This window comes from Cohaesibacter marisflavi (assembly GCF_900115225.1).
Taxonomy (GTDB): Bacteria; Pseudomonadota; Alphaproteobacteria; order Rhizobiales; family Cohaesibacteraceae; genus Cohaesibacter; species Cohaesibacter marisflavi.
Genome location: NZ_FOVR01000012.1, coordinates 57672 through 115342, shown reverse-complemented (window position 1 = coordinate 115342; position 57671 = coordinate 57672). Strand labels below are relative to the sequence as shown.

General features: G+C 52.4%; 42 protein-coding genes, 1 tRNA gene and 1 pseudogene (2 of these 44 cut by a window edge). 8 read left to right on the top strand and 36 right to left on the bottom strand.

What is annotated here, in order from left to right:
* The 19 genes from BM258_RS18805 to BM258_RS18715 form a co-directional block, all read right to left on the bottom strand.
* Window positions 1-754: the 5' portion of an L-iditol 2-dehydrogenase gene (locus BM258_RS18805; protein WP_090074862.1), read on the bottom strand. It extends 20 nt beyond the left edge of the window; the window shows 754 of its 774 coding nt (coding positions 1-754); its start codon is at window positions 752-754; its stop codon lies beyond the left edge, outside the window.
* A complete protein-coding gene (locus BM258_RS18800) occupies window positions 751-1761 on the bottom strand; it encodes an ABC transporter ATP-binding protein (RefSeq protein ID WP_090074775.1) in 1011 nt (336 codons plus the stop codon). The genes BM258_RS18805 and BM258_RS18800 overlap by 4 nt, the downstream gene beginning before the upstream one ends.
* Window positions 1762-1770: 9 nt before the next feature.
* Window positions 1771-2607: a carbohydrate ABC transporter permease gene (locus BM258_RS18795; protein WP_090074774.1), complete on the bottom strand. Its 837-nt coding sequence runs from the start codon at window positions 2605-2607 to the stop codon at window positions 1771-1773.
* 11 nt (window positions 2608-2618) lie between these two features.
* Window positions 2619-3557: a carbohydrate ABC transporter permease gene (locus BM258_RS18790; protein WP_090074773.1), complete on the bottom strand. Its 939-nt coding sequence runs from the start codon at window positions 3555-3557 to the stop codon at window positions 2619-2621.
* Between the two features lie 164 nt (window positions 3558-3721).
* Window positions 3722-5017, bottom strand: a complete 1296-nt coding sequence (locus BM258_RS18785; RefSeq protein WP_175528157.1) for an ABC transporter substrate-binding protein — start codon at window positions 5015-5017, stop codon at window positions 3722-3724.
* Window positions 5018-5113: 96 nt separating this feature from the next.
* Window positions 5114-6148: a LacI family DNA-binding transcriptional regulator gene (locus tag BM258_RS18780; protein WP_090074771.1), complete on the bottom strand. Its 1035-nt coding sequence runs from the start codon at window positions 6146-6148 to the stop codon at window positions 5114-5116.
* 247 nt (window positions 6149-6395) lie between these two features.
* Window positions 6396-7418 (bottom strand): TRAP transporter substrate-binding protein, encoded by a 1023-nt coding sequence (locus BM258_RS18775; protein ID WP_210186814.1) that lies wholly within the window; start codon window positions 7416-7418, stop codon window positions 6396-6398.
* 383 nt (window positions 7419-7801) lie between these two features.
* Window positions 7802-9742, bottom strand: coding sequence for an FAD-dependent monooxygenase (locus BM258_RS18770; protein WP_090074770.1), 1941 nt, complete (start codon window positions 9740-9742; stop codon window positions 7802-7804).
* Window positions 9743-9877: 135 nt separating this feature from the next.
* Window positions 9878-10732 carry a 3,4-dihydroxyphenylacetate 2,3-dioxygenase gene (hpaD, locus tag BM258_RS18765; RefSeq protein WP_090074769.1) on the bottom strand — a complete coding sequence of 285 codons (855 nt, stop codon included), beginning with the start codon at window positions 10730-10732 and terminating at the stop codon, window positions 9878-9880.
* Between the two features lie 62 nt (window positions 10733-10794).
* Window positions 10795-12108, bottom strand: coding sequence for a TRAP transporter large permease (locus tag BM258_RS18760; protein ID WP_090074768.1), 1314 nt, complete (start codon window positions 12106-12108; stop codon window positions 10795-10797).
* 1 nt (window position 12109) lies between these two features.
* Window positions 12110-12610 carry a TRAP transporter small permease gene (locus tag BM258_RS18755; protein WP_090074767.1) on the bottom strand — a complete coding sequence of 167 codons (501 nt, stop codon included), beginning with the start codon at window positions 12608-12610 and terminating at the stop codon, window positions 12110-12112.
* On the bottom strand, window positions 12607-13632 hold the full coding sequence (locus tag BM258_RS18750) for a TRAP transporter substrate-binding protein (RefSeq protein WP_090074766.1): 1026 nt from the start codon (window positions 13630-13632) through the stop codon (window positions 12607-12609). Before BM258_RS18750 ends, BM258_RS18755 begins: the two co-directional genes overlap by 4 nt.
* A 152-nt stretch (window positions 13633-13784) precedes the next feature.
* Window positions 13785-14546, bottom strand: a complete 762-nt coding sequence (locus BM258_RS18745; RefSeq protein ID WP_090074765.1) for an aldolase/citrate lyase family protein — start codon at window positions 14544-14546, stop codon at window positions 13785-13787.
* Window positions 14547-14557: 11 nt separating this feature from the next.
* Entirely contained in the window at window positions 14558-15358 is an 801-nt protein-coding gene (gene hpaH / locus BM258_RS18740) for a 2-oxo-hept-4-ene-1,7-dioate hydratase (protein ID WP_090074764.1), read from the bottom strand.
* A complete protein-coding gene (locus BM258_RS18735) occupies window positions 15352-16230 on the bottom strand; it encodes a fumarylacetoacetate hydrolase family protein (RefSeq protein WP_090074763.1) in 879 nt (292 codons plus the stop codon). The genes hpaH and BM258_RS18735 overlap by 7 nt, the downstream gene beginning before the upstream one ends.
* A gap of 11 nt (window positions 16231-16241) precedes the next feature.
* Window positions 16242-17693: an NAD-dependent succinate-semialdehyde dehydrogenase gene (locus BM258_RS18730; protein WP_090074762.1), complete on the bottom strand. Its 1452-nt coding sequence runs from the start codon at window positions 17691-17693 to the stop codon at window positions 16242-16244.
* 59 nt (window positions 17694-17752) lie between these two features.
* Window positions 17753-18733 (bottom strand): 3,4-dihydroxyphenylacetate 2,3-dioxygenase, encoded by a 981-nt coding sequence (gene hpaD, locus BM258_RS18725; RefSeq protein WP_090074761.1) that lies wholly within the window; start codon window positions 18731-18733, stop codon window positions 17753-17755.
* Between the two features lie 125 nt (window positions 18734-18858).
* Window positions 18859-20367, bottom strand: a complete 1509-nt coding sequence (hpaE, locus tag BM258_RS18720) for a 5-carboxymethyl-2-hydroxymuconate semialdehyde dehydrogenase (RefSeq protein ID WP_090074760.1) — start codon at window positions 20365-20367, stop codon at window positions 18859-18861.
* Between the two features lie 10 nt (window positions 20368-20377).
* Window positions 20378-20767, bottom strand: a complete 390-nt coding sequence (locus BM258_RS18715) for a 5-carboxymethyl-2-hydroxymuconate Delta-isomerase (protein WP_090074759.1) — start codon at window positions 20765-20767, stop codon at window positions 20378-20380.
* A gap of 167 nt (window positions 20768-20934) precedes the next feature.
* Here BM258_RS18715 and hpaR point away from each other — a divergent pair, with 167 nt between their 5' ends.
* Entirely contained in the window at window positions 20935-21399 is a 465-nt protein-coding gene (hpaR, locus tag BM258_RS18710) for a homoprotocatechuate degradation operon regulator HpaR (RefSeq protein WP_090074758.1), read from the top strand.
* A gap of 497 nt (window positions 21400-21896) precedes the next feature.
* Here the strand turns inward: hpaR and BM258_RS18700 are convergent, their stop codons facing one another.
* Window positions 21897-22865: a quinone oxidoreductase family protein gene (locus BM258_RS18700; RefSeq protein ID WP_090074756.1), complete on the bottom strand. Its 969-nt coding sequence runs from the start codon at window positions 22863-22865 to the stop codon at window positions 21897-21899.
* Window positions 22866-22947: 82 nt separating this feature from the next.
* On the opposite strand from BM258_RS18700, the gene BM258_RS18695 reads away from it, so the two are divergent.
* Complete coding sequence (locus BM258_RS18695; protein WP_210186813.1) at window positions 22948-23823, top strand: LysR family transcriptional regulator; 876 nt, start codon at window positions 22948-22950, stop codon at window positions 23821-23823.
* Between the two features lie 650 nt (window positions 23824-24473).
* Here BM258_RS18695 and BM258_RS18680 read toward each other — a convergent pair.
* The 6 genes and pseudogenes from BM258_RS18680 to BM258_RS18655 form a co-directional block, all read right to left on the bottom strand.
* The gene (locus tag BM258_RS18680; RefSeq protein ID WP_210186812.1) at window positions 24474-25277 is read right to left on the bottom strand and encodes an amidohydrolase family protein; all 804 of its coding nucleotides are present in this window, start codon (window positions 25275-25277) and stop codon (window positions 24474-24476) included.
* On the bottom strand, window positions 25270-26757 hold the full coding sequence (locus BM258_RS18675) for a tripartite tricarboxylate transporter permease (RefSeq protein ID WP_090074753.1): 1488 nt from the start codon (window positions 26755-26757) through the stop codon (window positions 25270-25272). The genes BM258_RS18680 and BM258_RS18675 overlap by 8 nt, the downstream gene beginning before the upstream one ends.
* 35 nt (window positions 26758-26792) lie before the next feature.
* Window positions 26793-27251, bottom strand: a complete 459-nt coding sequence (locus tag BM258_RS18670) for a tripartite tricarboxylate transporter TctB family protein (protein ID WP_210186811.1) — start codon at window positions 27249-27251, stop codon at window positions 26793-26795.
* A gap of 10 nt (window positions 27252-27261) precedes the next feature.
* A complete protein-coding gene (locus BM258_RS18665) occupies window positions 27262-28215 on the bottom strand; it encodes a Bug family tripartite tricarboxylate transporter substrate binding protein (RefSeq protein ID WP_090074751.1) in 954 nt (317 codons plus the stop codon).
* Window positions 28216-28730: 515 nt separating this feature from the next.
* Window positions 28731-28892: pseudogene (locus BM258_RS24305) on the bottom strand (transposase); the annotation flags it as partial.
* Between the two features lie 605 nt (window positions 28893-29497).
* Window positions 29498-29572: transfer RNA gene (locus tag BM258_RS18655), tRNA-Glu, on the bottom strand.
* 196 nt (window positions 29573-29768) lie between these two features.
* Here BM258_RS18655 and BM258_RS18650 point away from each other — a divergent pair.
* Complete coding sequence (locus tag BM258_RS18650; protein WP_090074749.1) at window positions 29769-30713, top strand: bifunctional helix-turn-helix transcriptional regulator/GNAT family N-acetyltransferase; 945 nt, start codon at window positions 29769-29771, stop codon at window positions 30711-30713.
* Window positions 30714-30734: 21 nt separating this feature from the next.
* Here the strand turns inward: BM258_RS18650 and recJ are convergent, their stop codons facing one another.
* The 5 genes from recJ to BM258_RS18625 form a co-directional block, all read right to left on the bottom strand.
* The gene (gene recJ, locus BM258_RS18645) at window positions 30735-32549 is read right to left on the bottom strand and encodes a single-stranded-DNA-specific exonuclease RecJ (RefSeq protein ID WP_090074748.1); all 1815 of its coding nucleotides are present in this window, start codon (window positions 32547-32549) and stop codon (window positions 30735-30737) included.
* Between the two features lie 128 nt (window positions 32550-32677).
* On the bottom strand, window positions 32678-33667 hold the full coding sequence (gene glpX, locus BM258_RS18640) for a class II fructose-bisphosphatase (RefSeq protein ID WP_090074747.1): 990 nt from the start codon (window positions 33665-33667) through the stop codon (window positions 32678-32680).
* 86 nt (window positions 33668-33753) lie between these two features.
* Window positions 33754-35082 carry a homoserine dehydrogenase gene (locus BM258_RS18635; protein WP_090074746.1) on the bottom strand — a complete coding sequence of 443 codons (1329 nt, stop codon included), beginning with the start codon at window positions 35080-35082 and terminating at the stop codon, window positions 33754-33756.
* Window positions 35083-35305: 223 nt separating this feature from the next.
* Window positions 35306-36481 carry an LL-diaminopimelate aminotransferase gene (locus BM258_RS18630; RefSeq protein WP_090074745.1) on the bottom strand — a complete coding sequence of 392 codons (1176 nt, stop codon included), beginning with the start codon at window positions 36479-36481 and terminating at the stop codon, window positions 35306-35308.
* Window positions 36482-36712: 231 nt separating this feature from the next.
* The gene (locus BM258_RS18625) at window positions 36713-37084 is read right to left on the bottom strand and encodes a hypothetical protein (protein ID WP_090074744.1); all 372 of its coding nucleotides are present in this window, start codon (window positions 37082-37084) and stop codon (window positions 36713-36715) included.
* Between the two features lie 407 nt (window positions 37085-37491).
* On the opposite strand from BM258_RS18625, the gene phaC reads away from it, so the two are divergent.
* The 5 genes from phaC (at window position 37492) to BM258_RS18600 (ending at window position 49209) form a co-directional block, all read left to right on the top strand.
* On the top strand, window positions 37492-39375 hold the full coding sequence (gene phaC / locus BM258_RS18620; RefSeq protein ID WP_090074743.1) for a class I poly(R)-hydroxyalkanoic acid synthase: 1884 nt from the start codon (window positions 37492-37494) through the stop codon (window positions 39373-39375).
* A 326-nt stretch (window positions 39376-39701) separates the two neighbouring features.
* Window positions 39702-40760, top strand: coding sequence for an ABC transporter ATP-binding protein (locus BM258_RS18615; RefSeq protein WP_090074742.1), 1059 nt, complete (start codon window positions 39702-39704; stop codon window positions 40758-40760).
* Between the two features lie 657 nt (window positions 40761-41417).
* Window positions 41418-46898: a glutamate synthase-related protein gene (locus tag BM258_RS18610; protein WP_090074741.1), complete on the top strand. Its 5481-nt coding sequence runs from the start codon at window positions 41418-41420 to the stop codon at window positions 46896-46898.
* A gap of 58 nt (window positions 46899-46956) precedes the next feature.
* Window positions 46957-48711 (top strand): diflavin oxidoreductase, encoded by a 1755-nt coding sequence (locus BM258_RS18605; protein ID WP_090074740.1) that lies wholly within the window; start codon window positions 46957-46959, stop codon window positions 48709-48711.
* Window positions 48712-48900: 189 nt separating this feature from the next.
* Window positions 48901-49209 carry a YARHG domain-containing protein gene (locus tag BM258_RS18600; RefSeq protein ID WP_090074739.1) on the top strand — a complete coding sequence of 103 codons (309 nt, stop codon included), beginning with the start codon at window positions 48901-48903 and terminating at the stop codon, window positions 49207-49209.
* 95 nt (window positions 49210-49304) lie between these two features.
* Here the strand turns inward: BM258_RS18600 and malQ are convergent, their stop codons facing one another.
* The 5 genes in view from malQ to glgB are tightly spaced (at most 46 nt apart) and all read right to left on the bottom strand, a layout consistent with a single transcriptional unit that may run on beyond the window.
* Window positions 49305-51371, bottom strand: a complete 2067-nt coding sequence (malQ, locus tag BM258_RS18595; protein WP_090074738.1) for a 4-alpha-glucanotransferase — start codon at window positions 51369-51371, stop codon at window positions 49305-49307.
* Window positions 51368-53467: a glycogen debranching protein GlgX gene (gene glgX / locus BM258_RS18590; protein WP_090074737.1), complete on the bottom strand. Its 2100-nt coding sequence runs from the start codon at window positions 53465-53467 to the stop codon at window positions 51368-51370. Before glgX ends, malQ begins: the two co-directional genes overlap by 4 nt.
* Window positions 53468-53496: 29 nt before the next feature.
* A complete protein-coding gene (glgA, locus tag BM258_RS18585) occupies window positions 53497-54930 on the bottom strand; it encodes a glycogen synthase GlgA (RefSeq protein ID WP_090074736.1) in 1434 nt (477 codons plus the stop codon).
* Complete coding sequence (gene glgC, locus BM258_RS18580) at window positions 54931-56196, bottom strand: glucose-1-phosphate adenylyltransferase (protein ID WP_090074735.1); 1266 nt, start codon at window positions 56194-56196, stop codon at window positions 54931-54933.
* Between the two features lie 46 nt (window positions 56197-56242).
* Window positions 56243-57671: the 3' portion of a 1,4-alpha-glucan branching protein GlgB gene (glgB, locus tag BM258_RS18575; RefSeq protein ID WP_090074734.1), read on the bottom strand. It continues 776 nt past the right edge of the window; only the last 1429 of its 2205 coding nucleotides appear in the window; the start codon falls outside the window, past its right edge; its stop codon occupies window positions 56243-56245.

Sequence of the window (57671 nt, the reverse complement as noted above, 5' to 3'; positions counted from 1 at the left end):
CATCCACATTATAGGTTTGTCCGAGAATGTAATTTGCTTCATCACTCGCGAGAAAAATGGCCATACCGACCAGATCGTCTGCACGCCCCATGCGCCCATAGGGAACCGCCGCATCGACCTCCTTTTTCTTCTGGCCGGGTGCCTTCTGCTCGAGATCGGCAAAGAAACTATCGACACCATCCCAGTGTTCGCCGTCGACCACACCGGGTGAAATCGCATTCACATTGATGCCGTGTTGGATGAGATTGAGCCCGGCAGACTGGGTGAGCGAGATCACCGCTGCCTTCGATGCGCAGTAGACGGACACAAGAGGCTCGCCTCTTCGGCCTGCCTGACTGGCCATATTGATGATTTTGCCCTTGATGCCCTGCGCGACCATGTGGCGAGCAACGGCCTGCATCGTAAAAAGCGTGCCAGCGACATTGATATCAAAGACCCTTTGAAAATCCTCGCGCCGGATCTCGGTGACAGGTGCGGCGGTAAAGAGGGCTGCATTGTTGATTAGAATATCGACCTGCCCCAACGTCTTGACTGCGGTGTCTACTGCAGTCTCAATGCTTTGCTGGTCTGCCACGTCCATTTCAACTGCGTGCGCCTTGCTACCTATGGCATGCGCACTGCTTCTAGCGCGTGCGCTATCAATATCGGCAATGACCACCTCTGCGCCTTCACTTGCATAAGCTCTAGCAAAGGCGAGCCCTATTCCGCGCGCAGCACCGGTAATCAGCGCCTTTTTCCCTTCAAGACGGTTCATGAGACCCGATGCCCCTCGCTATCGAATTTATGGATCTGGTCCATTTGGGCGGAGAGATAGACGGTGTCCCCATGGTTGATTTTTACTTCTCCACCAGCCCGAACGGTCATCGGGTCGCATCCGTCAATGCCATGCACGTGGATGAAAGTGTCTGAGCCAAGATGCTCGGCGACGCCGACCTTGCCTTGCCAGACATCGCCCTCACCTTTCGGGCAAATCTGAACATGCTCGGGACGAACTCCGATTGTATGAGCGCCCAAGGTTCCGGCTTTTTCTCCATCGATGAAATTCATCTTGGGAGAGCCGATGAAACCGGCCACAAACGCGTTGCGGGGTTCTCTATAAAGATCGAGCGGAGAGCCGACCTGCTCAACCCTGCCCGATTGCAACACAACGATCTTGTCCGCCATCGTCATGGCTTCAACTTGATCGTGGGTGACGTAAATCATGGTCGTTTTGAGCTTCTTGTGCATTTCGCTGATTTCAAGGCGCATCCCCACACGCAAGGCTGCATCAAGGTTCGACAAGGGCTCATCAAACAGAAACGCCGTAGGGTCCCGCACAATGGCCCGCCCGATCGCCACGCGCTGGCGCTGGCCGCCCGAAAGCTGCCCCGGTTTACGATCGAGATAGTCGGTGAGGTTGAGAGCCGTCGCTGCCGCTTCAATGCGCGTATTTTGCTCGGCTTCGTTCATTCCGGCCATGCGCAATGGAAAAGCGATATTCTTGCGCACAGACATATGCGGATAAAGGGCATATGTCTGGAAGACCATGGCCAGCCCGCGCTTGGAAGGGGGAATATTGGTAACATCCTCCCCATCGATCAGAATACGGCCCGACGTTACCTCCTCCAGACCTGCAATCAAGCGCAGGAGGGTTGATTTCCCGCAGCCCGATGGCCCGACAAAAACCACGAATTCACCATCCTCGATGGTCAGGTTCAAGGGCGGGATGACTTCCAGATCACCAAATTTTTTGGTGACATTTTCCAAGACTATACGTCCCATCATTTCCTCCTACTTCACGGCACCAAAGGTCAGACCTTGGACCAACTGTTTTTGACAGAACCATCCCAGCACGATGATCGGCCCGACAGCCGCAGCCGACACCGCAGACAAACGTCCAAAGAAAAGCCCTTCGGGCGCACGATTGCCCTCGATCAGTTTGGAAAGGGTTGCAGCTTCCGTGGTGGTTAGACGGACGGTCCAGTAGGCTTCATTCCAACAGAAAATGAAGCAGAGCAGCGCGGTAGAGGCGATGCCACCCCATGCCAGCGGAATGAGGATCTCCCTCACCTCCCCCCATGTGCTCACGCCATCCATCTTGCCTGCTTCGATAATCTCTCGCGGGATTTCCTTGAAGTAGGTGAACAGCATCCACACCACGATCGGCAGGTTGATGAGACTGAGCACCAGGATCAGCAGGAAGTGCGTATCGAAGATGCCGAGGAAGTTCTTGGTAAGAAAGGTCATCGGATAGAGCACTGCGGCCGCAGGCAACATCTTGGTAGACAGCATCCACATCAGCACGTCCTTGGTGCGTCGGCTTGGGTTGAAAGCCATTGCATAGGCAGACGGAATTCCAACAACCAATGTGAAAATTGTTGCAAAAACCGATGTGATGACCGAATTGGCCGCAAAGCGCCAATAGTCGTAGTTTTCCGTCATGTTGATGTAGTTATCAAGCGTTGGCGTAAAGGAGAATAGAAACTCCGGCTTGACCGCAACAGCATCCGTCTTGAAGCTTGTCAGGATCATCCAGAAGATGGGAAAGAAAAATAGCAGGCCGACCAACCAGGCAAGAACGGTACGACTTGTCTTTGAAAATCTGTTTGTTTCAGCAACGATAGCCATGGTTCAGCTCCTTAATCCATCAATGTCTTGCCAATCATGCGCAGCAGAAAAATCGCCACGATATTGGCCAAAATGACGGCAAAAATCCCTGTTGCGCTGGCTGCACCAATGTTGTTATTGGCGAACTCGCCGATCAGATAGGGAAGATTCTTGTTTCCGTTTCCGCGACTAACGATCTCGATTTCCGCATAGAGCGAGAGATGAAAGATCGCCTGTATCATCACGACAATCGCGATAGGTCGCCCAAGATGCGGCAGGGTGAGAAAACGGAACTGCGACCATGCCCCCGCGCCGTCCAATACGGCGGCCTCTTTTTGCTGTTGATCCTCAGACTGCAAAGATGTCATGAAAATCAAAACCGCAAAGGGTGTCCATTGCCATGTGACCATGATGATTACGGCGTAGGCTGAGGTCTGCGTAGCCCTAAAGGAAATCGGCTCCAATGTTGGCCACAGCGAGAAGAACCAGCCAACGAGCGGCGCGTCCTTGAGCAAGGTGATCAGGTCGTTGATCCCTCCGATGGCAATACCCTGTAGCCCCAGCACCGGGTCCAGGATCATGTTGATCCAGAGAACCGCGTTGACGGCTGGCATCACGAAGAAGGGAGAAATCAACAAAACCCTTACAATGCCCCGCCCCGGAAAGGCCCGATTGATCAAAATGGCAATCAGAACCCCTAGTGTAACGGTCAGGAACAGAATGCTGCCAACAATGAACAGACTATTTTGAACCGCAAACCAGAAGTCCTTTGCATCGAGAACAAACTCATAATTGCCGAACCCGCGCCAGTTGCTCAGCGCAGGAGTTGTCCATTCAGGCCGACGCAAATTATTGAGAACGTATCGAATGAACGAGAAATAAAGCGTCATGCTCAAAGGCACCAGCATCCAAACCAGCAGCAGCAAAACCGCTGGGGTCTGAAGAAGCCGCGCAAGCTTTCTTTTGGACATATCTCACCCGTCCCTGCGAATGACCCCATTCGCATCCCATAGTGCGGGCATGTTGGGCTCGGGCCGATACCGCAACGCACTGCGATCGCCGGAGCCTTTTCAACCCATAATTTTGTAAATGTGAAGGTCGATCATGGCCGACCTTCACTGATGTGAGGAGATGGTTATTCGAAGTATCCGGCTTCTTTCATGATGGATTCGGCCGCATCTTGAGAGGCTTCCAAAGCCTCATCGACGGTTTTCGCACCAGAGAGAGCGGCAGCCATGTCTTGAGCGACAGCAGAACCGACCTCGGGAAACTCCGGAATGGCAGCAAACTGCACCCCGACATATGGCTTCAGATCCGTTGCTTCAGGCGCGGCGGATTCAATCGCAGCAAGTTCTGCCGAAGCGAAGTTTGCTGCGGCCTGAAATTCGGGATTTGCGTAAGTTGATTTGCGCGTACCGGTTGGTACAGCCCCCCAGCCAAAGTCCGGATGGTTGGCAACGGCCTGAATATAGTCCTTGGATGTTGCCCACTCGATAAATGCCTTGGCTTCTTCTGCCTTGTCTGTCCCGGTAGGAACAGCCATTGCCCATGCCCAGAGCCAGTTGGCTCCAACAGGGTTGCCAGCATTTGGAGACTGCGCATAGGCAACCCCGTCAACTTCAAGGAATGAGGCCGCAATGGTTGCATCGATCCACATGCCACACTTGCCTTCATTATAAAGCGCAAGAATTTCATTGAAGGAGTTGCCTTCCGAACCCGGAGGGCCGTAGGTGCCAAGGAGATTGACATAGAAGTTAATCGCTTTGTGCCACGCTTCAGTGTCAATCGTAGGCTTGAAGTCTTTGTCGAACCACGCGCCGCCGAACGAGTTCACCATGGCCGTGATGAAAGCCATGTTGTCGCCCCACCCCGGTTTGCCGCGCAGGCAGACGCCATACACGCCTGCATCTGGGTCATGGATTGCCTTGGCCGCAGCCAGAATATTGTCCCAGCTGTCATTGTCGGCAATTGTTACGCCCGCAGCATCCGTCAGGTCCTTGCGATACATGACCATTGAGGACTCGCCGTAGAATGGTGCTGCATATAGCTGACCATCGTAAGACAGGCCGTTGCGAATGGCCGGAAGCATGTCATCGATATCGTAATCGTCACCGAAATTCAGCGGCTCGATCCAACCGGCTTCCCCCCAGATTGGCGCTTCCTGCATACCGATATTGATAACATCATACTGGCCTCCTCCGGTCGCCGTGTCCGAGGTTACCTGCTCACGCAGAACCCCTTCTTCGAGCGAGACCCAGTTGAGCGCCACACCGGTTTTCTCGGTGTAGGCCTCGGCCACTTTCTGCATATTGATCATGTGACCGTTATTCACGATCGCGATTGTCAAGGATTTGTCCCCATCCGCAGCAAAGGCTCCGGTTGCGATAAGAGTCATGGCCGTCGATAGGCCCAATAGTGTTTTGCTAAACATCCAATCTTCCTCCCTAGATTGTGGTGAATAGGGAGGAAATAGAACATGACGATATCGCGCGGTCAACTAATTATTTACGCGCGTAAACATTTAGGATTAGGCTGACTTGCGCATAATCAATTTTCCTTCGAAGAAAGTATCGGGCCTGACCTCCGTGGTCGTTTCACTTTTGACAGATTCCAGAAGGACTTCGACAGAACGACTAGAAATTGCATCATAGTCTTGGGCTATTGTCGTGAGTTGTGGATAAGTAAAACGGGAAAACGGGTGATCGTCCTGCCCAGCGACACGGATATCCGCATCAGGAGCCAAACCGACCTTCAGACCCTTTTCATGACAGGCCGCAAGAAACCCGATTGCCAGACGATCATTGCTGCATAATACCGTACGGGATTTGAAAGCCCCAGAGGCAAGTGCGCGCAGCCCACCCTCATATCCGATATCCTCAAGCGCCCATCCCTCACCATCAATCTGAACAATCTCCGGCTCTAGCCCATGATCTTTCATGGAATTGATATAGCCTTGCCGTCGTTTGCGCGAGTTGGGATTGGGTGGCGTTTTCATTTCAAGAAGCGCAGGAGGTTCACCACTCCGGTAGAGATATTCAACCATCAAAGTCGTAAACTGGGCATTGTCCGATCCAACGAACGCCATCCCTACATCTTTGATATTGCTATCGAACAAAACGGTTGGCACATCCTGACAAAAGGCGGCAACAGCGTCTTGGTTCGACAGGCGGCCAAGTGGTGCCAACAAGACCCCGGAAGGTTTCATTGATCGAAGAGCATCAAATATCTTGCCCTCATGCTCAGCAGAGCCATTCGAGCTGAAAAGCGATGGAGAGTAGCCAGCAGCAACACATTTCTGCTCAAGATTGCGCACCATCTCCCCGAAAAAGGGATCCGACAGATAGGGAACAACAATGCCAATCGTTTTCGTTAATCGCCGGTTCTGGTTGATGGCGTAGATATTGGGGCGATAGTCAAACCGTTCCAGCGCCTCCTCGATCTTTTTGCGTGTCGAGGGCCTGACGCTATTCGGGTCATTGAAGAATTTGGAAACGGTCGGACGCGACAAGCCGCTCGCCTCTGCGAACTGTTCCATATTGCGGATTTTGGGTGTGCGGGCCATTTGTCTGCATCTCATTCTTGTCCTGACAAGGGAAGCACAAAAATTTTACGCGCGCAATTTTAATATTTCCTCCAATAGAACTTCGTCATCAAACCATTGCACAAAACAAAAAACTTCGCGCTCTGAATGAACCAGCATTGCTGTTGCTCAGGACACTAAAAACCCGCCAGAGATTGTCTCTCTGGCGGGTTGAAACCAAAGCAAAGCGCCTTGTGACTAACCCTATAAGGTTGAAGAGGCGGACGCGTTAGTTAGACGGCCTTGCAGTCTGCATCTTGGCCAGAGCTTCTTTAGCATCGAACCCTTGTGCTGTGACGGCTTCTACCCACGCTTTCTCAAGCGGAGTGGCAACGGACAGAAGGTGATCAAGTACTGCGCCATCCGCCGAATAGACATTGATTCCGGCATCGCTGGTCGCTTCGAAGCCCTCCGCATCTTTCTCGTCCCATGCCTTGCCGGCCAGCTCAGAGAAGGCCAGACCGGAAACAGACATGATTGCCTCCTGATCTTCCGGGGAAATGCCTTCCCATTTGGCCTGGTTCATCACAAGGAACCATGAGGTGTTATAAAGCCCGCCACTAACGGTCATCACGTCGGTGAGATGCTTTTCCAGTTTGAAAGCCAGAAGCGAGTCCAACGGCATGCAAACACCGTCAATCACGCCGCGCGTCAGCTTTTCATAGACCTCGCCTGACGACATGAACAGCGTTGTGGCGCCCATACCTTTTAGCAGATCTGCAGGATAGCCCCCCGGAGTACGCACCTTAAAGCCGGCAAAATCGCTCGCCGCCTCGAAATGCCTGTCTTTGGACAGAAGCGCGCCCGGACCGTGGGTGAAAAGACCAAGGACATGCGTCCCTTCATGTTCAGCGGCAGCGTCGAGATCTTCGGTGTATACGGTCCAAAAATTCTTCGAAACGCTCACGGCATCATTGCCAAGAAAAGAGAACTGACCGACGCGAGACCTAAGGAACCGGCCATCGTTGATAAAGCTGTGTAGACCATAGGTTATGTCAGCCACGCCATCACGTGCCATGTCGTAATGGGCGGGTGGTGCGCCTAGCGGCTTGGCCAACACACGGATTTTCACACGACCTTCGGTGACCTCTTCGACCTGCTTTGCCCACGGCTTGATCGCCCCCACGACCAACTGATGGCGCGGCGGTAGCCAGCTTGAAAGAACAAGCTCTGTTGCCGCAAAAGCAGGCATGGCTGTCAGTGTGGTGACGAGGGCTACCCCGCCAAGAATAGTGCGTTTGATGATGTTCAACTGTGATCCTCCCAGATTGTCAATTGGGAAGCCGCGTGTTTACGAGGTTCCTCTCCTCGCTCACACCACAACAGGCTCCCTCCGGATTAATACTTAACATGTTAATTTTAAATTAGACAAGTTCAACCTTCGCGGTAGCTCTTTAGCATTGGCGACGACCGGATAAGGTCACAAGAGCACCAACAACCGGCGGGAGAAGCGCGCGCCCACCTTTAAGCTGATTGAAAAGTACAGGCTATACGGATGATTGGGAGTGTGGACCCCAGACGCCATCTGACGCGGACTTGCCCTGATCGCACAGGAGGCCGAGGCCGTATTATGCAGATCCCTTCTATTCTGAAGGGATCTGCTTGTCCGACAAACGAATGTTTAGAGTAATGGTCTTACTGCCCGCGCTGATCCAGCATGAATACATCAAAAAACTCAGTGAGTTGATCATGCGCATCGAGAGGCAAGATAGTCGCAATATGCTGGTCTGGTCTGACCACGACCACACAGCCCTTGGATCGATCAATGCCGCGCATTTCATAGACGTCCTTGCCCAGGTCGGTTTGAAACACTTTCTCGTAATCCCGCAACCCGTATTTACCTTTTGCTGGCCACAGATAGTCCTGTAGGTCGTGCATGGATAAGTCCTGCTGCTGGAAGACGGAGTACGTGTCGATGACCGCATCTATATCCGCCCCTTTCGGAGTGTATTTCTTCACCGGCGACTTTTCATTGTTGGCAAGAAAATCAACCAGCCGGGCAGAGGCCGAAGTCGGCTCTATTGGCGATTGCGTGTCACCAAACACAAACAGGCGCCAACGACCATCCGCCTTCACCAGATGCCCCAGATGTTGGCTCCGGCCGTCTGCCACGCGCGTAGCTTCAGCAGAGTGGAACCGCTGTCCTATATGAAAGCCCGTTGCCAATTCCTGATTTTCCTGCCCGGTGCAAATGTATGACGGGTAGTATTCGATTGACGTCCCAGCCACAAAGCCGCTCTGACGCTTCATGAACGCTTCAATCTTGGTGGTATCAATCTTGGCCTGCTCGGAAGCGTCCCCTGCAACGGGGCGCGTGGCAACCAATTTTGATAGCTCACGATCAGCGTCAATCAGTTGTTGCGCAACCTTGCGACGCTCCGTGCCATAGGTGCTCAAAAGCTTTGGATCGCTGCGACCTTGCAGAACAGCGGCCAATTTCCATCCAAGATTGAAGGTGTCTGGCAGCGAGGTGTTTAGCCCCCACCCACCTTTCGGGCTATGAGTGTGGCAGGCATCACCAGCCACAAAGGCACGAGGAATAATGTCATCTGAGCAGCCAATCGGTCGATTATCAAAGCGGTCTGCAATGCGCTGGCCTACCTCATAGATGGACCACCAGGCGACCTCTTTCACATCCAGCTTATATGGATGGAACACCTTCTGCGCCTTCGCGATCAGATCCTGCTCGGTCAGTTTGACATCTGCCACGCGTTTATCTTTGCCCAGCAGATCCAGCTCCACATAAAACCTGCAAAGATATCCACCTTCCCGCGGAATCGTCATGACGGCCCCGTGGTCATGAGATTGGAGGAAACTCTTCACACGGATATAGGGAAAATCCGTCTTGAGAAGAATATCCATGACGCCCCACGCCTTGTTGGCAGATTCCCCCTGAAGCCGAATATCCAAGGCTTTGCGCACACTGCTTCGCGCCCCATCGCTCCCGACAATATAACGGGCCTTGATGACCTCTTCTGCTTGCTTGCCTTCTTTATCGGTGCGCTTGAATGTGGCCGTGATCGGATATGCGTCCAAGTCCTGTGTCAGGCTGTCATCAATCTCCAAGGAGACCAGTTCGCGGCTGTAGTGCGGGCGCAAAGCGGTGATGGAGTTTTTCATACCATCCAGCAAGAGCTCATGAAGGCGTGCCTGATTGACGATCCCATGAGTAAACTCGGAAAGTCCGGCTCTCGCGTCAGGAATTTTATGAGTCAGTTTGATATTCTGCGGATTTTCCGGATCCGGTTCCCAAAATGTATTTTGTTTCAGCTGATAGGTTTCTTTCACGACCATTTCGCTGCTGTTAAACGCTTCCATAATTTCCATAGTGCGAGAAGAAATGCCATCAGCACGTCCGAACAGAAGCGGACCGGGCTCTTTGTCGACAATGCAAGTGGTTATGTCTGCAAACTCGCTCATCTGACGCGCCATGGTCAGACCTGCGGGACCAGTCCCCACAATCAGCACGTCAACTTGAGCCGGCAGATCTTCAATCGGTGGGTTCGGATATGGTTTTCTAGCAGCATCGGGAATCTGATAATTCCCCGGTTTGAAGCCATTTAAATGAAATTGCATGAGGTTTCCTCCCAAATCAATGCAGCTCACTTGTGCTTTAAAATACTGATCTGGCCCGGTGAAGGGCCAAACCGAGACTGCGCGTGATGACCCGGGTCCCCATGTCCCGGGCATCTGTTTTCCTTAGGCAGCCAATCAGTCGAGAGAAAAGACGACATTGGTTTGACCAGTGCCTGAAGACGGGAAGTATTCGGTGATCACTTCTCCTCTGCCCTTATAGTCTTTCCAACCAAGGGCGCCAAAAAGCATGATGGTGTCATGCATATCGCCCTCGCCGTCACAATATTTTGCATAGTCGGGCAGCATATCGAGAAAGAGCTCATTCTCGCCATTTTGCCACATCTCAAGCACTCGACGGTCCACGACCTCATTGAATTTGGAAGAGATGGTGAAGGTGCCGTTATTCTCGGCATAGATATCATTGGGCCAGATCTGATGGCTGAGTGAGCCGGAGGCGATTAGCGCAACCTTTGAATCGGACTTCTCGATTGCCTTGCGGATCGCCAATCCCAGCCTGCGCGAGCTTTCAAGGCTGTGCACGGTACACATGGCTGCAACGGAAACTACTTTCAAAGCAGCGTCTGCGTTCATGTAGCGCATCGGAACCAACGTGCCATATTCAAGGTCAAGGCTATCGACCTGATGGCTCAGCGTATAGACATCATCCTCTCGCGCAGTCTCCGCGATCAAGTCGCCGAGCGCCGCGTTTCCTTCATATTCGTAAGGCAGATCCTTGATGAACTGGGGAAATTCATGCGAAGTGAACATCCCTTTGAAGCGGTGATTGGCGTTGACATGATAGGCCGCGTTAACAAGCCAATGGGTATCGAGCACCACAAAGGTATCCGCTCCGGCTTCGCGTGCCCGGCGGCCGATCTCGGCATGCCCATCAATGGCGGCCTGTCTGCAGCCTTTCAATTTTGTATCCCGTTCGGACATGACCATGGTTGGTACATGTGTGACCTTGGCGGCCAATACGATTTCACCCATAGCTTTTCCTCCCTCTACGGTGAATGGTGTGCACCCGCTCCCTCACTTCCTGCGGCCCCGGCCTAACCGGCGACCAATAACAGCGAAAGAACGGGAAAGAAAATCAGCAGCAGAAGCCGCAGAATATCGGCGATCCAGAACGGCAGAATGCCCTTGAAGATGGTCTTGAGCGAAACATCGGGCAAGGTCGCCTTGAGAACGAAAACATTCATGCCAATGGGGGGCGTGATCAGCGAGATCTCGGTGACAACAACTACAATGATGCCAAACCAGATCAAGGCGAATTCCGTGTCAGACAGCAGATCCATGCCGAAGTCCAACTGATACATCAGCGGATAGAAGATCGGAACGGTCAACAGGATCATGGAAAGGCTTTCCAGCACAGTGCCAAGAAGCAGATAGATGATGATGATCATCGCCATGATGATCCAGGCATTGACCTCAAGAGAATCAATGAAATATGCCAACTCATCGGGTAGTCCGGCAAGGTTGATATAGTTGGAGAAAACCTCCGCGCCAATGATGACAAGAAAGATCATGGCTGTGCTTTCCGCCGTATCCATCAATGCGCGCCAGACTTCCTTTACCTTCGCATGACCGGTTGCAACGACCATAAGGAGCGCCATACCAGAGCCCATGCCTGCAGCTTCAATCGGAGTAAAGAATCCGCCATAGATACCGATCATGATAAAAGCGAACAGTGCGACAGACAGGATGACACCATAGAGGCCTTCGACCGGATGATCGTCAATATCATAGGATTTTGGAGCCAGCGATGGATTCAGCTTGACAGCGACCCAAACCGCAAGAACATAGCCCAACAATCCTATGATCCCGGGGATGATGCCAGCCAGAAACAGAAGGCCGATATCGCTTTCGGTCAAAATCCCGTAAATGATTAGAATAACCGAAGGCGGAATAAGAATACCGAGTGTACCACCTGCAGCGATTGCCCCCGAGGAAAGGCTGTCGGAATAGCCAAATTTCCGTAAGGATGGCATCGCAACCTTTGACATTGTCGCAGCCGTTGCGAGCGACGATCCTGATACGGCCGAAAAGCCGCCGCAAGACAAAACCGCAGCCATTGCCAGACCGCCCGGCAGGCGCCTGACAAGACGCTGGGTTGCCGAAAACAATCCAGCAGCGACGCCCGAATAGGCAAGCAGATTGCCCATGAAAATGAACAGCGGAATAACCGAAAGCGAATAGGAAAATACCGTATCGAATGCCGTCGTTGAAACCATGATCAAAGACGCATCGATGCCGCGTAAAAGAGCAAATCCAATGGTCCCAATCACAATCATGGCGATCGCGATTGGGACGCGAAACATGGCAAGCGCCAACAGCAGAGCCGTTGCAATGAGAGGTTCGGTCATATCAAAACTCCTGGCGTTTGCGCATTGGAACGAGCACAATCAGGCCGCTGACCAGATAGGTGATGGCTCCAAGTAAAGCGGCAGGCCAAACCGGCAACGAAAGATCGTTGGTCACAGCGCCGTCTTCGAACAATTTCAAGCCATGCTCCCCAACATTCCAGCTGAGAACAAAGAACACAATTGCCGTAACCGCGGCCCCGAAGCGCCCTATCCGTAAATAGGTCTCGGAACTCCAGAAATGGCTTAGTAGGTCTACCTCCACATGACTGTCCTTGAATGTAGTCATGGGCAGAGCCGCCAGCACCAGATCGGCAAGCAGGATCTGGGTCAATTCAAAGGCGCCGGGCAATGGGGCGTCAAAGAAATAGCGCCCGATAACGTCGATCACGGTGACCGCCACGAGTGTGAGCAGGAAGGCCGCAGCCATTGCAGGCAGAACACGTACGATGATGAAGCGAAGCCCTTTAAGGGGCTTCGGGTGTTTACGATGAGCGGCCATCATTTGTTTGGCTTTACAGTTTGCATGCTCGCAAGAGCAGCGGCGGCATCGTAGCCTTGCGCCTCAACAGCTTCGATCCAAAGTTTCTCAACGCCAGCCGAGACGTCTAGGATTTTGCCCAAAACGGCTTCGTCTGCTGCATAGACAGTGATGCCAGCCTTCTTTGTGGACGCTAACCCCTTGGCATCGGCTTCATCCCAGGCTTTGCCAGCCAGTTCAGAAAAAGCCTCACCGGAAATCGACATGATCGCGGTCTTGTCTTCATCTGAAATGCCATCCCATTTGGCCTGGTTCATCACCAAAAACCAGGAGGTGTTGTAAAGCCCACCGGGAACAGTCATGACATCGGTGATGTGCTTATCAAGTTTGAAGGCGCGGACTGAATCCATAGCCATGCAAATGCCGTCAATCACACCGCGCGTGAGTTTTTCATAAACTTCACCGGATGACATGAACAATGTGGTCGCGCCCACCCCTGACATCAGGTCAGCGGGATAGCCCCCCGGAGTTCTGAGCTTAAACCCCTGAAACCTGTCCGGGCTGTCAAAATGATAGTCCTTGGAAAGCAGCACGCCGGGACCATGGGTAAATAACCCCAAAAGCTTAGTGCCTTCATGTTCCTTGGCTGCCTCCAGCTGACCACCATAGATAGTCCAGAAATTCTTGGAGATTTCGGTCGCACTCTTGCCAAGAAATGAGAATTGCCCAATACGAGAGCGCAGGAAGCGATCATCTTTAGTGAAACTGTGAAGACCGTATGTGATATCTGCGACACCATCTTTTGCCATGTCGAAATGCGCAGGAGGTGCCCCCAGAGGCTTTGTAAGAACGCGAACTGTCACACGCCCTTCAGTAACCTTGTCCACTTGTTTCGCCCAAGGCTTGATGGCTCCCATGACCAACGGATGCCGTGGCGGCAGCCAGCTGGACAGAACCAGTTTAGTTTCAGCACTTGCACCACCACTAGCGAACATGGAAACAGCAAGCATAGCCCCTGCAAGAAAATTACGTCTGGAAATGGTCATTGATATTCCTCCCCCTGTGACCGCCTGTGATCAAATCGGTTTGATGGACAATCTCTCCTCTAAAGTTCGCCGCTCACAGTTCAAATTTTTATTTAACTTGTTAACAATATAGCAGAGTTGGTTCTGCTTTCCATTGCCTACATTTGTCGAATTCAAGCAAAATTCTTTTGTAAGGCCACGAGCCCTGCGCGCATAACACCGACATCGGAGCCAACGGCCAGAAACTCGACCCCCAATTGCTTGTAGCCCTGTGCAAGAGATTGATCGGACGTCAAGATTCCTGCTGCTTTGCCTGCTGCCTGAATGCGTTTGAGCGTATCGGTGACGATCTTCTGCACCTCTGGCGCTCCCGGACGCCCCAAATATCCAAGATCTGCAGCCAGATCAGCTGGCCCCACAAAAACGCCATCAACGCCTTCAACGGCAAGAATGTCATCAAGAGCATCAAGCCCGGCCCGGCTCTCGACCTGAAGCAAAACGCAAACCTCTTCGTTGGCGGTTTGTAGATAGTCGGCAATGCCATTATACTCAGAAGCACGAGCCAGAGCCGCCCCCACGCCTCTTACCCCATGTGGTGGATATTTCGCCGACCGAACGACCTCGGCAGCCTGCTTGCCGCTTTCAATCATCGGAACAAGCAGAGTCTGAGCCCCGATATCAAGCATCTGCTTTGTCTCGGCCCGATTATCATCGCGTGTCCTGACCACAGCCTGCGTCTTTGCACCAATTGAACGGAGCTGCGCAAGCGTATCGCGCAAACCGTTTGGCCCGTGTTCTCCATCAATCAGCAACCAGTCAAATCCGGTTCCGCTGCACAATTCAGCGACAGACGGATCGCCCAGACCAAGCCAAAGGCCGATTTGTGTTTCACCTGCCTTGAGGCGCGTTTTGAAGATATTCTCTGGGGCTGGCATGGGAGCCTCCTTCATTCAAAATTTACAGTTACATGGCCGAAATCGCCATAATCGGCAGCAATGCGCGTGCCGGACGGACATTCGATAGGCGCGATGAAAGAGCCGGCCAAGACAACCTGCCCTGCTTCGATGCGCTGGCCATAGTGCCCCATCCGTTCAGACAGCCAGACGATGCCCATGACCGGATCATTCAGCACAGCAGCCCCAAGGCCCGTGGCCGTAACTTCATCATTCTTGGTCAGGATTGCGCCCACCCACCGAAGGTCATACGCCTCGGGTGCATGGCGCTGTTCTCCCAACACGATGCCACCGTTGGCGGCATTATCTGAAACCGTATCGAAAATCTTTCGGGTCTGACCAGTAGTCGCATCTTGCCTTGCAATCCGCGTATCCAGTATCTCCAGAGCTGGAGCGACATAATCGGTCGCCGCCAGAACATCCTCCCGACTGACTTTTCCATCCAGTGGAGCTTTCATGATGAAGGCAATTTCCGCTTCGATACGCGGCTGGATAAAGCGGGTCGCCGGTATGGACGCCCCATTCTTAAAGTCCATATCGTCATAGAGAACCCCGCTGTCCGGCGTGGAAATGCCTAGAGCATCCTGCATGACCTTGGACGTCAGACCGATTTTCCAGCCGATGATGGACCGGCCCTGCGCCTTCTTGTGCGGCATTTGAGCGGCCTGAATGGCATAGGCATCGTCCAAAGTAATGTCAGGATATTGAACGGAGAGCAGACCAATCTGTTGCCGTGTCTGTTCTGCCTTCAGCAAATCTGCTGCTGCGCTTTGAATAGCGTGTTCACTTAGCATTGTTCATCCTCCACGCCATTGCGAAGCAGGCCAATGCCTTCTGCTTCCACTTCGATCACATCGCCCGGCTTCAACCAGACAGGAGGATCAAATCGCGCGCCAGCCCCAGTGGGTGTTCCGCACACGATGACATCGCCAGGAACCAAAGTGCAGAAGGTGGACACATAGGCAATGATATAGCGGAAGCTGAACATCATCCGAGACGTGCGGTCCTGTTGACGCATTTCACCATTGACCCGGGTTGTCAGTTCAATGTCATCCAATTGATCGGCTGACCGGAAAGGCACAAGCCAAGGGCCTATGGCGCCCGAGCTGTCCCAGTTTTTTCCTTGGGTGACATTGAATTTGGCATGGCGCACCCAGTCGCGAATGGTGCCCTCATTACACAGGGTCAGAGCGGCGATATGGTCATAGGCATCCGCTTCAGCGATCCGCCGCCCGCCCTTGCCGATGACAATGGTGACTTCGCCTTCATAGTCGAGCTGCGGGCTTTCCGGCGGCCGCACGAGATTGCCTTCATGACCAGTAAAACTGCGCGGAAAGCGAATGAACATCGACGGCTTGGACGGGGCGGCCTGCCCGTCCTTGTACTCGGCATTGCGATCTGGGAAGTTGACCCCGATGCAAATCAGCTTTTCCGGCTTGTCGATAGGAATGAGATAGTCGACATCCTCTTCTCGATAAGCAGCAGAACGCCCTTCCGCTGCCTTGATGAGCTCTTCAAGTGCTCCGGCTTCGATGACTTCCTTGAGGCTCGGAAAACGCGTTCTGAACTCTGGCGTCAAATCGATAATGCCTTCATCCGTTACCAAGCCATAGCGATCGGAACCATTGGCATGAAAGGCCGCAATGCGTGCGGGAATAGATTTCATAGTCAGCCTCCTCAGGCTATTCCGCCGAAGCAGAGATATTTGATTTCAATGAATTCCTCGATGCCATAACGGGACCCTTCCCGCCCGAGGCCAGAGGATTTGATGCCGCCAAACGGCGCTTCAGCTGTCGAGATAAGACCGGTATTGATGCCGACCATTCCATATTCAAGTTGTTCCCCAACCATCCACGCACGCGCCAAATCGCGCGTATAGAAATAGGAAGCCAAGCCGAATTCGGTGTCGTTTGACATGGCAACGACGTCCGCATCCTCTTCAAATCGGAACAGCGGGGCGACAGGGCCGAAGGTTTCCTCCGAAGCGATCGCCATATCCTGTGTCACGCCGGTGAGGACCGTTGGTTCAAAGAAGGTGCCCCCAAGTGCATGGACTGAGCCTCCACACATGAGGCTTGCCCCTTTGCTTGTGGCATCTGTGATATGTTCCTCGACTTTGGCAATGGCTTTGTCGTCAATCAACGGTCCGAAGATCGTGTCTTGCTCCAAACCATTTCCAACCTTAAGGGTCGACAGTTTTGCAGCGAGCTTTTGTGCAAAAGCCTCATAGACGCCGGATTGGACATAGATCCGATTGGCACAGACACAGGTTTGGCCATTGTTGCGAAACTTTGAGATGATCGCCCCTTCAACAGCGGCGTCCAGATCCGCATCATCGAACACGATGAATGGCGCATTGCCTCCAAGCTCGAGCGCCAGCTTCTTGACCGTTGGAGCGCATTGTCGCATCAACTCCACCCCCACCGGTGTCGAGCCGGTAAAGGTCAGTTTACGAACCTTTTCACTGCCGGTCATCACAGCCCCAATGGCTCGCGCAGGCCCGGTAATGACCGACAGCAAACCATCAGGAAGCCCTGCCCGTTGCGCAAGGACTGCGAGCGCAATGGCAGAAAAGGGCGTCTGCTCGGCAGGTTTGAGAACCATGGCACAACCGGCAGCCAGCGCTGGGCCTGCCTTGCGTGTGATCATGGCGTTGGGAAAGTTCCACGGCGTAATCGCTGCAACGACACCAATCGGTTGCTTGATGACAACAATCCGCTTGTCCTCGGCATGACCGGGGATCACATCGCCATAAACCCTGCGCGCTTCTTCGGCGAACCACTCGATGAAAGATGCGCCATAGAGGATCTCGCCCTTCGCTTCCGCCAGCGGCTTGCCCTGCTCCAATGTCAGGATCAGCGCCAGATCATCCGCATTCTCTATCACGAGATCGTACCAGCGCCGCAGGATAATCGATCGTTCCTTGGCTGTTTTGGCAGCCCAGAGTTTCTGCGCAGCGTCTGCGGCCTTGATAGCTGCCTCTGTTTCAGCGCCTCCAAGGCTTGGGACACAGCCGATGGTCTCGCCCGTCGCCGGGTTGGTGACCACTATTCCCGTATCGTCCGCAGGTATCCAGTGCTCCCCAACGAGAGCGGCCTGCTTGAGCAGTGACGGATCTTTGAGCATCAGTTAGTCCTCATTTCGAACTGCCCGGGAAGGGCCTTTGTGGCCCATCCCGAACCATCAACTCACGGGGCGATGATCGGGCTTGCTGCCATATCGCTCTGTTTTGGCTCAAGGTCTTCAAACAGAGAGCCATGTTCGAACCAGGACCGTGGAGCCGGTGCACCCCAAAGGGTCTGGCGCTGTGGATCTTTGAGGTCCCATTTGATGGCCTCCAGATCGGGATCAACAGTTTGATAATCAGAACAATAGATCTCGATGCGGTGCCCATCCGGATCAAGAATGTAGAGGAAGAAGGCGTTGGAGATGCCATGGCGACCCGGGCCGCGTTCGATATTGCTCACATAGCCAGTGGTCGCCATCAGATCGCACAGATCGATGATGTTGAGTGGGGTTGGCACCCAGAAGGCGGTGTGGTGCAGGCGTGGCCCCAGACCATTGGTAAAGGCGATATCATGCACGCCGCCCTTGCGATGCGTCCAGGCAGCCCATAGTTTGCCGCTTTCCTCGTCCTCGGTATATTCCGTTACACGGAAGCCAATTTCATTGTAGAAAGCCACACTCTCATCAACCGAAGATGAGAAGCAGTTGAAATGATCGATGCGTAGCGGCTTCACGCCCTTGTAAAGTTCATATTTTTGATGAATTGGAGCAAGGCGATCCATCTGGAAATAGAATTCAATCGGCATGCCGAAATTGTCGACGGTAGCGAGAGTGCGCCCCTGATAATCGCGTTCGACCCATTCAACCGGATGGCCTTTTTGTTTAAACCAATCATGTGCCTTGTCCAGTTCGTCCTCGGAAAACACCTTGAAGGACAGGCTTTGTACATCGCTTTTGTCCGTTTTGCTCAGAACAAGGCAGTGATGGCCACGCTCTTCCAGAGCACGAAGATAGATTGCGCTATCCGTCTCATCGGTGACCTGCAGGCCGAGAGTGTCTACATAAAAGCGACGACTGGCGCTGAGATCCTTGACGCCGAAAACAACGTGGCTCAGGCGTAGAATGTTAAAAGGCGGATACAGATTTGGTGCTGGAATAGGCATGTTTCTCTCTCCCCTGGACACATATAGGTGTCCTGTATTTTGTCTTGCGGCTCTCACTGGAACGCTTGATTAACAGTAGTCTGGGGCAGGTTTGCCTGCCCCAATGTGCTCTTGGGTTGAACGGGTCAGCCCAACCGAGGCACTTTGTGATGTTGTCTTGGGAAGGAAACATTGACGGTTTCCATATAGAAGTCGAAGGACCAGTCCCCACCATCTCGCCCGATGCCGGATGCTTTGACGCCCCCAAACGGCGATGGCAAATGACGCACATTTTCCGAGTTCACCCACATCATTCCCGCCTCAAGGCTGTCGGTCATGCGCATGGCGCGATCGAGATCACTTGTCCAGAGATAGGCCGCGAGGCCATACTGGACATCATTGGCAAGGGCCAAAGCCTCGTCTTCATCCTTGAATGGGATGGCAGTCAGAACGGGACCGAAAATCTCTTCCTGTGCAATGGCCATGCTATTGTTGGCACCGGTGAACAATGTTGGGCTAACAAAGCAGCCAGCCTCACCGACCTTCTCGCCACCAGCTGCAATGGTTGCCCCCTCTTCCCGCGCCTTTGAGAAATAGGACAAGACCTTTTCCTCGTGGACCGGATGGATGAGCGGCCCGACGACGGTTTCAGGATCAAGCGGATGCCCCACCTTGATGCTCTTGGCAACGTCTGCCACCTTGGTCGTGAACTCTTCATAGATGCTCTCCTGCACCAGCAGGCGCGAGGATGAGGTGCAACGCTCCCCATTCAGCGAATAAATCATGAAGGTTGCTGCGTTTACTGCGCGATCAAGATCGGCGTCATCAAACACGATTACCGGGTTCTTGCCACCAAGTTCGAAATGGAACCGCTTAAGGGTATCCGCGCCCTGACGCATGATGTGCGAACCGGTGCGACTTTCTCCAACAAAGGCAATAGCCTTGATGTCCGGATGCTCGGTCAAAGCACGACCGGCACCGTCGCCAAACCCGTTGACAAGGTTGAGGACGCCTTTCGGCAACCCAGCCTCTTCCGCGATCTCAACAAGAAGCTTGGCCGTCATGGGCGAAAATTCAGCAGGTTTGTGCACCACGGTGCAACCAGCGGCGAGAGCCGGAGCAATCTTCCAGGTAGACAACATGAAGGGTGTATTCCACGGCGTGATCACACCGATCGGTCCGATCGGCCGGCGCGAAGTCACATTCATCTGATTGGGATTACGAAGAGCCACCCCGTCTTCGGCTGAAGGGGCCTGGTCGGCAAAGAAACGAAAGTTTGCGGCACCACGAACAGCAGCCTTCGACATGAAACGCAGGGCCTGCCCTGTATCCATGCACTCGGTAAAGGCAACTTCCTCGGCCCGGGCTTCAATGGCTTCCGCAACCTTGATCAGGATGGCCTTTCGTTCCTTTCCGGGCATTTTTGACCAACTGACAAAGGCGTCCTTGGCAGCTGCGACAGCCGCATCGATGTCGGACGCATCCCCTTTGGCGACTTGCGCCAGAACAGAGCCGTCCACCGGGGAGATGGTCTCAAATGTATCGCCAGTATTCGCAGGGACACTGGCCCCGGCGATATGGTTCATCACACCAGTCTCACGGAATTTCGCAAGATATCCCTGGGCTTTGGATAGATTCTCATCAAGAGCGCTCATAGATCTTCCTTTAATTCTGGCCTGATAGGCGGGCATGAATAGGGGTGTCTTTCCAGCTCAGGTCTGGGTTGATGACACGAATTTCGAGGGAGAGCGCAAAATGCGTCGTGGCCAAAGGTTCTTGAAGAGCGTCGCTGACTGCTGCGAATATCTCGTCCCCTGCGGACTTGAGCTGTGCTGTTGAACGACCAGAACCGACCGACAGGGTGAGTGCCGCAAAATCATTTTGCGGCAGCCCATCAGCAACGATGGCAAAATCCGCCTTGAAGGCACGCACTCGAATTCCCGCCTTAGGGAAAATTCCAGTTTTAAGCATCGCTTCATAGGCTGCACGGCATAGCTCCGCCATGTCAGCACGGCTTTCCAGACCCGCTGAATACTCGATTTTCAGATGTGGCACGATTTCCTCCCAATTATTTACTTAACATGTTAAATTATTCTGCTAATGTCAATCTGGCCACTATTCAATTTTAGTCTAGTGTTACAAAGTCTGGTAATTTGCGATCTTGCATCGATTTCTGAATATTTCTCGACAGTAGAAGCAATCACGCCGAAGGAGTTTAGGGAATGACAAAACAACCGACCCGCGCTGGCATGGAACTGAGCCAGACACAAAGAACGTTGCCAATCGCCCTATTGAGAGCGCGCGAGGCGGTGATGGATTATTTCAGGCCTTTGCTCGCGGAGCATGATGTCACGGAGCAGCAATGGCGCGTGATGCGCGTACTGGATGAGTTGGGAACTGTGGACGCCAGTTTTCTGGCCCGGCAAGCCTGTATTCTTGCCCCTTCCCTTACACGCATTATGCGAACGCTGGAGGCTCGCGGGTTTGTGGAGGTGAGCCGTGATAGCTCTGATGGTCGGCGCACATTGGTCTGCCTGAGTAAGGAAGGAAGCCAATTCATTCGGAAGCTAGCCCCGGCTAGTGCCAAGATTTATCAAGACATTGAAAGCAAAATTGGCAGCGAACGAATTGGCACGTTGCTCGATGAGATCGAGATTCTGCTCGAAGCCCTCAGCCCGGAAAAATGAGACTATATTCGCCATCATCGCCTATGAAGAAGAGGATTGTTGTAAACTAGCGGAAAGCCATGCCGAAGATATTCCCCACAATCATCCCTTTGCTGATGGCATCAAACGAGATTCGTTTCCAACATACGACTTTTTCCTTGCCTAGAATGAATACGATCTGGATTCTGCTCTTGGTGTTGAACACGCTGACTTGGAGGAATAGCTGGGCAAGGCCTGATTACTCGGGACGAGGCTGCATAGCACTTTTTAACCTATTGCCAGAAAGGCGAGAGCTACAGCCGGCCCAATCCGAATTATGGCACAATTGGATGTCTAGGAAATTTGGGGTGATATATATAGAGCCTCGATTTCCCGTTTATCAAAATGTTACGGGGCCGTCCAAATACGGACACTTGTTTACGAGCTTTCTCGGCAGCCCCGTTTTCCCACCCCAGCCATTCGATTGAAGCGCAGCATATGAGACAAGAAGGCTTTTGTGTCTCGTGCCAAAGCTCGCTCTAGATTACCAACAGGGGTATGCCAGTTGTACGGCCGTTTTCCAAAGCTGTTTGCGCTGCACCCGCGTCAGACAGCGGATACAGGATTTCCCTAGGGATTTCAGTACTGGCTTTTAGCGCATGAATCATCACGGGTGTCACTGCATTGTATCGCACCGGATCTGACAGATATGCCATCACACTTGGTGCATGGAATGCAAGACTTCTCAAAGGACTCAAATCTGTTGCTGTTAGCGATGTAAGGGCGCCGCCAGCTTGGCCAATACTTGCAAAGGTTCCAAATTTCTTCGTGGCCTCCAAAGAGGCCCTGAATGTTGGCTCGCCGATGCCGTCGATTGTGAAGTCCACACCTTCACCATCCGTCCAATCAAGCACGGCTTTAGCTATGTCCGCATCTCTGCCAATGATCACGGTATCTGCTCCATAGCCGAAAGCAATTTGCGCTTTTTCATCCGAGCTTGCTGTCGCAATAACCCGCGCGCCCAACAGTTTGGCCCAAGGCACCACAATGCTGGCCAGACCGCCCGCCCCCGCATGGATCAAGATTTTTGTTCCTAGTGACACTGCGTGCACTCTAAAGAGTAGCATATGGGCGGTGAAGGCCCGCAGGAGGCTGCCTGCGGCGTGCGAGTCAGAAATGTCTGCTGGAAGCTTTATCGCGCGCCATGCCGGCAAAATTCGAGCCTCAGCGTATCCACCCACAACGCCGGCGTAGCCAACACGATCCCCTACAGCGAGATGGCTAACACCGTCTCCAATTTCCTCCACCACGCCTACGCCCTCAACGCCGAGAATAGCTGGCATGGGGAGCGGATAGATGCCCTTGCGTTGATAGATATCGATAAAATTCACGCCTGCGAATGTCTGCCGCAGCCGGATTTCGCCGTGTCTCGGCATTCCAGGATCTCGTACGACAAGTGATAGATTCTTGACAGCGCCGGGACCGGACAATTCGATAACCTTGTTCATGATTGACCTCGTTAAATCGTTACGAGGTGAAGGATCTGTAATTTTCTTGCCTTTTGGAATGCGCAAATTGCGCATATATTTGATGCATATTTTAACCTTGAAAGGCGTGTCTGGTGTGATGGATTGGGAGAATATTCGGTATTTCAGAGCCGTGATTGAAACCGGCAGCGTTGCCGCAGCTGCCCGTGACCTAGGCGTTGAACGAACCACAGTGACCCGACGGATACAAGCGCTCGAGCGAGAAACAGGGCTCGAGCTTTTTGACCGTCGCGGAAGGCGATTGGTGCTGACGGCAGCAGGGCAAGATTATGCTCATGTAACGGGCCGCATGTCTGACGCTGCACAGGAAGCGGCCCTTTGTGCGGAAGGGATACGGCCGGGGATGAGTGGTCGCATCAAAATCTCGGCCCCACCCTCTCTTGCCAAAGCGCGATTGATTGCCCCCCTTTTGGCATTCGGGTTTAAGCATCCAAAACTAGAAATCGAGCTCATTGGTGAAATCGGTTTTGCCTCGCTGCATCGTGGCGAGGCTGATATAGCGGTTCGGTTGTCTCGCCCGGAAGAAGGGGATCTCGCGATTTCCAAAATGAGTCCGATTGCGTTTCACCTCTACGGGCATCGAGATTATGTTGCGAACACGCCCGAAGATAAGAGGCGCTATATTGGTCAAAGCGACGAGACCGTAGCTACGCCACAACATGTGGCCCTCAAACAGATAGCTGGCGGAAAGTTTGCCATTTATTTGGATGACATTGACCTTCAATTGGCCGCTGTCCTCGCAAAGGGCGGCATTGCCGCATTGCCCGATTTCCTCGTCGAGCACCAGGATGACCTAGTGCCGTTGGGGGCGAAGACCCCGCTTGTCGAGCGCGAAGTCTGGTCCGTGACCCATAATGCTCAGCGTCACCAAGAAAGGATCAAGGAAACGATCAATGTTATCAGACAGGCTCTTCACTGATGCGTCAGGCTTGAGAAATGATAGGCAGTTTGAAACCCCAAAGTGTCTACAATTATAGGGGCAATTCACTTCAAGTGATGGCAGATCTTCAGGATAAACGCAAACTCCGGGTCCACGACGGTGTCCGTTATCAAATGAAATGGTACCAAAGTGGCTTCAAAGTAAGAGAGCATTTGTCTCATCTGGTTGTAGATACTATGCGGCGGTTTTTCGGTGAAGCAAGCGCCTTTTTTTCGAGTGTATCCTGTATGATGATTTTTCTTTGCCTGATGTCTGTCTCATAACCTTTCCTATGGGGTTAAGATGAGACAGAATCTCTCTCTTAGCAAATCAACCTAGTTGGACCCATAGGCGTTGATGGCGAACAGGCCCACACCCGATTCTCGCAGGTGTGAGCTTCTCCCGGAAAACTGGGCGATGGCATAAGCTGCAAATTTTGATTCGCTCATCTTTAAGCACCGTGTTTAGGCCAGCCTCTGGAGCCCGCCACTTTACTACCGCAACAAGTCAGCGGCTTTTTCGGCGATCATCACGACAGGGGATGCGGTGTTGCCGGAGACAATTTTCGGCATGATAGAAGCGTCTATGACCTGCCCCCTCCACGCAGAGATTTCAATGTCATCCGGTTTCAAAATCCCACCCGTGGCTTCCTAGAAGCCATAAAGTTTTTCGGCGTTTTTCCATGTGCAGGCCAGATACTGCTCGGTAGACAGAACCCTCTGCAGCAGCTTCAGCATAGGTGGAATTTGTGGAAGCGGCGGCTTCGTCATCACATGCGGCCAGTCGCTGCCCCAAATGCATTGGTCCGGGTAGGCTTGCGCAATGGTTGCGACCAAAGTGTCCAGATCGTCATAGTGTCCTATCTGGCGGCTGACTCGGGTGGGGGAAAGCTTGACCCAGACGCGGCCCGTATCCATCAGACGGCACAATTTTTGCAAATCCACAGGCACGTCAGGGTCGACATGGGCAATATGATCTAGAACCAGTAAAACCGCTTTCGGAAGCTTCGGCATAAGAGACGCTATGTCGTCGAAACTCCGTGGTTCGGTGTTCAACTCGATGTGCCAGCCTAGGCCAGCGGCGACTTCACCAAGAGCAGGCAATGTGTGAAGATCGCTGCCCCCCAATCTCGCGCGGTCCTGAATTCTGATGGCACTCACGCCAGCTGCATGCAGCGCTGGCAGATCGGCCGTTTCCGGGTTGATCGCAGCAACACCGCGCAAGGAGAGCCCCACTGATTGCGAGAGTGTTTCAACCAGCCGCGAATTGTCTGTTCCATCGACTGACGCCTGAATGATAACAGCGCGCTTAATGCCTAAAGGAGCCACCTCCTGCGCATAATCCGCAATGTCTACAAGTGGGGGGGCATAGGCCCCGCTTGTCTTTGCTGGCCGTTTGAAGAAGGAATGGATGTGGCAATCACAGACCATGCCGGAATTGGAAAGATTAGCCATCGCGACCGGACCTCTTGCTTCTGAAATATACGAAGACGCTGGTTGTGATCGACATCACAATAAGCACCAGCAAAATGAGCGTAATGGGAGAATCCGCAAAAATTGCGAACTTTCCACCACTTGTCAGCAAAGCTTGACGCACGCTTTGCTCAAAGGGATGCCCGAGAATGAGGCCGATGAGCAGAGGCGGAAGCGGAAAGCCGCTGCGCCTGAAGAGAAAGCCGAAAAAGCCAGCCCCTAACATGACCCAAACATCAAACAGGTTGTTGTTTACCGAGAAAGCGCCAAACAATGCCAGAATGGCAATCGCTGGCAGCAGATGCCGTGGCTGAATGCGCGTTACATGAATGGCAGCACGGAAAAGAAGAAGGCCAAGGATAACAGTCGGAATAGATGAAAACAGCAACGCTTCAAAAATGGCGTAAACTTCAAGTCCATTCTTTTCAAAGAGAAACGGACCGGGTGCCAAACCATGCAGCATGAATGCGCCCAGAATGACAGCCGTGACCGCGTCTCCGGGGATGCCAAGCGCCAGCGTGGGGACCAGAGCACCGCCCGTCACAGCATTGTTGGAAGCCTCGGGTGCGGCTATGCCTTCGGCTGCGCCCTTGCCGAATGTTTCCGGTTCCTTGGAGCGTGAGCGCGCCAGACTGTAGCTCATGAAGGCAGGAACGGTGGAGCCGATGCCCGGCAGAATACCAACGAAGGTGCCGATCATGGAGGAATAGAGGAGCGTCAGGCGCATGCGCCACATTTCAGCAACGGACACATGGGACGAGCGCAGCTCCGGCATGACATCGGCGCGAACCTCCGGCGCTCGGTTAAATACCTGCAGAAACACTTCCGACATTGCAAAAAGGCCAATCAGGACCGGAATGAGCTGGAAGCCGGATTCCATGGCGAAGGAATTGAACGTGAAACGCGGTGTACCACTGATCGGATCAAGTCCGACAATGCCTGCGCAAACACCAACCAGCACCATGATCAAGGCATCAAGCCGGGAACCGCCACCAAAAAGCACGATCACCAAAAGTGCAAACAGCATCAACACCGCCATTTCGGCAGGCCCAAAATCAAGCGCCAGTCGCGCCAAAGGTTCGGCAAGCGCCATGAGCACAAGGCAACTGAAGATATTGCCAAAGACACTGGCAAAAAGCGCCAGCCGCAGGGCGCGTCCACCTTCGCCGCGCCGCGCCATGGGAAAACCATCCATCGCAGTCGCCGCCGAGGATGGTGTGCCGGGAACATTAAGGAGGACAGCGGAAATCGATCCGCCAAAAATTGCCCCCTGATAGACACCCAGAAGCAGTATCATGGCGGGAACGGGCTGCATGGCAAATGTTACCGGAATAAGCAACGCGATGGCCATTGTCGGGCCCAGCCCCGGAATGGCGCCGATAATTACGCCGGTTGTAATGCCGATCAGGGCCGCAGCCACAATCCAGAGATCCAGCAATTGAAGAAATGCATCCCAAAGCACTGCGGAAGTCCTCACACTAAAAATATGTTAATTCATCAAGGAAGGGGAACGCCTATGCCGTAACGCCCGCCATAGTAGACGGTAATGGCGACAATCAAAGGAAGCCCCAAGACAAGCAGCGGCCGCCGCTCACCCAGCGCCAGCGTGGCAACAATGCCAAAAAAGATGGCTCCAGGAAGAAAACCAAAATGCGGCATTGACCAAAGCGCAATAATTGCGGCCAGCAGAACGATGAACACCTGACCATAGCGATGGACAGGACCGATCGGGGTTTTCTGTTCCCCGAAATTCAGGATCAGCCTCAATGCAGAAATTGCTGCCAGCAACCAGAGCACGACCACGGGAACCGTGCGTGCATCCGGCCACTGATCGCCAAAGCTAAAAATCTGAATTTCAGAATCCGCGATCCAGATTCCGACAAGCGAACTGACCAGCAATAGAATGCTGGTCAGAGCTGGCATGGTCAGTTGAAAATGCTTTGTTTTAGAGGTCATTGCCATTCACTTACTTGCTGATTTCTTTAGCAATTTCCTGATAGGCGTAGAAATTTTCCGAGATCGTCTTTTTCAGTGCCTCGCCCGACATGATACGGACTGGTTGGCCGAGCTTGGTCATGAATTTCTTGAATTCATCTGAGCTTGCAGCTTTTGTGAACGCAGTTTCCAACTTGCTGATGATCGCAGGGTCGGTTCCAGCAGGAGCCAGAATGCCGACAATTGAGGGGAACTCAGCTTTGTAGCCAAGATCATTCAAAGTAGGCGAATCGGGAAATTCAGGATCTCGTGAGCCATCAAGCACACCAAGCAGGCGAAGCTGCCCGTCTTGGACGAGATCACGATAGGCTGGAACGAGCGAGATGTCGACATGACCGCCGAGAACTGCCGCGGTGGCTGCCGAGGCTCCATTGAAAGGCACATGTTGCAAAGCGCCACCCGACTGCTTGGCGACGGAAGTGAATGCCAGATGAGCACCACCAAGCGCACCTGCCGTACCAAAGCTGAGGCTTGTGCCGGATTTTGCCGCCTCAATCATGTCTTCAAATGTCTTGTAGGGCGAATCCGCCTTCACAAGAACGCCATGATAGGGGCCGGAATAGTTGAGAACAGGCTCAAAATCTTTGAGAGGATCGTAACCGACCGGGCGCAGAGCTGGTGTTACAAAAGAGGGTGATGAGGTCGCAGCAATCAATGTGTATCCATCAGCATCAGCCGCCGCAACGGCGCGCATGGCGTTTGCACCGCTGCCACCTGGCATATTTTCAACAACGATCGGTTGGCCGAGCAGCTTTTCGGTCTGCGAGGCAAGCTGCCGTGCGGATGTATCGGTCGTACCGCCAGCGCCATAGGGAATGATGATTTTAACTGCATGGTCTGGATAATTATCCGCAGCCTGAGCGACAAACGGTGTGAGCAGCATACCGGCAGCAAGTGCAAGACCAAAACGACGTGTGATTTTCATATTTTTCCTCCACTAGGGAACTACTCTGCGGAAAGTCCGAAACCCTTTTCAAGCATCAGACAACAGAACAGTCGAAACCCAAATTTGACACATCGGAACGGGCAATTTGCATAGCTGTTGCTTCAACTCAGAAAGTTAAACCGCTACGATCGACCATACCTACGATGTCATCCTCCACTGTCGATATTACCTACAGCTACATTAAACAAAAAAGCGCGTATTTCTTAACATTAGAGTTAGAATAACTTCATCAACAAAAACAGAATTTATGCCTTGACCGCAAGACACCAGATCAGGTCCACTTCAATCGAATGAAACCGTTCAACATCGCCGGATGAAACAAGGCCAGATCCACTTATAAATTAGCTCAAGACTGTTCAAACAAACCGGGCTATCTCTCCATACTTCGAAATTGCTCATCCGAGGTAGAGATTGGTATATGCGGCGGATTTCGTTGAAAAAGTAGCAGATTTTGAGGAGGAATTTGGCGCGGTAAAGAGGTTGTTGATGGTACTTCACGCCGGGATAGAGATCGGATTCGTCATCTTGCGCAGGTTCCGGGCTGTCACTGCGACATAGAATTCGTCCCTGGCTCCATTTGGCCCTCTGAGGCATAACCGATGCAGTTTCATGATGCGCTTGAGATGAGCAAACAGCCTCTCCACCTTTTTTCGCTTGTGAATTGGCGATTAAAATTGACGCACCTGTATCCGTTAGTGTCTGCACACCAAGTGCGGAGGAATAAACAGGTGATATTGATGGACAGTATTTTGAAGTTCCGTCGCAGGGAGCTGCTCGACAGGACGTCAACCGGATGGGCTGGCACAGCTTGTACGACAACGGAATTCGCTACAATAGGGGCAAAACAGGTGGATTGGTTGACCTGCCACTTCATGCCAACCTAGAAGAGTTTCTAATCAACATTCCAAGCCATCAGAAAACCTTCATCACGAAAACCAAATCTTCTGATGAAAGCTATACAACTGAACCGTTCGGCAATTGGTTTGGGAAACAATATAAGGAATCCGCGTTCCTGGGTCACCACATGGATTGCGCAAAGCCGGCGCTACTAAACTGGCCGAGGCTGGAGGCTCCGAGTATGAGGTAATGATCTTCTTGGAACACAAAACGCCGCAGGAAGCACGGAAATATGTGTAGGCAGCGAACAGGAAGAAGATGGCTGATAATGCCATGGCTAGGCTTAAATGATGTCCAACCTTTACCCTCAGGCTGGACAAAAGCCCTCGCAACTACCTGAGCTGCAAGGGCTTTTAGTCGAAAGTGGTACGCCCTACGGGACTCGAACCCGTGTTACCGCCGTGAAAGGGCGGCGTCCTAACCGCTAGACGAAGGGCGCTCATCAATCGGTGAGGCGGTTTATAAAAAGCTTTGTCCTAAAGCGCAAGCCTCAAATTTGGCTTTTTAGACTTTTTTTCATTCCGATGACAGTTTGTCCAAAGACTTTTCATTTCACCTTGCGCAAAGGGGTGCTTTGGGCGTAATTAGTTGCTTAATCGAACTAAAAAATTCAGATAACACAGCGGTGAACCAGAATGTATGTCAGGGACAACCTCGTTAATGATATCCGCACGTCTTCGCGTCAACTTGTACGCCAATGGGGTGTCCTGGCCAAGCATGTGGCAGGGACCGACTATTCTCTAAGCGCTGTGCACGCCGTGTTGGAGATCGGCCTTTCCGACGGCATTAAGTCGAAAGATTTGGCCCATGCCCTGATACTGGAAAAATCGACCATCAGCCGCCTTGTCAAAAGCCTTGTTGAACAGGGACTGGTTGTCAAGGTAAACGACAAAGCCGATAGACGTCAGCAAGGGCTCTCACTCAGCGAGAGCGGGAAAACCCTTTTCGAAGCCATCAACCTGCATGCCAATGAGCAGGTTCGCGATGCACTCGATTCAGTGGACCGGTCAAGTGTCGTAAAAATCGTTGAAGGCTTGTGGCTCTACGCCAATGCTCTTGGGCATACAGAGACAGCGGAAAGTCCACAACGAGTCGAGATTAAAACGGGCTATAGAGCGGGCCTTATTGGCCAGATTTCAGCGCTGCATTCCCAATTCTATTTTGATTTGGTTGGCTTCGGGGCCGTATTCGAGGCAATTGTCGCGAGCGGAATGAGTGAGTTCGCGCAGAGGTTGGACAAGCCTTGCAATCAATTCTGGTATGTCGAAGAGAACGGCAAGTTTTTGGCCAGCCTTGCTCTGGATGGTGAAGATATAGGCGACAATATTGCTCATCTGCGATGGTTCATCGTAGATTCGAGCTTGCGCGGCAGAGGCGTCGGGCGTCAGCTGTTCAGTCGCGCTGTGGCCTTTGCTGATGAGGCCGGGTTTAAGGAAACCCATCTTTCCACTTTCAAGGGACTAGATGCGGCACGCCACATCTATGAGTCATACGGCTTTGAGCTTGTAGAGGAAAAGCCGGACACGACGTGGGGCAAGGAAGTCATCGAGCAACAATTTGCGCGCAAACGTGCCGAATAACCTCCTCATTAAAGCCCCTTGCTATGGCCCTTTGACTTCGGAGGCATCAATGATGCGGAGCTGAACGGAGGGCCGTCCTTGCCAATAGTCAAGGGAGAGACTGCCTGCCACATGCAGGCTACTGCCTCTATTCTCCAGCAGCAATTTGCCGATTGGCTCTTCAGCCGCTCTGAAGCAAATACCCTTCAGCTTGCCGCCTGAACTGTTTGACAGGGTACAGCGGATGTGTCCCCCCTGCCCTACGACATCGGCAAAGGCTATTTTGTGGGAGGGAAACACAAAGATCGGTTCGGGATTGCCTGCGCCATAGGGGCCTGCCTTTTCAAGCATCTTGACAAGATCTTCTGTAGCGCCAGTCGCTGTCAGGGCTGCGTCAATTCTCAATTCATCGTTGGAGCGTGCTTGTTCCACCTGCTCACTAAGACGTTCATGAAGAAAATGGCGGAATTCTTTTATCTTGTCGGTTTCGATTGTTAAACCGGCCGCCATAGCGTGGCCTCCGCCCTTGACAAGCAATCCTGCCGCATGGGCTGCGCGTACGGCGCCCCCCAAATCAGAACCTGCAATGGAGCGACCTGAGCCCGTGCCAGTACCGTCGGGGCCGAGTGCAATGGCAAAGGCGGGCCGCCGGAATCTTTCCTTGAGACGTGAAGCCAGCAACCCGACGATCCCTGCATGCCAATCAGAACTGTAGGTAACAAGACCCGCCCCGTCGGGGTCTTCCATCAGCTGCCTTTCAGCCTGCGCGATGGCGTCTTCCAGCATGATCTGTTCAAGCGCCTGACGTTCCTTGTTCAGTCTTTCTAGTTCTGAAGCGATATGTTCGGCTTGTGATTGATCCTCACTGGTCAGAAGCTTGGCTCCGAGCGCCGCGTCACCGATACGGCCACCGGCATTGATACGCGGGCCCAGCATGAAGCCCAGATGATAGGGACTGACAGGTCCGGAAACGCGGGAAACGGCCAAAAGCGCATTTAAACCAAGATTCCGGTTGGCACGAATGACCATGAGCCCCTTAACAACGAACGCTCGATTGAGGCCAATAAGAGGAACCACGTCGCACACGGTTCCCAGCGCTACCAGATCCAGCCAGCCAAGCAAATCGGGTGCAGGGCAAACACTTTTGTAAAAGCCAGTCTGTCGCAGCGCTCTGTTCACGGCAACAAGGGTCATGAATGTGACCCCGACAGCTGCCAGATGGCCCAATTGGCTCAGATCGTCCTGCCGGTTTGGGTTGACCAAAGCAACGCAAAGGGGAAGCTCCTCCCCCACCTGATGGTGGTCGATGACTACGACATCGGTCTTGCGCTCATGGGCGCGTTGCAGAGCATCGAAGGAGGTCGAACCGCAGTCCAGAGTAAGAATCAGGGTGTGCCCCTGCTCGATCAATTGGTCCATAGCATCGGGGTTCGGGCCGTAGCCTTCAAATATGCGGTCTGGAATATAGATCGTTGCCTCGCAGCCGCAATGGCGCAGAAACAGAGCCATAAGGGCGCTTGATGTGGCTCCATCCACATCATAGTCTCCAAAGATCGCGATCTTTTCCCGGTTTTGAATGGCGCGGACGATCCGGTCTGCGGCCTTATCCATATCCGTCATGGAGGAAGGATCTGGCATGAGACGCTTGATGCTAGGGTCCAGATAATGCGCGGCGCTTTCGCTATCCTGTCCGCGGGCGACCATGACCCGAGCGACGATGTCGGGAATATCTTCCCCTTGTGCAATGGCGCTTGCCAGCTCAACGCCCCTCAGATCCAAGCTTTCTACCCATCTTCGTTCTTTTGCGGATTTATCAACGCCCAAATAGCTTTTGCTGGTTTGATAGTCGGATAGCATTTGCTGGATCTAGTCTCTCGATTGCAGGAATCAGTTTTCGGCTGACAATTTAGCATGTTCGTGCAGGGGAACCACGAAAAAGGCGGGGTGTCTTGCCCCGCCTTTTTCAAACGCAATGGTCAAGCAAATCAATCAAGATGGAATTTCTCGAACTGACGATGCTCGGTTTCGACCCAGCGAACAGTGCCGGTGGAAGACCGCATCACAACCGTCTGGGTTTTGATAACTTCTTTGCCGAATTTCACACCGGAAAGCATGTTGCCATCGGTTACGCCCGTTGCGGCGAAAGTAACGTCTCCTCCGGCCAATTCCATCATATCGAATTTCTTGGACGGATCTTCAATGCCCATACGGATGGCACGCTGGAGCTGTTCGTCGTTATTGATGACGAGGCGGCCTTGCATCTGACCACCAATACAGCGCAAAGCTGAGGCAGCCAGCACGCCTTCGGGTGCACCACCAATACCCATATAGATATCCATGCCGGATTCGTCAGGGTCGGTGATATGGATGATGCCCTGCACGTCACCATCACCGATCAGACGGATGGCTGCGCCGGTTTTGCGTACATCTTCAATGAGTTTGGCATGACGTGGACGGTCGAGAATACAGACATTGAGATCAGCAACATCGACGCCCTTGGCTTTTGCCAAAGCATTGAGGTTATCTGCCGGGGAACGATCAAGATCGACAAGCCCCTTGGGATATCCCGGGCCAATCGCGATCTTGTCCATGTAGACGTCCGGCGCGTTCAGGAGGCTGCCTTCATCTGCAATGGAAATGACGGCAAGGGAGTTTGGCTGGTTCTTGGCGCACAGAGTTGTGCCTTCAAGAGGGTCCAAAGCGATATCAACTTTCGGTCCCTGTTTATTACCGACCTCTTCGCCGATATAGAGCATCGGCGCTTCATCCCGTTCGCCTTCGCCAATAACGACGCGACCGGTGATAGGTAGCTGGTTCAACTCGCGGCGCATGGCATCAACGGCGGCCTGGTCGGCGGCCTTTTCGTTACCCTTGCCTCTCAGGCGTGCTGCGGAAACGGCCGCACGTTCAACAACGCGAACGATTTCCAAGGTCAGGATACGGTCAAGGACCGGTGCTTCTCTGATTTCACTCATTCAAATTCCCCTTTTGCCCCGCGGGGCGATATGTTCAATGAAATCGGCATTCAAGATAAAGCCATTGAATTGAAATTATTCCAATTTCACAATCTCTCAATTCTGATTACTTGTGGAGATGCTACCACATGTCCGTCACTGACGATCGTTTCGATCGCGGTGCGAATAGCTAATTCTGTTGTCTCATAGGTGATAAGAACAACATCCTGATGGTTCTTATCCTTTGAGTTTGTTTCACTTTTCTGTTCTACTTTATATTTTGCTTTTCTTTGAACTATACTTTCGAGTGAAATGCTCTGTTCAGCCATGCGATTTGCGATGGATGCAAAGACACCCGGCTGATCGCTAACCTTAAGACGCATGTAATATCCGCCTTCATGAGCACGCATACGAGCGCGCTTGTAGGGTTCCAATACGGACGCCGGACGTCCGAGTGGTTTCACCTCAAGACCACGGGCAATATCCACGATATCCGCGATTACGGCCGAAGCAGTTGCGTCGCCCCCTGCTCCCGGACCAGACAGCGTGATCGAGCCGATCGCATCGCCTTCAATGGCAACAGCGTTAGTGACGCCATCAATCTGTGCGATGGCGGAATCCTGAGGCACCATGGTTGGATGCACGCGCTGTTCGATACCGGAATCTGTCTTTTGTGCGACACCAAGCAACTTGATGCGATAGCCGAGCTCTTCGGCAGCAGCGATGTCGGCAGGCGTAATAGAGGTGATGCCTTCCAGGAAAATGGAGTCCACTTCGATCTCGTGACCGAATGCAAGGCTGGTAAGGATAGCGAGCTTATGGGCGGTATCGTTGCCCTCGACATCGAATGTCGGGTCCGCTTCAGCATATCCCAGACGCTGGGCATCCTTGAGGCATTCCTCGAAGGACAGTCCCTCATCTTCCATCCGCGTTAGGATGTAGTTGCAGGTGCCGTTTAGAATGCCATAGACGCGCGTTATATTGTTGCTCGTCAAACCTTCGCGGATAGCCTTGATGACTGGAATACCCCCCGCGACGGCGGCTTCAAAGTTGATGGAGACATTATGCTCTTCGGCGAGTTTGGCCAGCTCGTTGCCATGTTTGGCAAGCAGCGCCTTGTTGGCCGTGATGACATGTTTGCCAGCCTTGATGGCAGCTCTTACGGCATCTTCAGCGGGGCCGCTATCGCCCCCGATCAATTCGACAAAAACATCGATTTTATCGCTTGTGGCCATTTCAACAGGATCTGTGTACCAATCGAACCCGGTCAGGTCGATGCCACGATCCTTGTTTTTGTTTTTTGCGGAAATCGCTTCAACACGGAGTGCTCGACTGGATTTGATGGCCAGTTCATTTTCCATGGAGACGAGACGTTTAAGGGCTGAAATGCCTACAGTGCCAAGACCAGCAAGGCCGAGCTTGAGAGGATCGCTCATTTAGTTTGTAGTCCGATAAGTCGAGTTTATTGTGCTTGCTGTTTTGTCAAATTAATTTCCGAAAGAAAAAAATTCATGAAATTCAAGAGCAAAACGGCTGTTGTCTAGAATAAATACGCAAGCCAACGACCATCCGCAAGAGCAATCTGGCTTTTGCCAGAATTGTGTGCATTCGCGGATGGCATTTTTGTTTCTATCTACAAACGATCCTGAGGACTTATACTCAGGCTGAGGCCATGAAACGGCGGATGTTGCGGGCAGCCTGTCGGATGCGTTGTTCGTTTTCTACAAACGCAAGGCGAACATAGTCGTCCCCATATTCGCCAAAGCCGACGCCTGGAGCGACCGCAACATGGGCTTCCTCGACAAGGCGCTTGGCAAATTCCAGAGATCCGATGTCGCGGAATTGCTCAGGCACCTTCACCCAGGCAAACATGGTGGCATCCGGACTTGGTATCGGCCAGCCAGCGCGCGTAAAGCTCTCAACCATTACATCGCGGCGGTATTTGTAGACGTCCCGTGCTTCCTTGATGCAGTCTTCCGCCCCATTCAAGGCAGCCGCTGCGGCGACCTGAATAGGTGTAAAAGCACCATAATCAAGGTAAGATTTAACGCGAGTCAGGGCGCGGATCATCCGTTCGTTGCCAACAGCGAATCCCATGCGCCAGCCCGGCATGGAGAAGGTCTTGGATAGCGAGGTGAATTCAACCGCGATATCCTTGGCCCCTTCCACTTCCAGAATGGAGGGTGGCAAATCATCGCCAAAATATATCTCGGCATAAGCCAGATCGCTCAGAACCATGATGTCATGTTCCTTGGCGATCTTGACCACTTCCTTGTAGAAGTTGAGATCAACCGTGTAGGCCGTCGGATTGGACGGATAGTTGACTATGAGCGCGATCGGTTTTGGAATCGAATGGCGTACGGCACGGTCGATGGACCGGAAAAATTCTTCATTCGGTTCAGCTGGCATGGAGCGAACAACGCCACCGGACATGATGAAACCGAATGAATGAATCGGGTAAGTCGGATTTGGCACGAGCACCACATCACCAGGGCTGGTGATGGCCTGAGCCATATTGGCAAAGCCTTCTTTCGAGCCGAGTGTAGCGACGATTTCGGTTTCAGGATTGAGCTTCACACCGAACCGACGTTCATAATAGGCGGCCTGTGCACGACGAAGGCCAGGAATGCCGCGTGACGTCGAATAGCGGTGTGTCCGGGGATCCTGGATCGTTTCGGTGAGCTTTTCCACGATATGCTTTGGTGTTGGCAAATCAGGATTGCCCATGCCCAGATCGATGATATCCGCGCCCGCCGCTCGCGCCTTCGCCTTAATCCGGTTGACCGGTTCAAAGACATAAGGAGGGAGACGGCGTATTTTATGGAACTCATCCATAGTTAGGCTCCTTGATATTAGGACAGGGACAGAATTGAAGGCTTAGCCTTGTGAAGTGTTGGTGAAAATGGCGCTAACCGGATTGGTTTGCCAGATCTAAATCAGTTTTTGCACATGGGAATTAGTCAATAAGATGGCCACATTAAATGTGGCTACCGACTCCGGACAGGATTCTTGGCAAATCGGCAACTTTGATCAAATGGTCAAATACCAAACAATACCAAGCGGATTTTACTGCTTCGCTCGCGCATTCAGTTGCAAGAGCTCTTCTTCCAATTTCTTTCTCTCTTCGGGCGCCAACAGCGAGGGATCCTTATCCTTGAGATTGGTGATCGTCGGATAGTCCGTTGTGTCGGGGCCTTCATTGAGAAGATCCAGAGAATAACCCAACTGGCTCGGCGCGAAAGGTACGCGCGCGATGGTTGACGCTTGCGCGTTGGAGATTTCTCCAGCCTGCGCATTGGCAGCATCAGGGGTTGATGCAGCATAGACGTCATTGGTATCGGTCAATTCCCCGCTCGCCAGATCGGAGTGCGTCGCAGAGCAACCTGCCAAAAACAAAACGAGAGAAGCGCTAAGAGCAAGGCCAATTTTCTCATTCATCGGTTTCATTCCTGTCAGAAGCGTGCCCGCTTTATGGATCTGTATATCCAGGGAAAAGATACAGACTGATAAGGAAGCCAATCATGCTTCCTTTTCTATGAGATCACCATGATCTGCGTGATACTACAATCAGCAGACACGTACTGCTCCGATTTGTCGCATTAATGCATTTATTTATGCCAATCACTTGAAATTTCAAGAGATCATCGGGTTTTTAGACATTTTAGCTTGTCGACCATAGTACGATGAGTGTCCTTGGCTATAATGCCAATGGCCTAGTTAATATGTGCTTGTCCGGTGTTGTCTAAAGCAAGCAAGCGATTATCTTGGCGTACCTGACCTATCTCGGATTGAGGCACCAAGTCAGATGTTTCCCGTTAATGAATTGTGTGGATCGGCGGCTTTAGATGGTTGATGAGAAAGACAAGGACGATGACACAGCTGGGTCGCACGGCGCGGACAAGACTGCTGATGCGTCTTCCTCTACCAGTGGGGGCGCGGGGCCGACGGAATTTTCTGATTTCATGATCCATGACCCAGAGAAATTTGCAGCCAACATCGCCAAGGTTGTTGAGCAGGCTGGCAAGGTTGCGTCCGCTTATCTTCGTCCGCGTGAAAATGGCATGGATACGCATACGGTTGACTATGTAAACCATATGGTGCGCACCTTTGGTGAAGTGACGCACTACTGGTCCTCTGATCCGGTGCGTGCGATGGAAGCGCAAACGCGACTTTGGGGGCGCTGTCTTGATCTTTGGGGAGCATCCAGTCGCAAAATGCTCGGAGGAGATGAAGAGGATGTCGCCTTTGCCGGCAAGGATGATTTGCGCTTTAATGATCCGGAATGGCAGAGTAATCCTTTCTTCTCATTCGTTAGGCAGCTCTATCTTATTGCGTCTCAGTGGGCCAATGAAATGGTCAGCGAGGCCGAGACGATTGATGACCACACCCGACTCAAAGCGCTGTTTTACGTCAATCAGATAATCAATGCGTTCTCTCCCTCCAACTATGTCTTGACGAATCCCGAGCTGCTACGGGAGACGCTGGAAAATGACGGAGAGAATTTGATCCGTGGCATGCAGATGCTGGCCGAGGACATTCAGGCTGGTGGCGGCAATTTACTCATCCGGCAGACGGATATCTCTGAGTTTGGTCTGGGAGAAAATATTGCCATCACGCCAGGCAAGGTGGTCGCCCAGAATGATATCTGCCAGCTTATCCAGTACGAACCCAACACCGACACGGTCTTGAAAACGCCTCTCCTCATCCTCTCTTCATGGATCAATAAATATTACATTCTCGATCTCAATGAGCGCAAAAGCTTCATCAAGTGGTGCGTGGAACAGGGGCATACGGTGTTTGCGGTCTCCTGGGTCAATCCTGATGAAAGCCTGAAGCACAAGACCTTTGAAGACTATATGCAGGATGGTGTCATCAATTCCATTGAAACAATTCGACAGATAACAGGCGAGGATCGCGTCAATACAGTCGGCTATTGCGTTGGTGGCACCTTGCTTTCTGCTGCGGCAGCCTATCTTGCAGCCAAAAATCTTGATTGGATCAACAGCATAACGCTCTTTGCTGCGCAGGTGGATTTCACCGAAGCGGGAGATCTCAAGATATTCATCGATGAAGAGCAACTCACCGAGCTGGAAAAGGTCATGAATGCGCAAGGCTATCTGGACGGCATGTCGATGGGCAATGTCTTTAACATGCTGCGGCCAAACGATCTGATATGGCCCTATTTCGTCAACAACTATATGCGGGGGCTTGAGCCGTTTCCCTTCGATCTTCTGTTCTGGAATCAGGACTGCACCCGCATGACGGCGGCTTGTCATTCCTATTATTTACGCAAGTGCTATCTGGAGAATGCGCTGGCAACGGGAACTATGATACTGGATGGTCTGCAGCTTCAACTTTCAGCAATCCGGTCGCCAATCTATTGCCTTGCCATGAAGGAAGACCACATCGCCCCTGCCCGCTCCGTATTCAAGGGGTGCAAGCTCTTTGGGGGACCGGTGGATTTTAGATTAGGCGGCTCGGGACATATTGCAGGCGTCGTCAATCCTCCAGAGCGTCGCAAATATCAATTCTGGCGTGGCGGCCCTGTAGAAGGTGCGCTAGGCGATTGGCTGGAACGTGCGCAGGAAACACAGGGCTCATGGTGGCCTGATTGGCACCGTTGGATTATTACCAAAGAAACATCTTGCGTCGATGCGCGCCCGGTAGGCTCGGAACAATATTCCCCGCTCGAAGACGCTCCAGGCAGCTATGTGAAACAGACATACTGACTACGGACTTTCTCGTTGAAGAGTTTCTTGTTTCAAATGAAACGGGTTGTACTTCCCGTTTCAGTTCGCTTGTCGTTTGCACAACCCCTTAAAAAATCTCACATTTTCAATGCCTTGCCAAAACCATCTAGCAAAGGGAACCCGATAGTGCGACCATGCAACTTGCTACATTAGTTTCATTTAAGCGTCATCGAACCGTAATATCCGGCTTTTTAAATGGTGGATTAAGACTCGTTCGCCACATCTAGCAGAATCGATAGCAAGAAGAGATATGTCGCTATCCTCCGCGGCACCCCGTGGCGATTTGATAGCTATAGGAGACTACCGTGGCGAAGCTGACATACGACAATGTTTCTAAAAGCTTCGGCAATATCGAGGTTTTGAAATCCGTCTCACTCGATATTGAAGATGGCGAAATGATTGCCCTACTCGGTCCTTCCGGATGCGGCAAGACGACCATGCTGCGGCTGACGGCGGGGTTTGAGCGCCCCAACTTTGGCGCCATCTATAAAGGCAGCAGCGTCTTATCCGATGCGCGATGCCATTTGGCGCCAGAGAAACGCAATATGGGTATTGTATTTCAGTCCTACGCGCTGTGGCCCAACATGACGGTGGCCGAGAATGTCGCCTATCCTCTCAAGATACGCAAGATTCCCGAAGAGCAGATGGAGGCAATTCTTTTCGATGCACTTGATATGGTTTCTTTGCTAGACTTTGCGGACAAGGAACCCGCGACACTCTCTGGCGGGCAACGGCAGCGGGTGGCACTTGCTCGCTGTCTCGTCATGCAACCAGATGCAGTGTTGCTCGACGAGCCCCTTTCCAATCTTGATGCTCATTTGCGTGAGGTAATGCAGAATTCCTTTGTCGAATTCCACGAGCGATCTGGCGCCACCATGGTTTATGTAACGCACGATCAGTCTGAGGCCATGGCCATGGCTGATCGCATTGCTGTGATGTTTGATGGTGAATTGGCGCAGGTCGATAAGCCGCAAAATCTTTATAGCCAGCCCAAAACCGAACGCGTAGCCCGTTTTATCGGGCAGAGTTCCATCCTGACAGGCTATCTGGAAAAGCGACAGGATGGATGCTGGCGCGATGTGGTTGTTCATGGACAGGAGTTCCGCACGCGGCAGGATCAATTTGTTGCATCACAGATGGAGGCCTGTCCGGTTAGCTTGTGCGTACGCCCCGAGCATATCAGGCTCGATCAGGAAAACGGATTGCCCGCGCGTGTTGTCGGCTCCACCTATCTAGGCGAGAGATATCGTATTTGCCTTGAGATGAGTGATGGAGCGGAAGTGGTTGCCTATAGCGGGCAATCGGCAAGGTTAGGCTCCAATATACGCTTTACTTTTGACGACGCGTGGGCAATTTTAAACTAGATCTCGCCGGGTTAGTCTCAAGTCAAAGACAGTCTATGCAAGCGTAATGATGGTGTTTCACAAAACTGGACTCGCGAACGATATGGCACAGAGAGTTTTTTGCTGATCGAGTGGATCAGCACTCTTGAGCAATGGAAATCATGAGGCCTATCGCCGCACATTTGCGGGCTTTTCTGCATATAATCAAACATCTTCAGCTTTGGAACGTTTGTATTTAATACACGGACCTGAAGAAACAATTGCGCAGAATGTACGGAAAAATGACCGGCAAACGAAAAAATCGTCCGTTTTCATCTTTTATGAGCTTGACGCATTCCCCCATACCATTTACGCACAGCCTTAGTTCTGTGACATGAATTCTCGGCATCTGTTTTAAAGAGTAAAATAGATGATCGGGGTTTTTGCGCCCCTTTTTGCAAGAGTTGAGCTATAATTGTCTGTATAACTCAGGTTTCACAGCCTTTTATTACGCGATAGTTCAATGGCGCAGGCACCTTCCAAGGTGCAATGCAAAGCGGAACCGTCGAGCGGTATGCTCGTCGTCATTACGGATCACTGCAATGGTCCGGTTTCGGATAAAGACGACGATCTCGCACTTTGGTCCATATTTTGGACCGGACTTAGAGGTCGCGCCCTTAAAAAGTGAGGATAAGCGGTTTGGAACAGTCTCAGAATCAATTCGGCCTGTATGACCATAGCTTTGAAAAAAGCAGCTGCGGTGTTGGCTTCTTGACTTACAAATCCGGCGTTCAAACCCATGATGTTCTTTTGAAGGCGAACGAAGCTTTGTGCACCGTTCCCCATCGTGGCGGCATGAGCGCGGAAGGTGTCGGCGATGGCGCTGGCGTTTGCGTTGATTTGTCTCTGTCTTTCTTCCGCAAGATCACAGGCCTCCCCACTTTGGAACTGGGCGAATTCGGCGTTGGCAACTTCTTCCTGCCAGAGCTGAAAAAGAACTGGGATGCTGCAGACAAGCTGATCAAGGAAAGCCTTGAAAAGAATGGTTTGCGCATCGTTCTTGTACGCGATGCTCCGGTGAACAATTCGGTCATTCGCCCGGCAGCCTTGAAATATATGCTGACGGTGCATCAGGTTGTTTTCATTAAAGATGAAACGATGGATGCCAAGACCTTTGACCGCAAGATTCATGATGCGCTAATGGCCATTGAAGCCGTGGCTTATCTGGATCCTGACCTCAAGGGGCTTTACCCGCTTTCCATGTCTGCGCATACGCAGGTCTATAAGGGCCGCCTCAACTCGAACGAGGTCATCCCCTATTTTTACGATCTGACCGATGAGGATCACAAGATCCACTCGCTGTTCTTCCATACGCGTTTCTCCACCAACACCGAGCCGCAGCCTTCCATGGCGCAGCCGTTCCGTTTGATGGCGCATAACGGCGAGCTCAACACGGACAAGAAGAACCGTCTCTCTGAAGCAACCATTGCCCAGATGAAAAATCAGCAGATCTATTCCCCTCCCGGGCAGTCTGATTCTGCGCGTCTTGACCAAACGCTGGAGCGTCGTCTGATTGAGGACGATCTTGATCTGATCACGGCTGTTGTGGCCATGATGCCGCCAGCTTGGGAGAATGACACGCGTTTTCCCGAAGATGTTCGCGTGATGCTCGAATATTTCTCTCTTTATGAAGAAAAGAATGACGGACCGGCCGCTTTGATCTTCGGTAACGGCAATGTCGTGGGTGCGCGCCTTGACCGTTTGGGCCTGCGCCCTCTCCGCTCTGTAGAGACGGACGAATATCTTTGTGTGATGTCAGAGGCCGGTCAGGTTGATTTTGACCCTGAAAGCATCTTGCGGCGTGGACGCATCGAAGCTGGTGGCATGCTTTACTATGATCATGAGGCTAAGCAGTCCTTCACGTCAGATGAAGCTCTCAAAATGCTTGCGTCAAAGCGCGACTATCGTTCGCTGCTTGAGAAAGCCCGCAAAAATCTTGATGATCTGCCGCGCACAGATGGCAAAACCAAGGTTGCGGAATCCTTCACCGATGTTCAGCGTTCGGTTGCCTATGGTCTCAACCAGGAAAGCTTCAAGTTCCTGCTCGATCCGATGATGCAGACCGGCAAGGAAAAGATTTCGGCTATGGGCTACGGCGTAGCGATCAACGCGCTGACCGATCAGGAAGGCGGCATGTCGAAATATTTCTCCCAGCGCTTTGCTCAGGTCACCAACCCGCCGCTCGACAGTTTACGCGAAGCAGACGGCATGACCTTGCGTGTTGCCCTGGGTGCGAAGCCACATTTTAACAAAGGCGAAACCAAGCAGTTGGTCGTTCCAACGCCGGTGCTTTCGCCAGATGATCTGGCTGCCATTCGGGCGCAAGGCGATGTGGAAGTCACCGAAATCGCCATGACCTTCCTTGTTGATCACAAAGCCAACAAGACAAAGGCACAGGACGATCTCATCGCCGCGGTTGATGCCGTTTGCGATGAGGTGGAAGAAGCTGCGCGCGAAAAGGGTGGCATCGTCATCCTGTCCGACGCGATGGTGGACGAGAAAAGAGCCGCCATTCCTCTGCCTTTGATGATTTCGGCTGCCAACCAGCGCCTAATTGAACAGGGCGTGCGCTTCCGTGTGTCTCTTGTTGCGGAAAGTGGTCAGATTGCCTCTGCCCATCAGATCGCGACGGCTCTGGGCTTTGGTGCCTCGGCTGTTATGCCGATCGTCGTGGAAGCCCGCGCCATGGAGTTTGCTAAGGGCGACCTTGACGCTGCCAAGGCAAATATCAAGCAGTTCATCTACGCGGCCAACAAATCCCTCATGAAGACCATGGGTAAGGTTGGCCTCTGCACCGCGGAGAGCTACATTGGCGGTGAATTCTTTGAGCCGAACTTCCTTGATACGGACGAAGCCATTCTGAAACGCTACTTCCCCAACATGAAGAACACGGTTGGTGGCGTTGACTTTGCTTCTGTAGCAAAAAGCGTTGTTGATTGGCACATTCGCGCGTGCGAAGTCAAAACCGAAGATGACATTCCTCTTCTCGGACTCTTTAAAGAGCGTTCCGAGGGGGCCGGTCATACTTATGGTACGTTGGCTGTTCGCGGGTTTGTTGAAATGACTGAAGAGCCGATCCAGTCGGATTTGTCCGCCCCTGAAAAGGGCGATGCAAATGTCAATGATTTGCGCCTTCTGCCTGTCGAGAAACTCAAGGATGCTTATGGCAAGAGCTCGGATTCCTATCGGAACACCAGCTTCGGACGCCGTACGCCGGAGGAAATCGACGCCTTCAAAATCACGCCAAACTATCGCAAGTTTGCTCTGGAACTGGCCAAGGAACGTGAAGCACGTCCTGCGGCTCTGCGTGACGTACTGAGCTTCCCAACGGATATCAGCTGGGCAACCACGGCAGATGAATTCCAACACGAACTGTTCCGGCATGATCTGATCGGCAACAACAACTTCTATGTGCGTGGTTTGCGGGTTCATCACAATAAGGACGACAGCTTTACGGCCTTCTTTGCGAGCAAATATAGCCACGAAAGACTGGTTGCCCTTTCTGTCGCCCTGAAAAAACAGTTCGGTGACGAGTTGCTCACCATGGAAACTGATGGTGAACATATTCATATCACCGCCAAGGGGCTTGCGCATAACTATCTGGCCAACCACAAGCGTCCAAACGGCAAGTTGGCTCTGAACAAGGTTCAGCCAGCTCATGAAATTACGGCGATGCTAGCCTCTGGCGCCATGTCTCATGGGGCTCTGGTGGCTCCGGCTCATGAAGCTGTTGCCCATGGTGCAAACATGGTCGGCGCCTTCTCCAACTCTGGTGAAGGTGGTGAGCATTATTCCCGTTATGGCACGATCCGCTCTTCGAGCATCAAGCAGCTTGCTTCCGGTCGCTTCGGCGTTTGGACCGGCTATCTGGCCGACCCGACGCTAGAAGAAATCGAGATCAAGATTGCACAAGGTGCCAAGCCGGGTGAAGGCGGCCAGTTGCCAGGCAAGAAAGTAACGGTCGAGATTGCTGCCGCGCGTGGCGGCACGCCGGGGGTCGAGCTTATCTCACCTCCTCCGCATCACGACACCTATTCCATTGAGGATCTGGCGCAGCTCATTCATGACGCCAAGGCAGCGCGTGTGAGAGTTATCGTTAAGCTCGTATCCTCTGAAGGCATTGGCACGATCGCTGTGGGTGTTGCCAAGGCTGGTGCTGACGTCATCAATATTGCCGGGAACACCGGTGGCACGGGGGCTGCTGCGGTTACCTCGCTCAAAAACACTGGCCGTGCAGCCGAGATCGGTCTTGCTGAAGTGCATCAGGCACTCTGTGCCAACGGTCTACGCGACAAGGTCGTCCTGCGTTGCTCCGGTGCGCACCAGACTGCAACAGATGTGATCAAATCCTGCCTGCTTGGTGGCGACAGCTTCGAGTTTGGTACGACAGCCTTGATGATGCTCAAATGCGTCATGGCGAAAAACTGTAACGTCAAATGCCCTGCAGGCCTGACGACAAACTCAGAAGTGTTCGATGGTGACCCGCGCGCTCTTGGACAGTATCTGATGAATATCGCCCATGAATGCCGCGAGATTCTCTCAAATCTCGGCTTCAAGAGCATGCGTGAAGCCCGTGGCCGCTCAGACTATCTGCACCTGATCAAGCATCCAAGCGCGATCGGTCAGATGGATCTGCGCAACATGCTGCAAGTGGTCAAAGAAGTTCACATCAAAGAGCCGGTTTATCTGGAAGCGCATTTTGAAATTGACGATATGCTCTTGAAGGAATTCAAGAACAAGGCTGTTCAGCGCCATCACAGAAATGCAAAGCTCGTTGTTGAGAAGAAATTGGACAACCGCAACAAGACCGTTGGTGGCCAGTTGGCGATTGACATCGAACGCATGCTGCAGCACGAAATTTCTGAAAAGCATGTGAAGTCCATGCCGATGGTCTATACCGATGATCGCGGGCGCAACATGCTCAAGCCAGAAACGCTGGAAATCCACACGCACGGTTCAGCTGGCCAGTCTTTTGCGGCCTTCTGTAACTCCGGCATGGTGTTCCATCATGTCGGCACCTGTAACGATGGTGTCGGCAAGGGCGCATCTGGTGGCAACATCGCCATCCATACGCCGGGTGGTGGTACAGAAGAAAACTATCTGATCGGCAACTTCGCTCTCTTTGGCGCCTCTGGCGGGTCTCTGTTTGTTGAAGGGGGCGCTGGCGACCGCTTTGGCGTTCGTAACTCCGGGGCAACCGCAGTTGTCGAAGGGGTTGGTGACTTCTGCGGCGAATATATGACCAACGGAGCCATCATGAACCTTGGCGGCTTTGGCAAGGGCTTCTGTAACGGCATGTCCGGTGGTGTTGCCTACCAGTATGATCCTTATGATCAGCTGGAAGCCCTCTACAGCCATGACTCGGTCAAGCTGCATCGTCTTGACGGCGATAGTGACCGGGCCAAGCTCCACCAGATCGCAGTCAAGCGCCTGCTGCGTCATCACGTGAAGTTCACCGGTTCTGAAAAAGCCAAGTTCCTTCTGGAAAATTTTGATACTGAAATGGCTAACTTCAAGTTCGCCACGCCGTTGGCGCTTGAAACCTATCAGAATTATGAAGCTATTCTGAAGGCCAAACCACGCAAGGAACTGACCGAAGAGCTAGCAAACGCACTGGTTTCGTACCAACTGCGCAAGTTCAAGCTGGCCTATCGGGATGGCAAGGTGATTGCGAACGGCATCATTCCTCAGCAAGGTGAAACTGACACCAAGCTGATGTATGAGCTGATCAACAATTTCACCGTGATCAACATGGCCCAGCAGATCGTCAAAGGGCGCTATCGCGGCGCTGAAATCAGTGCGGAAACGCTCAATAGCGGTGTTCGCAAGCTAATCCTCACCGAGGATTTCACCCTGATGACGAAATTGTCCGGCATCGCGCGCAAGGCTCTGGAAGACTATTCAGATCTGGAACTGGCCGTGCTGGTTTCTGACAAGCGCATGAAGGACTATAAAACGGCTCTGTCCAACCGTAACGTCCGCCTGATGGATTCCATCGGGACATATGGTTGGATCCTGCTTCAGGATCGGTTGAACCGCAAAGCCATGGGCGAGTTGCCGGATTTCGAAAGCTTGTTTGCTGCGACTTCCAGCCAGGAACTGGTCAAGCAGGTGCCATGAGCACCTGCTTTCCAAGACGTCCTTTCGATATCAATTTCAATTGACGGATCAATGAGAGATGACCATACCTTTCCTTCCTGATGACTCCCCTTTTTCTGAAGACCAGAAGTCCTGGTTAGCTGGCTTCTATGCGGGGCTGCACACCCAGATGCTCGCCGGCAAAAAGTCCTCTACGTCCGAATCCCAATCGACCATTACCGCTCACATCCTTTTCGGTACCCAGACAGGGAACTCGGAAGGGTTGGCTGAAGATTTCGCCGCGACGCTCAAGGCAGAAGGCGTCAACGCCGTTGTCGCCTCGCTGGATGATGTGGAAGTATCCGCGCTGGTCGAAATGAATTATGTTTTCCTGATTACCTCCACCTATGGTGAAGGGGAAATGCCTGATAACGCGCAACTCTTCTGGGATGCCCTTAAGGCGGCGGACGCCCCTCGCCTTGAACATATGCATTTCTCTGTTCTGGCGCTGGGTGATACCGCCTATGACGGCTATTGCGAAGCCGGTAAGCAGTTTGACCTGCGGTTCGAACAACTGGGTGCCAAGCGTTTGGCGGCTCGTGTGGACTGCGACGTCGACTTTGAAGAAAGTGCTGACGGCTGGATGGCCTCAGCGCGCGAAGAACTGGCAAAACACAAGCCCGAAGACGCAGGTGGGCCAATCCCGCATAGCGCTGCGGCGGCTGCCAAGCCGGCCAAATCTAAATGGACGCGCAAGAACCCGTTTGAAGCGCCGGTTACGGTCAATCATCTGCTTTCAGGTGAAGGCTCCGCGAAAGAAATTCGCCATTACGAATTTGATCTTTCCAACGATGGGCCAAACTATGTTGCAGGCGATGCCCTGAACATTGTCCCGACCAACGACCCTGCCCTCGTCTCAGAGTGGCTGGACTATTTGGGTGTGTCCGGAGATACCGCTGTATCCGGCAAAGACAAGTCGCTTGAAGAACTGCTGTTCAGCCAGTTGGAAATTTCAACACCGTCCAGTGAATTCATCAAGGCCATTGCGGCTCGCACGGATGATGAGCATCTCCAGCATATTGTCGACTTCAACGACAAAGAGGCGATGGAAGCGTATTTGTGGTCCAAGGATGCTCTGGATATTGCAAGACTGCATCCCAAAGCACGCTTTTCGGTTGATGAGCTGATCAAGCTCTTCAAACCTTTGCAGCATCGTGCCTATTCTATCTCCTCCAGCTCGAAGATGTTTGCAGACAGCGTGCATCTAACAATTGCTTCCGTACGCTATGAAAGCCATGGGCGCAAACATGGTGGCGTTGCATCCTGTTTTCTTGCTGATCGTGTCGGCAATGAAAAATCCAAGGTTTTTGTTTCGCCCAACAAGAGCTTCCGCGTGCCAGAAAACAACGATGTTCCCATGATTATGGTTGGACCGGGAACTGGTATCGCTCCGTTCCGCGCCTTCCTTCAGGAACGTCAGGCAATCGGAGCCAAGGGCTATAACTGGTTATTCTTTGGTGACCAGCATGAAAAGACCGATTTCATCTACAAGGACGAATTGGCCAAGATGCAATCTGACGGCATTCTGAACCGGCTGGATCTTGCCTTCTCTCGCGATCAGGCTGAGAAGATCTATGTCCAGACCCGTATGCAAGAGCATGCTAAGGATCTTTACGCTGCACTCGAAGAAGGTGGTCATTTTTATGTCTGTGGCGATGCCTCTCGCATGGCCAAAGACGTGGATCGCGCCTTGCACAAGGTGATTTCAGAACAGGCTGGTCTCAGCTCAGACGGTGCCATGGACTATGTTAATCTGATGAAAAAGGAAAAGCGCTACGTGCGCGACGTCTATTGATCCGGTTGAAAATAACCAACAAAAAGCCAGCCCGCAAAGCTGGCTTTTTTTATTGCCCCCTGTTCCCCCTGCATTTTGAAAGGCTAGTACAGGTGATCAATGTTAACCCAATCCTTTTCGGGTTATACTGTCATCTCAAGAAGGTAAGCGGATGGCGGCCGTTAGGCCATTGATCAAGGGGACAGATTAATGAAGAAGGCTCGGTTATTTTCTACCATCATGATGGCTGCTGGCATCATGTTCATATCACCATTGTTGGACGGAGTGTTGGGGCCAAACAAGGCCGCTGCGCAGGGCTATCGCAATATGACCTGCGGCGAACTTTGGTATGCTCGCAACGCGATTTTTGCCCGACAAGGTTACTGCTTTAAAACCGCCAGAGCGCGACAGGTCTTCGGTCCGCGTTGCTACGCTCCATGGGGGCGTCTGGCGCCAGCACAGCAGAGACGCGTTGACACCATTGTCTATTGGGAAAGACGGTTTGGTTGCCGTCGCTGACGCGGTTGATAATTGGAAACCAAAAAAATGGCCTGTCGGCATGAAGCTGACGGGCCATTTCTGCCTCCTGACACATATTGCGAAACGTCAAGTTCTCAGAGACTTCGGCCGCTCTCTTTCATCATATGTGCTACCTCATCAAAAGCTTTATCCTTGGGCAGATCCTCTAGCTCCAGCGAACATTTTCTGCGCCAATTTGGATGCTGATCGACGGTCCCGGGCAGATTCTGGGCTTCTTCCTCAGCCAGAATGTCATCCAGCTGCACAGCCAACATGGCAACCGGTGAATGCGCCAAACTCCCATGGATCGAGTTAAAGAGATGATCAAAGCTCAAATCGCCATGTGTGCTTTCATCCGGATCCAGTTTGGCGAGTTCCGCGACATCGTGCGCACGCGCTTCCAAAGCTGCGGTTGAAGGATGCTCAGAGCCCCTGATCCGGTCCCGCCACTTGATGTCACATCCAGAGATGAAGCCCTTGAGGGTTGGCGTATCATGGGTGCTAAAGCTGGCCAGACTGAATTCTCTTAGTTCGTTGGGATGCTTGAAACGGCCATCGGGCCATTTTTCATATTGCAGGACCGAGTAGCCATAAATGCCATGCGCTTGCACAGCATCGCGGAAACCGTCTGGCACCAAGCCGAGATCTTCCCCGATTACAGCCGTATTGGAAGCATCTGCCTCAATGGAGAGAATGGAAAGGAATGTATCGAGTGGTTGAGTCACATACGCTCCGGGTATGCCACCATCAGGTATCCAGAAGCTTCGGTTCAAACCGAGCACATGATCAATACGCAGGACGCCTGCATATTGCATGGCGGATCGATAGATGTTGCGTAGAGACTTGTATTTGTTCGCGGCCAGCTTTTTGGGCGCATAGGCGACGAGGCCCCAGTTCTGACCGTCAGGCCCTAATTGATCAGGAGGCGCGCCTAAAGAAATGCCCTGAGCGACACTGTCATGCTCGCACCAGCTTTCGCCGCCTCCGCGACGCGCGCCAACGGCAAGATCCAGATAGAGCCCCAAGCCACCATTGCCGCTTGCCCGTTGCTGTGTTTGGGTCAGCTGCACACTTGCTATCCATTGGAGCCAGACATGGAAGTCAATCCGCGCAGCATACAATTCTCTGGCAGCACGTATGGCATCTTCTTGGCGATCTCTAAACTGCACCGGCCAGCGGTGCCATTCAGGGCCGTAATGATCTGATAGAGCCTCATAGAGCGCGAAGCGTTCAAGATAAGACCCTTTCTCAGCTCTGAAGGCCGCCAAAGCGTCGAGAGATGCCTGATCTGCATGAGCAAGGAAGAGCGAATGTAAATCGCGCACTGCCGCATTGTGACATACGCGATGGGATTGATATTCGACCTGATCAGTTGCTCTCAACTCAGTCCATTGCGTTTCCACGGCCTGCAACAACGCATGAAGTTGAGGAGTATCCTGCATGCCGCAAAACCGATCAATCGCGATATGCTGGGTGTTCAGAAAGCCCCGGTGCGTCGGAGAATAGGGACTCATGGCATATCGATCTGAAAAGCCCAAGGCGTGCACGGGATTTATGCCGACAAAACTCCCGCCAAGGGATTGCACATACTCGGAAAACTGAGCCAGGTCTTCAAAATCACCAATGCCGGAATTGCGATGTGACCGGAAGCCATATAACGGCGCATTGATACCCCAAACGCGGCCTTTGCCCGTCAATTGCTCAACGGATGGCGCTGTAAGCGGGGCAGTGATAAGCGTGACGATTTCGACCCGCCCACCCACTTCACAAACCAGCTCATGGATTCCTGATGGCAAGGGTGGCAGGGAGATATGCGTGTCGGCAATGCCACACAAGGCTTCATCCGGTATGCCGCTTCTAACCTCGTCAGAAAGGTCTTCATCCAACTCGATGTGCCAACGGGCACCAAGGCCGAAATTGCACTGATAATCAAAGCCGGTACCGGTGATCAACTCACGAGGAAACCATCGATCCTGTTCGGCCACCACATAGGCGTCAATGGCCTCGTCGATCATTGCATCATTGTCCAGATGCAAGCCATTGGCGCGCAGAAGGGCCAACTGAGTTTCTGCTGACGTCTGAACCAGATTGCCGTCAAAATCGTTGTAAGCAGTGTGAATTCCAAAAAAACCAGCAAGAGCGTTCAGCTTGTCTTGATTCATGTGTTTGCAGTATCCGCTTCTAGTATCAGGGCAACGACGGAGGAACCCGAAATTTCGGTGGAATCCTGCTGTGTTTCCAGGCTCGGGTGTTGGGTTTGTTGTGCCGTATCCAAGGCCCTGACCCAGCGAAATCCATCTGGACAGGAGGGCAAAACAACACTGGCAGCAACATTGCTGCGGTTAAAAATTATAAATACAACATCATTGTCTTTTTCATATGACGGTGCTTCAGCAGAGCAACGCAAGGTGAGACAGAAGCTTGAGAGGCTTGGGTCGCGCCATTTGAGCGAGAAGCCACCAAAATCAGTCCATTCCACGTCTCGCAGATCGTCCTGTTGACGCTTGGCACCATGCAAAAAGCGGTCCTGACGCAAAGCCTTGTGCTCGCGCCGGAAGCTACTCAGGTAGCGCACGAACTCCATCAGGTCATTGTCGGCATTGGCCCAATCAACCCAGCCAATTTCGTTGTCCTGACAATAGGCGTTATTATTGCCCTTCTGGCTATTGGCAATCTCGTCGCCCGCCAGCAACATTGGGCTACCCTGACTGAGAAACAGTGTAGCCAGAAAATTCCGCTGACGGCGTTTGCGACGCGCAAGAATGACCGGATCTTTCGTATCGCCTTCAGTGCCGCAATTGTCACTATAGTTGGCGCCATGGCCATCCATGTTGCTTTCACCATTCGCATCATTGTGGCGATTGTTGTAGCGGGTGATATCGGCCAGCGTAAAACCGTCATGGGCAGAAATGAAATTAACCGAAGACCAGGCGCGGCGCCCTGCCCGATCGAATTTGTCAGCCGAGCCGAGCAAACGGGAGGCCAGATCTGGCGTTGTTTGCGGATCACCTTTCCAGTATCGACGTGTGGTATCTCGATAGCTGTCGTTCCATTCGGAGAATTCAGGCGGAAAGCCACCAAGACGATAGCCACCCGGGCCAATGTCCCATGGCTCCGCGATCAGGCGCACGGTGGAGAGAATGGGATCCTGTCGGATGGCATCAAGGAAGCCGCCGTAAAGATCAAAGCCATAGTCTTCTCGAGCAACCGTCGTTGCCAAATCGAAGCGGAAGCCATCAACCCCCATACAAAGCACCCAGTAGCGCAAGGAATCCAGAACCATACGCAGAACATACGGGTGCGAAACATTGACCGTGTTGCCACAGCCGGTATCATTGACATAATAGCGTGGCTGGCCAGCAATCAGGCGATAATAGGTCGCATTGTCCAAACCGCGGAAACAAATGGTAGGACCATTCTGGTCGCCTTCTGCGGTGTGGTTGAACACCACGTCGAGATAGACCTGTATTCCGGCAGCCTTTAGCTTTTGCACCATGGCTCGGAAACCGACAATACCATCAGGCCCCAGATACCGTGGCTCCAAAGCAAAGAAACCGATGGAATTATAGCCCCAATAATTGACCAGATTCTTGTCGAGCAAAAATTCGTCGTCAAGAAAATGGTGCACCGGCATCAACTCAACGGCTCGTACATTGATCGACAACAGGTGATCAATCATGGCATCACTGGCGAGCCCTTCATAGGTGCCGCGCAAACTCTCTGGCACATCAGGGTGAAGTTTGGTGAGACCTTTGGCATGGGCCTCATAAATTAAATCACGCCCATCCATGACAGGCGCCTCAGTTTGCAGAAAGTCATTAAGTGCCGGATCCGAAACGACGGACTTCGGAACGCAAGCCGCGCTATCTGCAGCGCCAAAGGTCAAGTCTCCACCGCTTGCGCCTTTTTGATATCCAAACAGGGTCGCCGACGGGGTCCATTTCCCGAAAATCTCGCGCGTATAAGGGTCTAGCAACAATTTATTGGAATTGAAACGATGCCCCTGCTCTGGTGCATAGATGCCGTGTGCGCGATAGCCATACAGCGTTCCCGGCTGTAAACCATGTAGATAGCCGTGCCAAACCGGTCCTGTTCTTTCGGGCATAGATATCCGGTCGATCTCTTTCGTCCCGTCATCGGAAAACAGGCAGAGATCGATCTGACTCGCATTCGCAGAAAAAACCGCAAAGTTGGTGCCCTCACCATCATAGAAGGCACCCAGTCGATGTGGAGTTCCATGGGATATCTTGTATTTCATCAATGATCGGTCCTACTGGGCACAGTCATTCAAATGAGCGACTTGTACAGGTCTGCATATAGCTCGGCGGATTGGTTCCAACCCACCTCTTGCGACATGGCGCGTCGCATCATTGCCTTCCATTTCTTGGTTTCGGAAAACAGGTCACATGTCCGATGGATGGCCAAATCAAGGGCTTCAACTGTCGTCGGTGCGAACTGGATACCTGTAGCGCATTTGGTCGCTAGAGCGGCAGCATTGGCGTCGATAACCGTATCAGCAAGGCCACCCGTATGCGCAACGACCGGGATTGTGCCATAGCGCAAGGCATAAAGCTGTGTCAGACCGCAGGGTTCAAAGCGCGAAGGCACGAGAATTGCGTCCGCGCCCCCCTGGATCTTGTGTGCCAAATCTTCGCTATAGCCGATTTTGACCGCAATATTGTCCGGAGCATTCTGTGCAGCATTGAGACACGCTTCTTCGAGCCGTTTCTCACCCGTTCCGAGGACAAGAAGCCGCGCTCCACGCTCGACAATGGTTGGAATGACCTCCATGAGCAGATCGACACCCTTTTGGGTTGTCAGGCGAGAGACAATCCCGAACAAAGGCGCATCAGGATTGCTTGCCAAGCCATATTGCTGTTCAAGCCATTCCCGGTTGGCTGCTTTGCGTTTGAGGCTTTTGGCACTATAGGTCTTTGTGAGGCTAGGGTCTTCCTGCGGGTCCCACACACTGAGATCGATACCGTTTAAGATTCCGACAAGGTCGCTTTTGCGGCTTTTGAGAAGACCTTCCAATCCCATTCCGAATTCAGGCGTCAGCAGCTCTTGGGCATAGGTGGGGCTTACCGTGGTGATCTTGTCTGCAAAGGCCAATCCGCCTTTTAGGAAACCGGCATGCCCCCAATATTCAAAACCATCTGGGTTGAACATATCGCCCGACAATCCCAGAGTTTGTACGACACTGCCATCAAACAACCCCTGAAATGCGATATTGTGGATTGTCATGACCGACGGAGGCGCTTCTCGTCCGGATTGCTTCATATAGACAGGAACGAGGCCTGCTTGCCAATCATGAGCATGCACGACATCAGGTTTCCAACCGCCAATGCCATCCAAGCCGATTTTAGCACCAATCAGTGATAAGGCCCCAAAACGAATGGGATTGTCTTCCCAGTCGAACCCCTCTTCATCAAGATAGATGGTCCCCTTCCTGTCATAGAGATGGGGTGCTTCCAACAGCAGAAGATTAAGCCCTTTGGCCCGCACGGATATGACTCGTGCAGGGCCACCAAACAGATCTTCCAATTCGAGCAGAACATCACCATGTTGAGCCCAACCACTCACATCCGGATAGGCAGGCAAAAGAATTTTGATCGTGTGATCAAGCTGTTCGAGAGCCTTTGGTACTGATCCGATTACATCGGCCAGACCGCCGGTTTTTACGAATGGTGAGCATTCGGAAGCAATAAATAAAATGTTCATCTATAGGTCCAATCTGTCAATCATGGACTGGGTGATTAGGCAAATGCCCTTTTCAGTTCTGCGGAACCGTTTGGCATCAAGTTCAGGATCTTCGCCGACAACCAGACCTGCTGGTATTTTGACGTCGCGATCAACAATGACATCCTTGAGCTGTGCCTTTCGATTGATTTCGGCATATGGCAACGCCACGACACCACTCATTTTCGAGAATGAGTGTGCTTTTACGCCTGTAAAGAGCAGGCAACGATTAAGGGATGAACCTGAAATGATACAACCGCCGGATACCATTGAAGAAACGGCCTGACCACGACGGCCCTCTTCGTCATGAATAAATTTGGCTGGTGGCGTTAGCTCCTGATGCGTCCAGATCGGCCAATCATTGTCGTAGATATCCAACTCCGGAATAAAGTCCGTCAGGTCGATATTGGCTTCCCAGAAGGCATCTACGGTTCCCACGTCGCGCCAATATGGTTTCGTTTCCAGTCCGGAACGAATGCAAGACCGGCTAAATGGATGGGCGATAGCTTTGCCACCCTTGACCAGCTTAGGGATGATGTCTTTACCGAAATCGTGATGCGTATCGGGATTGCAGGCTTCCTCGCGCAGAATGTCATAGAGGAACTTCGCCTCGAACACATAGATTCCCATGGATGCCAGAGCGCGTTCAGGATCGTTTGGCATCGCAGGTGGATTTTCGGGTTTTTCGATGAAATCTAAAATGCGATCATCTTTATCGACTTTCATCACGCCGAACGCCTTGGCTTCTTCCAGAGGCACTTCAATAGAGCCGACCGTCACATCCGCACCCGTTTCTACATGCTGACGCACCATCAAGGCATAGTCCTGCTTGTAGATGTGATCACCGGCGAGAATGACAATGTATTTGGGGCCATAGCTCTCCAGAATGTCGATATTTTGATAAATGGCGTCCGATGTGCCCTGATACCAAGCTTCGTCATTCATGCGTTGCGATGCGGGCAGAATGTCGAGAAACTCGTTACGTTCTTCACGCAGAAAACTCCACCCCCTCTGCAGATGGCGGATCAGACTGTGGGCCTTATACTGGGTCGCAATACCGATACGTCGGATACCGGAGTTCACGGCGTTGGATAGAGCAAAGTCAATGATGCGGCTCTTTCCGCCGAAATACATGGCAGGTTTTGAGCGCTTATCCGTGAGTTCCTGCAAGCGGCTGCCCTTGCCGCCAGCGAGAATGAATGCCATCGATTGATTGGCAAGTTTCGACGTTTCACGATCGAGTTTCATAAAATGCTCTCCCCACTTGTGATTGTTGACACACGTTCAAATCCGTTCAGGCTTGCTCCAGTTGAAAATAGAGCGTTGAAAGTGGCGGCAAGGTCAGTGAGAGCGAAACATCGCGTTCATGCGAACCAATATTCTCGGTCTCTGCTGCGCCCAGATTGCCACGTCCACCGCCTGCATAAAGGCTTGAATCCGTGTTCAGAATTTCCACCCATCGACCCGCCTTGGGCACACCAAGGCGATAGCTCTGACGCTCAACCGGCGTCATGTTGCAAACCACCAGAACCGGTGCATCGCCCTCATCGCCATATCTAATCCAGGCGAATACGGAATTTTCAGCCGAATGGCATTCGATCCACTCAAATCCTTTTGGATTGCTGTCATTCCTATGAAGTGCAGGAACCTCGCGATAAACGCGGTTCAGGTCGCGCACAAGCGACTGCACACCACGCTGGAAGTCATATTGAAGAAGATGCCAGTCCAGACTTTCATTGTGGTTCCATTCTTCCCCTTGCGCGAATTCGCCACCCATGAACAGCAGCTTCTTGCCCGGGTGCCCCCACATGAAGCCGAAATAGGCCCGTAGATTCGCGAACTGATCCGCCGGGTAGCCGGGCATTCGGCTTAACAAAGAGCCTTTGCCGTGGACGACTTCGTCATGGCTAAGCGGAAGAATGTAATTTTCGGAAAAGGCATAATGCATTCCGAAAGTCATATCGTGATGATGATATTTGCGATGCACAGCCTCATGAGACATGTAGCGCAGCGTATCATTCATCCAACCCATGTTCCATTTATAGCCAAAACCCAGTCCACCATGATTGGTTGGAGCACTCACACCTGGAAATGCCGTAGACTCTTCGGCAATCGTCATGATGCCAGGGGCTTCGCGATAAGAGGTAATGTTGGTGTTTCGCAGAAAATCGATAGCTTCGTAATTTTCGCGTCCACCATCTTTGTTGGGAATCCATTCCCCGTCCTTGCGCGAATAATCCCGATACAGCATCGACGCTACTGCATCCACACGCAAGCCATCGATATGATGTTCATTGAACCAGTAAAGCGCGTTGGCGGACAGGAAGTTGGAGACTTCGCGGCGACCATAGTTGTAAACGAGCGTGTTCCAGTCCGGATGAAAGCCTTCGCGGCGGTCTTCATGTTCATAAAGCGCCGTGCCATCAAAGCGGGCAAGACCGTGAGGGTCTTCAGGAAAATGCCCCGGCACCCAATCTATCAGCACACCAATGCCTGCAGCATGGAACGCTTCCACCATGTCACGAAACTCTTCCAACGTGCCGTGACGAATGGTCGGTGCAAATAGACCAACAGGCTGATACCCCCAAGAACCATCGAATGGATATTCCGAGATTGGCATCATTTCGACATGAGTGAAGCCCATATCCTTGACATATGGAACCAACTGTTCGGCCAGTTCTGAATAAGACAGCGGCCGGTTCCCTTCGTCTTTGACGCGGCGC

Bases quoted from the DNA above. Each gene is read 5' to 3' on its own strand.
- BM258_RS18800 (WP_090074775.1), bottom strand. From the start codon at position 1,761: ATGGGACGTATAGTCTTGGAAAATGTCACCAAAAAATTTGGTGATCTG.
- BM258_RS18795 (WP_090074774.1), bottom strand. From the start codon at position 2,607: ATGGCTATCGTTGCTGAAACAAACAGATTTTCAAAGACAAGTCGTACC.
- BM258_RS18790 (WP_090074773.1), bottom strand. From the start codon at position 3,557: ATGTCCAAAAGAAAGCTTGCGCGGCTTCTTCAGACCCCAGCGGTTTTG.
- BM258_RS18785 (WP_175528157.1), bottom strand. From the start codon at position 5,017: ATGTTTAGCAAAACACTATTGGGCCTATCGACGGCCATGACTCTTATC.
- BM258_RS18780 (WP_090074771.1), bottom strand. From the start codon at position 6,148: ATGGCCCGCACACCCAAAATCCGCAATATGGAACAGTTCGCAGAGGCG.
- BM258_RS18770 (WP_090074770.1), bottom strand. From the start codon at position 9,742: ATGCAATTTCATTTAAATGGCTTCAAACCGGGGAATTATCAGATTCCC.
- hpaD (WP_090074769.1), bottom strand. From the start codon at position 10,732: ATGGGTGAAATCGTATTGGCCGCCAAGGTCACACATGTACCAACCATG.
- BM258_RS18760 (WP_090074768.1), bottom strand. From the start codon at position 12,108: ATGACCGAACCTCTCATTGCAACGGCTCTGCTGTTGGCGCTTGCCATG.
- BM258_RS18755 (WP_090074767.1), bottom strand. From the start codon at position 12,610: ATGATGGCCGCTCATCGTAAACACCCGAAGCCCCTTAAAGGGCTTCGC.
- BM258_RS18750 (WP_090074766.1), bottom strand. From the start codon at position 13,632: ATGACCATTTCCAGACGTAATTTTCTTGCAGGGGCTATGCTTGCTGTT.
- BM258_RS18745 (WP_090074765.1), bottom strand. From the start codon at position 14,546: ATGCCAGCCCCAGAGAATATCTTCAAAACGCGCCTCAAGGCAGGTGAA.
- hpaH (WP_090074764.1), bottom strand. From the start codon at position 15,358: ATGCTAAGTGAACACGCTATTCAAAGCGCAGCAGCAGATTTGCTGAAG.
- BM258_RS18735 (WP_090074763.1), bottom strand. From the start codon at position 16,230: ATGAAATCTATTCCCGCACGCATTGCGGCCTTTCATGCCAATGGTTCC.
- hpaD (WP_090074761.1), bottom strand. From the start codon at position 18,733: ATGCCTATTCCAGCACCAAATCTGTATCCGCCTTTTAACATTCTACGC.
- hpaE (WP_090074760.1), bottom strand. From the start codon at position 20,367: ATGAGCGCTCTTGATGAGAATCTATCCAAAGCCCAGGGATATCTTGCG.
- hpaR (WP_090074758.1), top strand. From the start codon at position 20,935: ATGACAAAACAACCGACCCGCGCTGGCATGGAACTGAGCCAGACACAA.
- BM258_RS18700 (WP_090074756.1), bottom strand. From the start codon at position 22,865: ATGAACAAGGTTATCGAATTGTCCGGTCCCGGCGCTGTCAAGAATCTA.
- BM258_RS18695 (WP_210186813.1), top strand. From the start codon at position 22,948: ATGCATATTTTAACCTTGAAAGGCGTGTCTGGTGTGATGGATTGGGAG.
- BM258_RS18680 (WP_210186812.1), bottom strand. From the start codon at position 25,277: ATGGCTAATCTTTCCAATTCCGGCATGGTCTGTGATTGCCACATCCAT.
- BM258_RS18670 (WP_210186811.1), bottom strand. From the start codon at position 27,251: ATGACCTCTAAAACAAAGCATTTTCAACTGACCATGCCAGCTCTGACC.
- BM258_RS18665 (WP_090074751.1), bottom strand. From the start codon at position 28,215: ATGAAAATCACACGTCGTTTTGGTCTTGCACTTGCTGCCGGTATGCTG.
- BM258_RS18650 (WP_090074749.1), top strand. From the start codon at position 29,769: ATGTATGTCAGGGACAACCTCGTTAATGATATCCGCACGTCTTCGCGT.
- recJ (WP_090074748.1), bottom strand. From the start codon at position 32,549: ATGCTATCCGACTATCAAACCAGCAAAAGCTATTTGGGCGTTGATAAA.
- glpX (WP_090074747.1), bottom strand. From the start codon at position 33,667: ATGAGTGAAATCAGAGAAGCACCGGTCCTTGACCGTATCCTGACCTTG.
- BM258_RS18635 (WP_090074746.1), bottom strand. From the start codon at position 35,082: ATGAGCGATCCTCTCAAGCTCGGCCTTGCTGGTCTTGGCACTGTAGGC.
- BM258_RS18630 (WP_090074745.1), bottom strand. From the start codon at position 36,481: ATGGATGAGTTCCATAAAATACGCCGTCTCCCTCCTTATGTCTTTGAA.
- BM258_RS18625 (WP_090074744.1), bottom strand. From the start codon at position 37,084: ATGAATGAGAAAATTGGCCTTGCTCTTAGCGCTTCTCTCGTTTTGTTT.
- phaC (WP_090074743.1), top strand. From the start codon at position 37,492: ATGGTTGATGAGAAAGACAAGGACGATGACACAGCTGGGTCGCACGGC.
- BM258_RS18605 (WP_090074740.1), top strand. From the start codon at position 46,957: ATGACCATACCTTTCCTTCCTGATGACTCCCCTTTTTCTGAAGACCAG.
- BM258_RS18600 (WP_090074739.1), top strand. From the start codon at position 48,901: ATGAAGAAGGCTCGGTTATTTTCTACCATCATGATGGCTGCTGGCATC.
- malQ (WP_090074738.1), bottom strand. From the start codon at position 51,371: ATGAATCAAGACAAGCTGAACGCTCTTGCTGGTTTTTTTGGAATTCAC.
- glgX (WP_090074737.1), bottom strand. From the start codon at position 53,467: ATGAAATACAAGATATCCCATGGAACTCCACATCGACTGGGTGCCTTC.
- glgA (WP_090074736.1), bottom strand. From the start codon at position 54,930: ATGAACATTTTATTTATTGCTTCCGAATGCTCACCATTCGTAAAAACC.
- glgC (WP_090074735.1), bottom strand. From the start codon at position 56,196: ATGAAACTCGATCGTGAAACGTCGAAACTTGCCAATCAATCGATGGCA.